The organism is Streptomyces cellostaticus (assembly GCF_001513965.1).
Lineage (GTDB): Bacteria > Actinomycetota > Actinomycetes > Streptomycetales > Streptomycetaceae > Streptomyces > Streptomyces cellostaticus.
In genome coordinates, this window is sequence record NZ_KQ948015.1 from 572,215 (window position 1) to 628,885 (window position 56,671).

The 56,671-nt window shown below is 72.2% G+C and carries 48 protein-coding genes and 2 pseudogenes (2 of these 50 running past the window's edge); 23 read left to right on the forward strand and 27 right to left on the reverse strand.

The genetic code is table 11. The features are described 5' to 3' along the window. Positions 1–122 carry the end of a quinone oxidoreductase family protein gene (locus tag AQI88_RS02495; RefSeq protein ID WP_066990950.1) on the forward strand. 796 nt of this gene lie to the left of the window's left edge, so the window shows 122 of its 918 coding nt (coding positions 797–918); its start codon lies off the left edge, out of view; the stop codon is at positions 120–122. A gap of 130 nt (positions 123–252) precedes the next feature. After that, positions 253–2,130, forward strand: coding sequence for a sialidase family protein (locus AQI88_RS02500; RefSeq protein ID WP_066990953.1), 1,878 nt, complete (start codon positions 253–255; stop codon positions 2,128–2,130). On the opposite strand, the gene AQI88_RS02505 is transcribed toward AQI88_RS02500, so the two are convergent. Then, the gene (locus tag AQI88_RS02505; protein WP_398697154.1) at positions 2,080–3,171 is read right to left on the reverse strand and encodes a bile acid:sodium symporter family protein; all 1,092 of its coding nucleotides are present in this window, start codon (positions 3,169–3,171) and stop codon (positions 2,080–2,082) included. The two genes, AQI88_RS02500 and AQI88_RS02505, sit on opposite strands and share 51 nt — an antisense overlap. 85 nt (positions 3,172–3,256) lie before the next feature. Here AQI88_RS02505 and AQI88_RS02510 point away from each other — a divergent pair, with 85 nt between their 5' ends. After that, entirely contained in the window at positions 3,257–4,135 is an 879-nt protein-coding gene (locus AQI88_RS02510) for a LysR substrate-binding domain-containing protein (RefSeq protein ID WP_066990956.1), read from the forward strand. Here the strand turns inward: AQI88_RS02510 and AQI88_RS02515 are convergent. Next, complete coding sequence (locus tag AQI88_RS02515; protein ID WP_208615697.1) at positions 4,117–5,100, reverse strand: Lrp/AsnC family transcriptional regulator; 984 nt, start codon at positions 5,098–5,100, stop codon at positions 4,117–4,119. The two genes, AQI88_RS02510 and AQI88_RS02515, sit on opposite strands and share 19 nt — an antisense overlap. Before the next feature lie 109 nt (positions 5,101–5,209). Between AQI88_RS02515 and AQI88_RS02520 the strand changes: the two genes are divergently transcribed. The 3 genes from AQI88_RS02520 (at position 5,210) to AQI88_RS02530 (ending at position 9,843) form a co-directional block, all read left to right on the forward strand. After that, positions 5,210–6,709, forward strand: coding sequence for an MFS transporter (locus AQI88_RS02520; RefSeq protein ID WP_066990959.1), 1,500 nt, complete (start codon positions 5,210–5,212; stop codon positions 6,707–6,709). A 246-nt stretch (positions 6,710–6,955) separates the two neighbouring features. Next, a complete protein-coding gene (locus AQI88_RS02525; protein WP_066990961.1) occupies positions 6,956–8,782 on the forward strand; it encodes an AMP-dependent synthetase/ligase in 1,827 nt (608 codons plus the stop codon). Between the two features lie 224 nt (positions 8,783–9,006). Continuing rightward, positions 9,007–9,843, forward strand: a complete 837-nt coding sequence (locus AQI88_RS02530; protein WP_066990964.1) for an aldo/keto reductase — start codon at positions 9,007–9,009, stop codon at positions 9,841–9,843. 79 nt (positions 9,844–9,922) lie between these two features. On the opposite strand, the gene AQI88_RS02535 is transcribed toward AQI88_RS02530, so the two are convergent. Further along, positions 9,923–10,534 carry a hypothetical protein gene (locus tag AQI88_RS02535; RefSeq protein WP_066990967.1) on the reverse strand — a complete coding sequence of 204 codons (612 nt, stop codon included), beginning with the start codon at positions 10,532–10,534 and terminating at the stop codon, positions 9,923–9,925. Between the two features lie 165 nt (positions 10,535–10,699). On the opposite strand from AQI88_RS02535, the gene AQI88_RS02540 reads away from it, so the two are divergent. Continuing rightward, positions 10,700–11,392 (forward strand): glycoside hydrolase family 75 protein, encoded by a 693-nt coding sequence (locus AQI88_RS02540; RefSeq protein ID WP_066990970.1) that lies wholly within the window; start codon positions 10,700–10,702, stop codon positions 11,390–11,392. A 13-nt stretch (positions 11,393–11,405) separates the two neighbouring features. Here AQI88_RS02540 and AQI88_RS02545 read toward each other — a convergent pair whose 3' ends face one another. After that, on the reverse strand, positions 11,406–11,738 hold the full coding sequence (locus AQI88_RS02545; protein WP_066990972.1) for a hypothetical protein: 333 nt from the start codon (positions 11,736–11,738) through the stop codon (positions 11,406–11,408). A 3-nt stretch (positions 11,739–11,741) separates the two neighbouring features. Beyond that, positions 11,742–12,644, reverse strand: a complete 903-nt coding sequence (locus tag AQI88_RS02550; RefSeq protein ID WP_066990975.1) for a class I SAM-dependent methyltransferase — start codon at positions 12,642–12,644, stop codon at positions 11,742–11,744. A gap of 87 nt (positions 12,645–12,731) precedes the next feature. Between AQI88_RS02550 and AQI88_RS02555 the strand changes: the two genes are divergently transcribed. After that, the gene (locus AQI88_RS02555; protein ID WP_066990977.1) at positions 12,732–13,541 is read left to right on the forward strand and encodes a phytanoyl-CoA dioxygenase family protein; all 810 of its coding nucleotides are present in this window, start codon (positions 12,732–12,734) and stop codon (positions 13,539–13,541) included. Between the two features lie 29 nt (positions 13,542–13,570). On the opposite strand, the gene AQI88_RS02560 is transcribed toward AQI88_RS02555, so the two are convergent. Further along, on the reverse strand, positions 13,571–15,304 hold the full coding sequence (locus AQI88_RS02560; RefSeq protein WP_066990980.1) for a glycoside hydrolase family 6 protein: 1,734 nt from the start codon (positions 15,302–15,304) through the stop codon (positions 13,571–13,573). Between the two features lie 39 nt (positions 15,305–15,343). Continuing rightward, positions 15,344–16,819 (reverse strand): cellulase family glycosylhydrolase, encoded by a 1,476-nt coding sequence (locus AQI88_RS02565; RefSeq protein WP_079057357.1) that lies wholly within the window; start codon positions 16,817–16,819, stop codon positions 15,344–15,346. Positions 16,820–17,079: 260 nt separating this feature from the next. Between AQI88_RS02565 and AQI88_RS02570 the strand changes: the two genes are divergently transcribed. From AQI88_RS02570 to AQI88_RS02590, 5 genes are all read left to right on the forward strand, one after another. Next, complete coding sequence (locus AQI88_RS02570) at positions 17,080–20,007, forward strand: glycoside hydrolase family 48 protein (RefSeq protein ID WP_066990986.1); 2,928 nt, start codon at positions 17,080–17,082, stop codon at positions 20,005–20,007. A 117-nt stretch (positions 20,008–20,124) separates the two neighbouring features. Then, entirely contained in the window at positions 20,125–22,791 is a 2,667-nt protein-coding gene (locus AQI88_RS02575) for a cellulose binding domain-containing protein (protein WP_066990989.1), read from the forward strand. Between the two features lie 96 nt (positions 22,792–22,887). Continuing rightward, on the forward strand, positions 22,888–23,358 hold the full coding sequence (locus AQI88_RS02580; protein ID WP_066990992.1) for a hypothetical protein: 471 nt from the start codon (positions 22,888–22,890) through the stop codon (positions 23,356–23,358). A 13-nt stretch (positions 23,359–23,371) separates the two neighbouring features. After that, on the forward strand, positions 23,372–24,805 hold the full coding sequence (locus AQI88_RS02585) for a hypothetical protein (RefSeq protein WP_066990995.1): 1,434 nt from the start codon (positions 23,372–23,374) through the stop codon (positions 24,803–24,805). Then, entirely contained in the window at positions 24,802–25,326 is a 525-nt protein-coding gene (locus AQI88_RS02590; RefSeq protein ID WP_066991000.1) for a hypothetical protein, read from the forward strand. The genes AQI88_RS02585 and AQI88_RS02590 overlap by 4 nt, the downstream gene beginning before the upstream one ends. A gap of 398 nt (positions 25,327–25,724) precedes the next feature. Here the strand turns inward: AQI88_RS02590 and AQI88_RS02595 are convergent, their stop codons facing one another. From AQI88_RS02595 to AQI88_RS02605, 3 genes are read right to left on the reverse strand one after another with little or no spacing between them, the layout of a single operon-like run. Then, positions 25,725–26,474 carry a class I SAM-dependent methyltransferase gene (locus AQI88_RS02595; protein ID WP_066991003.1) on the reverse strand — a complete coding sequence of 250 codons (750 nt, stop codon included), beginning with the start codon at positions 26,472–26,474 and terminating at the stop codon, positions 25,725–25,727. A 5-nt stretch (positions 26,475–26,479) separates the two neighbouring features. Further along, positions 26,480–26,785, reverse strand: a complete 306-nt coding sequence (locus tag AQI88_RS02600; RefSeq protein WP_066991006.1) for a 4a-hydroxytetrahydrobiopterin dehydratase — start codon at positions 26,783–26,785, stop codon at positions 26,480–26,482. A 48-nt stretch (positions 26,786–26,833) separates the two neighbouring features. After that, the gene (locus AQI88_RS02605; RefSeq protein WP_066991010.1) at positions 26,834–27,910 is read right to left on the reverse strand and encodes an ADP-ribosylglycohydrolase family protein; all 1,077 of its coding nucleotides are present in this window, start codon (positions 27,908–27,910) and stop codon (positions 26,834–26,836) included. Between the two features lie 68 nt (positions 27,911–27,978). Here AQI88_RS02605 and AQI88_RS02610 point away from each other — a divergent pair, with 68 nt between their 5' ends. From AQI88_RS02610 to AQI88_RS02620, 3 genes and pseudogenes are all read left to right on the forward strand, one after another. Continuing rightward, complete coding sequence (locus tag AQI88_RS02610) at positions 27,979–28,857, forward strand: helix-turn-helix domain-containing protein (protein WP_066991013.1); 879 nt, start codon at positions 27,979–27,981, stop codon at positions 28,855–28,857. Between the two features lie 97 nt (positions 28,858–28,954). Further along, on the forward strand, positions 28,955–29,818 hold the full coding sequence (locus tag AQI88_RS02615; RefSeq protein ID WP_066991015.1) for a helix-turn-helix domain-containing protein: 864 nt from the start codon (positions 28,955–28,957) through the stop codon (positions 29,816–29,818). Between the two features lie 39 nt (positions 29,819–29,857). Continuing rightward, positions 29,858–30,559: pseudogene (locus AQI88_RS02620) on the forward strand (SAM-dependent methyltransferase); the annotation flags it as partial. A 75-nt stretch (positions 30,560–30,634) separates the two neighbouring features. Here the strand turns inward: AQI88_RS02620 and dnaK are convergent. The 4 genes from dnaK to AQI88_RS02640 form a co-directional block, all read right to left on the reverse strand. Then, positions 30,635–32,503, reverse strand: a complete 1,869-nt coding sequence (dnaK, locus tag AQI88_RS02625) for a molecular chaperone DnaK (RefSeq protein WP_066991017.1) — start codon at positions 32,501–32,503, stop codon at positions 30,635–30,637. Positions 32,504–32,651: 148 nt separating this feature from the next. Next, complete coding sequence (locus AQI88_RS02630; RefSeq protein ID WP_066991020.1) at positions 32,652–33,077, reverse strand: OsmC family protein; 426 nt, start codon at positions 33,075–33,077, stop codon at positions 32,652–32,654. Between the two features lie 141 nt (positions 33,078–33,218). Then, entirely contained in the window at positions 33,219–35,351 is a 2,133-nt protein-coding gene (locus tag AQI88_RS02635; RefSeq protein WP_066991023.1) for a phage holin family protein, read from the reverse strand. A gap of 96 nt (positions 35,352–35,447) precedes the next feature. After that, a complete protein-coding gene (locus tag AQI88_RS02640; protein ID WP_066991026.1) occupies positions 35,448–35,879 on the reverse strand; it encodes a hypothetical protein in 432 nt (143 codons plus the stop codon). Between the two features lie 83 nt (positions 35,880–35,962). Between AQI88_RS02640 and AQI88_RS02645 the strand changes: the two genes are divergently transcribed. Next, complete coding sequence (locus AQI88_RS02645; RefSeq protein WP_066991029.1) at positions 35,963–36,736, forward strand: MBL fold metallo-hydrolase; 774 nt, start codon at positions 35,963–35,965, stop codon at positions 36,734–36,736. Beyond that, positions 36,733–37,368: a DedA family protein gene (locus tag AQI88_RS02650; RefSeq protein ID WP_244184013.1), complete on the forward strand. Its 636-nt coding sequence runs from the start codon at positions 36,733–36,735 to the stop codon at positions 37,366–37,368. Before AQI88_RS02645 ends, AQI88_RS02650 begins: the two co-directional genes overlap by 4 nt. On the opposite strand, the gene AQI88_RS02655 is transcribed toward AQI88_RS02650, so the two are convergent. The 3 genes from AQI88_RS02655 to AQI88_RS02665 all read right to left on the reverse strand — a co-directional run bounded on the left by AQI88_RS02655 (position 37,328) and on the right by AQI88_RS02665 (position 40,955). After that, a complete protein-coding gene (locus tag AQI88_RS02655) occupies positions 37,328–38,536 on the reverse strand; it encodes an MBL fold metallo-hydrolase (RefSeq protein WP_079057359.1) in 1,209 nt (402 codons plus the stop codon). The genes AQI88_RS02650 and AQI88_RS02655 overlap by 41 nt on opposite strands. Continuing rightward, positions 38,533–39,789, reverse strand: coding sequence for an aminotransferase class I/II-fold pyridoxal phosphate-dependent enzyme (locus AQI88_RS02660; RefSeq protein ID WP_066991032.1), 1,257 nt, complete (start codon positions 39,787–39,789; stop codon positions 38,533–38,535). The genes AQI88_RS02655 and AQI88_RS02660 overlap by 4 nt, the downstream gene beginning before the upstream one ends. 215 nt (positions 39,790–40,004) lie before the next feature. Further along, positions 40,005–40,955 (reverse strand): hypothetical protein, encoded by a 951-nt coding sequence (locus AQI88_RS02665; RefSeq protein WP_066991035.1) that lies wholly within the window; start codon positions 40,953–40,955, stop codon positions 40,005–40,007. A gap of 357 nt (positions 40,956–41,312) precedes the next feature. Here AQI88_RS02665 and AQI88_RS02670 point away from each other — a divergent pair, with 357 nt between their 5' ends. Beyond that, a complete protein-coding gene (locus AQI88_RS02670; protein ID WP_066991037.1) occupies positions 41,313–41,690 on the forward strand; it encodes a DUF2795 domain-containing protein in 378 nt (125 codons plus the stop codon). Positions 41,691–41,793: 103 nt separating this feature from the next. Beyond that, positions 41,794–42,336 carry a type 1 glutamine amidotransferase domain-containing protein gene (locus AQI88_RS02675; protein ID WP_066991040.1) on the forward strand — a complete coding sequence of 181 codons (543 nt, stop codon included), beginning with the start codon at positions 41,794–41,796 and terminating at the stop codon, positions 42,334–42,336. Between the two features lie 30 nt (positions 42,337–42,366). Here AQI88_RS02675 and AQI88_RS02680 read toward each other — a convergent pair whose 3' ends face one another. From AQI88_RS02680 to AQI88_RS02690, 3 genes are all read right to left on the reverse strand, one after another. Further along, positions 42,367–42,654, reverse strand: a complete 288-nt coding sequence (locus tag AQI88_RS02680; protein WP_066991043.1) for a DUF6158 family protein — start codon at positions 42,652–42,654, stop codon at positions 42,367–42,369. A gap of 127 nt (positions 42,655–42,781) precedes the next feature. Next, the gene (locus AQI88_RS02685; protein ID WP_066991045.1) at positions 42,782–44,401 is read right to left on the reverse strand and encodes an ABC-F family ATP-binding cassette domain-containing protein; all 1,620 of its coding nucleotides are present in this window, start codon (positions 44,399–44,401) and stop codon (positions 42,782–42,784) included. 42 nt (positions 44,402–44,443) lie between these two features. Next, positions 44,444–45,154 (reverse strand): histidine phosphatase family protein, encoded by a 711-nt coding sequence (locus AQI88_RS02690; protein ID WP_066991048.1) that lies wholly within the window; start codon positions 45,152–45,154, stop codon positions 44,444–44,446. Positions 45,155–45,224: 70 nt separating this feature from the next. Between AQI88_RS02690 and AQI88_RS02695 the strand changes: the two genes are divergently transcribed. Together AQI88_RS02695 and AQI88_RS02700 are read left to right on the forward strand one after the other, a co-directional pair. Then, a complete protein-coding gene (locus AQI88_RS02695; protein WP_066991051.1) occupies positions 45,225–46,712 on the forward strand; it encodes a bifunctional phosphatase PAP2/diacylglycerol kinase family protein in 1,488 nt (495 codons plus the stop codon). Positions 46,713–46,849: 137 nt separating this feature from the next. Further along, complete coding sequence (locus AQI88_RS02700; RefSeq protein WP_066991054.1) at positions 46,850–47,686, forward strand: class I SAM-dependent methyltransferase; 837 nt, start codon at positions 46,850–46,852, stop codon at positions 47,684–47,686. Here the strand turns inward: AQI88_RS02700 and AQI88_RS02705 are convergent. From AQI88_RS02705 to AQI88_RS02725, 5 genes are all read right to left on the reverse strand, one after another. Continuing rightward, entirely contained in the window at positions 47,667–48,335 is a 669-nt protein-coding gene (locus AQI88_RS02705) for a GvpL/GvpF family gas vesicle protein (RefSeq protein WP_066991057.1), read from the reverse strand. The genes AQI88_RS02700 and AQI88_RS02705 overlap by 20 nt on opposite strands. A 91-nt stretch (positions 48,336–48,426) precedes the next feature. Continuing rightward, positions 48,427–49,380, reverse strand: coding sequence for a non-homologous end-joining DNA ligase (gene ligD / locus AQI88_RS02710; protein WP_066991060.1), 954 nt, complete (start codon positions 49,378–49,380; stop codon positions 48,427–48,429). Beyond that, positions 49,377–51,224, reverse strand: a complete 1,848-nt coding sequence (locus AQI88_RS02715) for a transketolase (RefSeq protein WP_066991063.1) — start codon at positions 51,222–51,224, stop codon at positions 49,377–49,379. The genes ligD and AQI88_RS02715 overlap by 4 nt, the downstream gene beginning before the upstream one ends. After that, positions 51,221–52,573, reverse strand: a complete 1,353-nt coding sequence (locus AQI88_RS02720; protein ID WP_066991066.1) for an NAD(P)/FAD-dependent oxidoreductase — start codon at positions 52,571–52,573, stop codon at positions 51,221–51,223. Before AQI88_RS02720 ends, AQI88_RS02715 begins: the two co-directional genes overlap by 4 nt. Before the next feature lie 541 nt (positions 52,574–53,114). Next, on the reverse strand, positions 53,115–53,570 hold the full coding sequence (locus AQI88_RS02725; protein WP_066991635.1) for a phage holin family protein: 456 nt from the start codon (positions 53,568–53,570) through the stop codon (positions 53,115–53,117). A 92-nt stretch (positions 53,571–53,662) separates the two neighbouring features. Between AQI88_RS02725 and AQI88_RS02730 the strand changes: the two genes are divergently transcribed. Then, complete coding sequence (locus AQI88_RS02730; RefSeq protein WP_066991069.1) at positions 53,663–54,010, forward strand: VOC family protein; 348 nt, start codon at positions 53,663–53,665, stop codon at positions 54,008–54,010. A gap of 9 nt (positions 54,011–54,019) precedes the next feature. Here AQI88_RS02730 and AQI88_RS02735 read toward each other — a convergent pair whose 3' ends face one another. Then, a complete protein-coding gene (locus tag AQI88_RS02735) occupies positions 54,020–56,014 on the reverse strand; it encodes a DUF5107 domain-containing protein (protein ID WP_066991638.1) in 1,995 nt (664 codons plus the stop codon). Continuing rightward, a pseudogene (locus AQI88_RS02740) lies at positions 56,002–56,671 on the reverse strand (arginase family protein); it runs 135 nt beyond the window's last position. The gene AQI88_RS02735 and the pseudogene AQI88_RS02740 overlap by 13 nt, the downstream one beginning before the upstream one ends.

Consider the following 56,671-nt stretch of genomic DNA (forward strand, 5'->3'; position numbering starts at 1 on the left):
TGTTCGGCGACGGCACCCTGAAGCCCGCCGTGCACGGCGAGTTCGGGCTGGCGGAGGCGGCGAAGGCACACGAGGTGATCGAGGCGCGGGCCAACCTCGGCAAGGTCGTCCTGCGCCCGTAGCGTTCGCCCGTTTCTTGTTCTGCACGCTTCTTGTGGGCCTTTCGGGCCCCAACTACCTTCAATGGGGCGGACGTTGGACGTGAGACGTCCGGATGTCCGGATGTCCGGCCGACGAAGGGCAGGTCGTACCATGCCGTCAGGTCTTCGCGTCCGTCTCAGATCCGCGCTGTTCACCGCCCTCACGACGGCGGCACTGCTCGTGCTGCCGCTGGCCCACCCCCACCCCGCGCACGCCCGACCGGCCACCGGCGCACCCGAGTTCGATCAGCGGATCCTCTTCAAGGCCTCCCAGGACCCCGGATACGCCTGCTTCCGTATCCCCGCGGTGGTGCGGACGGCCGACGGCACGCTGCTGGCGTTCGCCGAGGGCCGGGTCCTCAACTGCGGGGACGCGGCAGACATCGACATCGTGCTCAAGCGCTCCACCGACGGCGGGCGCAGCTGGGGCTCGCTGCAGGTGGTCGACGAGGGCGCGGGCGACACCCACGGCAACCCGGCGCCGATCGTGGACCGCGACACCGGCCGGATCTGGCTCGCTCAGACGTACAACACCGGCCGTACGGACAGCGCGAGTTGCTCGATTCCCTGCGACCGCACCCCGCATCTGCAGTACAGCGACGACGACGGACTGACCTGGTCCGAGCCGCGCGATCTGAGCCCCGAGATCCTGCCCGCCGACTGGAACTCCTGGTACGCGACCGGCCCCGCGCACGGCATCCAGCTCACCCGCGGCCGGTATGCCGGCCGGCTGGTCTTCGGCGTCAACACCGAGACATGGGACGGCAGCCGGGTCACCGCCAACCACGCGTCACTCATCGTCAGCGACGACCACGGCGGCCACTGGCGGATCGGCGCCACCGACACCTGGCCGATCGCCGCCGACGGCACCTTCCGGCAGAAGCCCTCCGAACTCACCCTCACCGAGCGGACGGACGGTTCGATTCTGGTCAGCGGCCGGGAGCAGGACGGCACCGACCCCGGCCACCGCACCCAGGCCGTCAGCCGGGACGGCGGCGGCAGCTTCACCGCGCCCTTCCACGACCTGCCGGACCTCTACACCCCGCAGGTGCAGGGCTCGGTCCTGCGCCTGGGCGGGCGCATCCTGCTCTCCTGCCCCGCCGACCCCGACCGGCGCCGCACCATGATGATCCGCTCCTCCTACGACGGCGGCCGCACCTGGGACAGCGTGGACCGCGGCACGGTCGTCACCACGGACTGGTCCGGCTACTCCGACCTGGTGCGCGTCGACCGGGACACGGTGGGCCTGCTGTACGAGGGCGGGGCGGCCGACGCGCGCGACGAGATCCGCTTCGCCCGCTTCACCGAGGACTGGCTCGCCCCGCGCCGAGGCCCCGACCCACACACCGCCGATCTCGCCCCGCACGCCCGCCCGGCCGCGGTGCTCGGCGGCGCCGAGGAGACGGACGGTGTGTCCGGCGGCGCGCTGGAGTTCGACGGTGCCGACGACGCCGTACGGCTGCCGTACCGGCCCGGGCTGCCGCTCGGCGGCAAGGACTTCACCGCGTCCCTGTGGTTCCGGTACACGGCCACGACCGGGGAGCAGCCGCTGCTGTGGATGGGCGGCGTCGGCACCAGCCAGCCGCAGGTGTGGCTGCGCGGCGAGCCGGCGAACAACCGTCTGCAGGGCCTCATCACCGTGCGGGACGGCGCGGCCGCGCCGCAGACTGCATACGTGCGCACGTCCACTGCATACAACGACGGCCAGTGGCACCACGCGGTCCTCCGCCGGGGCGCCGGCAGGCTTTCGCTGTCCGTCGACGGTATGCAGTCCACCGTCGCCGATGTGCCGGGTTCCGTCAGCCGTAACTCGCCCTTCGGCGTGCACATCGGCCAGCGCATGGACAGCCGCTCCTTCTTCACCGGCGCGCTCGACGAGGTCCATGTCTGGGACCGCGCGCTGACCGACGAGGAGCTGGCCGACCCGAAGGTGCTCAGGTCACCGAAGGACACGGTCCTGTGGCTGCCCCTGGACCACGTGAGCGGCTGACGGCTGCGCGCTCTCCTCGGGATCGCGGGACCGCCGCTTGGCGATGACCGCGCACACCATCAGCTGCATCTGGTGGAAGAGCATCAGCGGCAGCACGGCCAGAGAGGCGTGCGCGCCGAACAGGACGCTCGCCATGGGCAGTCCGGAGGCGAGGGACTTCTTCGACCCGGCGAACTGGAGGGCGATCCGGTCCGCCCGGCCGAAGCCGAGCGCCTTGCCGCCGTACCAGGTCAGGACCAGCATCACGGCCAGCAGGACGGCCTCGACGGCGAGCAGCGCGCCCAGCCGGGCGGGGCTCACCTGGTGCCAGATGCCCTGGGTCATGCCCTCGCTGAACGCGGTGTAGACGACCAGCAGGATCGAGCCGCGGTCGACCAGACCGAGGACCTTCTTGTGCCGGGCGACGAACGCGCCGATCCAGGGCCGCAGGACCTGCCCGGCGAGGAACGGCACGAGCAGCTGGAGCACGATCTTCACCAGCGAGTCGGCGGAGAACCCGCCGCCGGTGCTGCCGAGCAGCACGGCCGCCAGCAGCGGCGTGACGACGATGCCGACCAGCGAGGAGAACGAGCCGGCACAGATGGCGGCAGGCACGTTTCCCCGGGCGATCGAGGTGAACGCGATCGACGACTGGATCGTGGACGGCACCAGGGTCAGAAACAGCAGCCCCTGGTACAGCGGCTGGGTCAGCAGCACCGGAACCAGGCCGCGGGCGGCGATGCCGAGCACCGGGAAGACGAGGAAGGTGCAGGCCAGGACGGCGACGTGCAGGCGCCAGTGCTTGAGGCCGTTCAGTGCCTCACGAGTGGAGAGCCGGGCACCGTAGAGGAAGAAGAGGACGGCGATCGCGGCCGTGGACGCGTCCGAGGCCACGTCGGCGCCGGTGCCCCGGGCCGGGAGGAGCGCCGCGAGGCCCACCGTGCCGAGCAGCAGCACGATGTACGGGTCGATCGGCATCCGGCTCGGCCAGCGCAGGCGTTTCACGATGCTCCACTTGCTCTTCGTCAGGTACGTGCCCGGGCCCGGAGGACCCCTCTTCATCGTCCTCTTCCGCAGACCGATCGGGAATCCCGCATACCACTCTGACTGTCATCACGTTGCGCGATGGCCGGCGTACGCTGGCGCCGTGTACGACCCCACGCATCTGCGCACGTTCCTGGCGGTGGCCCAGACGCTCAGTTTCACGCAGGCCGCCCGGCGCCTCGGGCTGCGGCAGTCGACGGTCAGCCAGCATGTGCGCCGGCTGGAGGACGCCACCGGCCGTCAGCTGTTCTCCCGGGACACCCACTCCGTGGAGCTGACCGAGGACGGCGAGGCCATGCTGGGCTTCGCCCGCCGGCTGCTGGAGGTGCACGAGCAGGCGACGGCGTTCTTCACCGGTACCCGGGTGCGCGGCCGGCTGCGCTTCGGGGCCTCGGAGGACTTCGTCCTCACCCGCCTGCCGGAGATCCTGGAGGGCTTCCGCTACGACCACCCGGAGGTCGACCTGGAGCTGACGGTGGAGCTGTCGGGCACCCTGCACGAGCAGCTGGCCGCCGGCAAGCTCGACCTGGTGCTGGCCAAGCGGCGTCCGGAGGACCCGCGGGGCGCGCTGGTGTGGCGTGACGACCTGGTGTGGATCGGCTCCGAGCACCTGCGGCTGGATCCCGACCGGCCCGTCCCGCTGATCGTGTATCCCCCGCCCGGCATCACCCGCGCGCGTGCCCTGGAGGCCCTGGAGGCGCAGGGGCGCGAATGGCGCATCGTGTGCACCAGCGGCAGTCTCAACGGCCTCATCGCCGCCGCCCGCGCCGGGCTCGGCGTCATGGCCCACTCGCGCCGGCTGATCCCGCCGGGCCTGCTGCGGCTGCCGGACCGTGCGGGCCTGCCGGAGCTGGGGAAGGTCGACTTCGTCCTGGTGCACGGCCGGCGGCGGGGCGCCGCGGAGGGTGCTGCCAACGCGCTGGCGGCGGCGATCCTGGCGGGCGGGGAGCGGCTGCACCGGGGTCAGCGCGGCGCGCGCTGATACGTCAGCTGCTTGACCCGGCGCAGGAACGGCGTCGTCTCCACGTGCTGCACGCCCTCGAGGCGGCCGAGGGATTCGCTCAGGTAGGCGTACAGGCTCGCGGTGTCGCGGACGACCACGGTGACGACGATGTGGGAGGGGCCGGCGGTGGCGGAGGCGAAGGCGATCTCGTCGTGGGTCGCGAGGGCTTCGCCGACGGTGTGCAGGGCGGCGGGGGCGGTGGTGATCCACAGGACGGCGGCCCGGGAGTAGCCGAGGATGTCCGAGTTGTACTCGACGTCGATGTACACCGCCCCGGAGGCGAGCAGGGCGGCGAGGCGGCGTCTGACGGCGGACTCGGAGCGGCCGGTGGCGCGCTGCAGTTCGGGGTAGGTGGCGCGGCCGTCGTGTTCCAGGACGGCGAGGAGCGGTTCGTCCTCGGGGTCGATGCAGGCCGGTCCGGCGGGGGCCTGGGGCCCTGGGCGCAGGGCGGCGGTCTGGTCGTCGCTCAGCGCCCGGAACTTGCGCAGCCAGCCGGTGGGGCCGCCGTAGAAGCGGTGCAGGAGTTGCTGGGCGCGGATCTCCACCACGCTCGGGGTGCGCGGCAGCTTGCCGAGGAGGAGGTCGTCGTGGTCGCCGGCGCTGCGCGGCCGGGTCATGCAGATGACCTCGGTGCCACCGGCGGCCAGGCCGATCCAGTTGGTGTCGGGGCGTTTGGCGAGCGCGTCGGCGATGACGGAGGCGCCGTCGGGGGCGCAGCGCAGGCGGAGCATCCACTGGTCCTGGCCGAGGGCCTCGGCGTCGCGCAGCGCGACGACCCTGAGGCCGGCCTCGGCGGACAGGCGGCGGAAGCGGCGCGCGATCGTCTGGTCGGAGACGCCGAGCACCTGCCCGATCCGGCTGAAGGAGGCCCGGCCGTCGATCTCCAGGGCGGAGAGCAGCTGGAGATCGAGGTGGTCGAAGGTGTCGGATTCCATCTTCAGCATGCGCTCACCCGTCGGATTACGTCGCTCTGGCGGCCTGTTCCGGGTCGATCGGCCGGGTCGTACGCATCGTACGGAGCGATACGCAGCCGTCGTACAGGGAGTTGAGGACATGCGTAGATGGGGGACGCTCACGGCCGTGTGCCTGGGCACGTTCATGCTGCTGCTGGACGTGACGATCGTGGTGGTGGCGCTGCCGGACATGGCGGGTGCGCTGCACGCCTCGCTCAGCGATCTGCAGTGGGTGGTCGACGGGTATGCGCTCGCGCTGGCCGCGCTGCTGCTGGGGGTGGGGGCCGCCGCCGACATTCTGGGGCGGCGCCGGGTTCATGTGGCGGGTGTGGTGCTGTTCGCGGTGGCATCGCTCCTGTGCGGGCTCGCGTCCGGGCCGGGCGTGCTGGTGGCCGCGCGGGCGCTGCAGGGGGTGGGCGCGGCGGCGATGTTCGCGACGACCCTGCCGCTGCTGGGCTCGGTCTACCAGGGGCCGCAGCGGTCGGCGGCGCTCGGGGTGTGGGGCGCGGTGAGCGGCGGCGCCGCGGCCGTCGGCCCGGTGCTGGGCGGTCTGCTGACCGAGGGGCCGGGCTGGCGGTGGATCTTCTTCGTGAACCTGCCGGTGAGCGTCGTCGAGGTGTGGCTGACGCTGCGCGTGGTGCCGGAGTCGCGGGGGCCGCGCGGGATGCGCGTCGACTGGGCGGGCACGGCCGCCTTCGCCGGTTTCGCGGGCGGGGTCACCTATGCGGTGGTGCGGGCCGGCGAGGACGGCTGGACGGCGCCCTGGGCGCTCACGGCGTTCGCCTGCGCGGCGCTGGCCCTGGTGGTGTTCGTGCTGGTGGAGCGGCGGGCCGCGCATCCGCTGCTGGACCTCGCTCTGCTGCGCAAGCCCGCGTTCGTGGGGGTGATGGCGGGGGCGTTCGCCTTCAACGGGGTGGCCTTCGGGGTGACGCCGTACCTGTCGATCTGGATGCAGACGCTGCTCGGCATGAGTCCGGTGCGCAGCGGGCTGACACTGCTGCCGCTGACGGTCGCGGCGATGATCGTCGCCGTGCTGGTGGGGCGGCTGCTGCACGGTGTGCCGGCCCGGCTGACCATCGGCGGCGGGCTGCTGCTGATCGGCTCGGGGAACCTCTGCCAGGCCGTGCTGGACGCCGGCTCCGGCTGGACGGCACTGGTGCCGGGGTTCGTGCTGGTGGGCGTCGGCACCGGGTTCGTCTCGCCGACCGTCGCCGGTGCGGCGCTGGCGGCGGTGCCGACGGAGCGGGCCGGGATGGCGGGCGGCGCGGTCAACACGGTCCGGCAACTGGGGTACGCGCTGGGCGTCGCGGTGTTCGGCACCGTGCTGACCTCCCGGATGACCGGCACGCTCCCGCACGGCGCGGCCCATGCGCTGGCCGGGGGTGAGGCGGCGGCGCTGCGCGGCAGCGTGTCCGGGCACACGCTGCGCGCCGCGTTCGCCTCGGGTCTGAACGGCACGCTGGTGGTCGCGGGGCTCTTGGGGATCGCCGCGGGCGCCCTGGTGCTGCTGCTGGTGCGGACACCCCGGGCGCAGCGGACCGCAGTGACGAATTCGGCTCCCGCGACGCAGACAGAGAAGACGACGGTGCCGCACACCTGACCTCGCCCGAGGGGGCCGAACGCGGTAATCGGGTCGGGCAGATTCGGTGGAGATTACGGCACCGAAACTTACTGAACCGTAAGTCTTCTGTCCGACCCTTCCCCAGTTGAGCGCATTTTCCAGGCCGTGGCCGGACCATACGTGAGTATTGCTCGATTTCGCGCCCCCTCCCGCCCCGCCGGTGGGTGGGGTAGCTTTCACGGCGCTGTGCGGAGCGTCACTGAGGAGCAGAAGCGGGGAGCGGGTTTGCGCGAGTTCACCAACCCTCCGTTGGCGTCGGCGCCGCCGGTGGGCGGTCTGGCCGACGTCGTCTTCGACCATGCCCAGACGGACCCCCTGCACATCGCGCTCGGCCGCAAGGACGAATCCGGCCAGTGGCGGGACGTGACCTCCGCCGAGTTCCGCGACGAGGTCCTCGCACTCGCCAAGGGGCTCCTCGCCCAGGGCATCCGCTTCGGTGACCGGGTCGCGATCATGTCCCGCACCCGCTACGAGTGGACCCTGTTCGACTTCGCGCTGTGGACGATCGGCGCCCAGGTGATCCCGGTCTACCCGACGTCCTCGGCCGAGCAGTGCTTCTGGATGCTCTACGACGCCGAGGTGTCGGCGGCGGTCGTGGAGCACGAGGACCACGCGATGACCATCGCCACCGTCATCGACCGGCTCCCGCAGCTGCACCGGCTGTGGCAGCTGGACGCGGGCTGTGTGCAGGAGCTGTACGACGCGGGCGCGCACCTGGACGACGAGATGGTGCACCGGCACCGGCAGGCGGTCACCCCGGACTCGGTCGCCACGATCATCTACACCTCGGGCACGACCGGCCGTCCCAAGGGCTGTGTGATCTCGCACGGCAACTTCATGTGGGAGGCGGACACGGTCATCGAGCGGTGGGAGCCGGTCTTCCACTCCAAGAAGGGTGACGAGGCGTCCACGCTGCTGTTCCTGCCGCTGGCGCACGTCTTCGGGCGGATGGTGGAGGTCGCGGCGATCCGCGGCCGGGTCCGTTTCGGGCACCAGCCGCAGCTGAACGCGGCCGCGCTGCTGCCGGATCTCGCCGCGTTCCGGCCGACGTTCATCCTCGCGGTGCCGTACATCTTCGAGAAGGTGTTCAACGCGGCCCGGCGCAGGGCGGAGAAGGACGGCAAGGCGGGACCGTTCGAGAAGGCGGTCGAGGTCGCCGTGAAGTACGCCGACGCCGTCGAGGCCAAGGCCTGGGGCATCGGGCCGGGGCCCTCGGCGGGCCTGAGGATGCAGCATCAGCTGTTCGACAAGCTCGTGTATGCAAAAGTCCGTGCGGCGATGGGCGGTCGTATACGGAATGCGATGTCCGGTGGTTCGGCGATGGACCGCCGGCTGGGCCTGTTCTTCGCGGGCGCGGGCGTGCAGATCTACGAGGGCTACGGTCTGACCGAGTCGACGGCTGCGGCGACCGCGAACCCGCCCGAGCGCACCCGCTACGGCACCGTCGGCCAGGCCATCCCGGGCGTCACCGTGCACATCGCGGACGACGGGGAGATCTGGCTGCACGGCGGGAACGTCTTCCAGGGCTACCTCAACAACCAGAAGGCCACCGACGAGACCCTGCACGACGGCTGGCTCGCCACCGGCGACCTCGGTTCGCTCGACGAGGACGGCTATCTGACCATCACCGGCCGCAAGAAGGAGATCCTGGTGACCTCCGGCGGCAAGAGCGTCTCCCCCGGTGTCCTGGAGGAGCGGGTCCGTGACCATCCGCTGGTCAACCAGTGCATCGTCGTCGGCAACGACCGCCCCTACATCGCGGCCCTGGTCACCCTCGACCAGGAGGCCGTGGAGCACTGGCTGCAGATGCGCGGCAAGCCGAGGCTGACCCCCGCCCAGCTGGTGCGGGACCCGGATCTGGAGACGGAGGTGCGGCGGGCGGTCGTCGCCGCCAACACCCTCGTCTCCCAGGCCGAGTCGATCCGCACCTTCCGCATCCTGGCGCAGCCGTTCACCGAGGAACACGGCCTGCTGACACCGTCGCTGAAGCTGAAACGGAAGGCGATCGAGAAGGCGTACGAGAACGAGGTCGAGGCCCTCTACCGGGCCTGACGATCCGCCCAGCTCCTCGCGGGCGAGGCCGGCCGCGCTGCCGTGGCCGCCGTCGGCCGTGCCGTCGCGGTCCCGGCTGCGCGCAGCCGGGCGCGGCCGATCTGCGCCGCAGGGACTGACTATCCGGTCAGTTGGTGCGGATTCCGTGGTCAGGAATGCATACCGGCCCGTGATCGTTGACGATGGGAGTACCACCTGTCGACAACCGAAGGATCAACAAGCTCGTGAGCAGCAAGGTCCCCCCGATCATCCTCAACAACGGCGTCGAGATGCCCCAGCTGGGCTACGGCGTCTGGCAGGTGCCGGACGACGAGGCCGAGCGGGCCGTCGCCACGGCGCTCGAGGCCGGGTACCGCAGCATCGACACAGCGGCGATCTACGGCAACGAAGCGGGCACCGGCAAGGCCATCGCCGCCTCCGCCCTGCCCCGTGAGGACATCTTCGTCACCACCAAGCTCTGGAACAGCGACCAGGGGTACGACTCCACGCTGCGCGCGTTCGACGCGTCGCTGGAGAAGCTGGGTCTCGACTACGTGGACCTGTACCTGATCCACTGGCCGCTGCCGTCCCGGGACAAGTACACCGACACCTACAAGGCGTTCGAGAAGCTGCATGCCGACGGCCGTGTGAAGGCGATCGGCGTGTCCAACTTCCTTCCCGAGCACCTGCGGCGGCTGACGGCGCAGACGTCGGTCGTCCCGGCCGTCAATCAGATCGAGCTGCACCCGCACCTGCAGCAGCGCGAGGCGCGCGCGTTCCATGCGGAGCAGGGCATCGCCACCGAGGCCTGGTCGCCGCTCGGCCAGGGCAAGGGCCTGCTGGAGGTGCCGGCCATCGTCGCCATCGCGCAGAAGCACGGCCGCACTCCGGCGCAGGTCGTGCTGCGCTGGCACCTCCAGCTGGGGAACGTCGTGATCCCGAAGTCCGTGACGCCGTCGCGGATCAGGGAGAACATCGAGGTGTTCGACTTCACCCTGGACGACGAGGACCTCGCGGCGATCAGCGCCCTCAACGAGGACCGGCGGATCGGCCCGGACCCGGCCACCTTCGACCTGGGCTGACACCCGCACGGCGCGCGGCCGTCCGCCCCGCCGCCGAGGCGGGGCGGACGGCCGCGCCCGAACCTAGGCGCAGGCGAGGTCAGTTGAGGCGCAGCTCCGAGTGCACGACCTCGAACTCCTCCAGGCCCGTGACGCTCACGTGGGCCTTGGCCGCGCCCTCGTGCCGGGCCGCCGCCTGGCCGGCCCGGGAAGCGACCATCGAGGAACGGTCGACGAAGAGGGTGCCGACCCGGCCCGTGCCGTGCTCCCGGTCGATGAGCAGGGTGGCCCTGGCCAGTCCTGGCAGGGTCTCCAGGCGCGGGATCACAGTCGAGCGGAACGTCTCGGCCAACAGGTCCGCGTCGGCGGGGTCGAACTCGACCCGGCTGACGCGCAGTCCGCCGCCCACCCGTGGTGCCTGGACCGGGTGGACCACCGCCGCTTCGAAGTTCTCCACCGCCAGCGTGCCCGCGAACGGCTCCAGCAGCGCCGGTCTGTGCTCGCGCATGACCTCGTCACTGTTGTGTCGCGCCTCCTCGGAGTCCCACCAGCTCACCCCCATCAGCTTGCCGAGCTCCCGGTCCACGAAGACCCCGGCCCCTCGGTAGCCCGGACGTTCTTCGAGCAGGTCCCGCCCTTCGGTGTTCAGCGCCCGGACGGCCGTGTCGATCTTCGCGGGATCGCCGGTCACATAGATGCTGCGTACGAACATGGCATGTCGCCTCCCAGCTCGACATAACCAGTCTTCCCCGGGGGGCAAACCACCGCAAACACCACAGTGCGCCCGACTTCTTCGCGGAGGCTTGACGCGGACATGCAGATGGGCCACCTTGTACGGCACCGGTAAGGAAACTTTCCTAACAGAAGGGCTCCCCCAGTGCGCCTTCGAACACTGACCCTCGCCGCGGCCTCCGGAGCCGCCCTCCTCGCCGCCGGAGCGCTCCCCGCCAACGCCTCGGCAAACGCCCCGACTTCGGCCCAGGAGGGCTCGGTCAGCGCGGCCGACCTGCTCGCCAAGGTGACGTCCTGTGCGCAGATATCCCACGGCAAATACCAGACCGACGAGGAGACTTCGGCCACGGTGCCCGTGTGCGGCAAGAACGGCGCGGTGTTCTGGAAGGCCGACATGGACGTCGACTGCGACGGCCAGCGCACCACCAACTGCAACGAGAACCGCGACCCCTGGTACCAGGACGACACCGCCTTCCACCAGTCGGACGGCAAGCCCCTGAGGGCCGAGTCACTGCCGTACGTGGTCGTGCCCAGCTCCAGCAGCATCTGGAACTACTCCGGCGCCGGCATCAAGGGCGGCGGTGTCGTCGCCGTCGTCTACAACAACAAGGTCGAGTACGCCGTCGTCGGTGACACCGGCCCCACGAAGATCATCGGCGAGGCCTCGTACGCCACCGCCAAGGCGCTCGGCATCGACCCCGACCCGGCCACCGGCGGGGCCGACTCCGGCGTGACGTACATCCTCTTCAAGAACTCCAAGGCCTCCCCCATCGAGAGCCACAGCGCAGCGGTCTCCCTCGGGGACCAGCTGGCCAAGCAGTTCCTCGCGAACAACTGACATTCGTTCTACGTCAGTTGACCTGCCCCAGCGGGCGTATGACCACGGTGCCGACGTCGACCCCGATGCCGAACGGGCCGCCGTGGGCGCGGGCGCAGACCGCGGCAGCCGACCGCTCGGGTACCAACGGGCGCGTGCGGTCGGCCGGATGAGCCGTCGCGAGGTGGTCCTCCGCGCCGTCCGGCCCAAAGCCGAAGGCCGGCAGCCGGGGTGACGTCGCCGCCCACACCTCGGCGGACGCGTCGGGCGCCCCGGCCGGGAGCAGCGAGCCGTCGGCGGAGAACGCCAGGGCCGTGCGCCGCGTCCCACAGGGTGACCCGGCCCCGGAAGCCGGCGACGGCGGCATACCTCACCAGACGGGTCGCACCGCCGTGTGGACCGTGTACGCGCCCAGGACGAACACGTCCGGCCTGCGGTGCACGCTCGCCGGATCGGACGGGTCGAGCAGGCGGTCCAGGGTGGCGCGGTCCTCGGCGTCCACGCCCTCGGCGACGGCCTGGCGCAGCCGGGACAGGGCGGCGACGACGTAGGCGCGGGCCCGGTCGGTCGCGGGGGCCGGCAGATCGAGGAGGAAACTGCGGGTGCGGGTGTGCTTCAGGCCGGCGGAGGTCAGCAGCGCCGGCCAGTCCTCGGTCTCGGCGACGGAGCCGGGGAGGTCGGCGCGCATCCGCGCAAACCACTCCTCCTCCACCGCGTCCAGTCGCGCCTGGAGGCCGGGGCGTCCGATGCCGATGTCCCGGGGCAGGAAGCGCGTGGGGAGGCCGCCTTCGAGCAGGGCCAGGGTGCCGCCGGGGGCCAGCCGGGCGGCGAACGCGGCGAGCGCGGCCCGCTGGTCGCCGAGGTGGTGCAGGCTGCGGCTGGCCCACAGCAGGTCGGCTGGGTACTCCAACTCGTCCAGTACGCCGGGCAGTTCACCTGCGAGGGTGTCGAAGCGGTCGGCGACGCCCTGGCGTACGGCGCGGGCGCGGGCGCGCTCCAGCAACGGCTCGGTGCTGTCGACGGCCACGACCCGGGCCCCGGGGAACGCCTCGGCGAACAGGCACGTGACGACGCCGGGCCCGCTGCCCGCGTCGACGATCAGCCCCGGCTCGGTCACCTCCTTCGCCAGCCAGGCCATGGCCCGCTCGTAGACGGGCGTGAACAGCTCCGCCTGCGTCTCCAGCAGGGGGCCCATCTCGTTCCAGTCGATGTCGGTGTCGTGCCCGTGCGTGTGTCCGTGCCGGTGCTCGTGCTGGTGGTGATCGTGCGCCATGGTGGCCAGCCTCTCGTCGGGATGCCGTCAGCGTGCGACGGCACACCGGACGCGGGCCAGCGGTGTTGCCGACCCGGCAAAAAGGGGATGCGCGGCGGCAAGCGGACCGGTGACGATGGGCCGGTGGACGACGAACTGGTGGAGCGCTTCCTCTGCGACGGCTTCGTGAAGATCGAAGGCGCCTTCCCGCCGCGGGTCGCCGAGGACTGTGCGCGGCTGCTGTGGCAGGAGACGGGCTACGACCGCGACGACCCCGGCACCTGGAAGGACCCGGTGGTGTGGGTGGGCGGCATGGCACAGGGGCCGTTCGCGGCGGCGGCCAACTCCCCCGTCCTGCACGAGGCGTTCGACGTGCTGGTCGGCGAGGGACGCTGGGAGCCGCGCTACCACCTGGGGTCCTTCCCGCTGCGGTTCCCGCACGAGGAGGAGCCGGACGACGCGGGCTGGCACATCGAAGGCAGCTACCTGCCCGAGGGCGCGACCTGGCACTACGCCAACGTGCGGTCGAAGGACCGGGCGCTGCTGATGCTGTTCCTGTTCAGCGAGGTGACGGAGGCGGACGCCCCGACCCGCATCCGCGTCGGATCGCACCTCGACGTACCGGCGCTGCTCGAGCCGTACGGCGAGGACGGCGTGTCCGGACTGGAGATCGCCCCGAAGCTGGTCGAGGCGTCGGCACACCGCCCGCTCGCCCACGCCACGGGCCGCCCCGGCGACGTCTACCTCTGCCACCCGTTCCTGGTGCACGCGGCCCAGCCGCACCACGGCACGCGGCCCCGTTTCATGGCGCAGCCGCCGCTGCACCCGGCGATGCCGTACGAGCTGGACCGTCCCGACGGGGACCACTCGGCGGTGGAGTTCGCGATCCGCCGGGGCCTGTCCCTCGGCGAGGGCTGACCCCGGCGGACGTCCACCGCGTCAGTGCGTCACGGCAGCGGCGGGTAGGCGTTCTGCATCAGCTGCTGGAACTGGGCGGAGAACCAGTGCCCGGACAGCGGGGCGTTCGGCAGGGCCCCGGACAGGTTGTTGTTGTTGCGGGCGTTGCCGGTGTACGTCGGGTCGCACATGCGGTCGAAGCCCTTGCCCTCGTCGTTCGGGATGGCGCTGCTGGAGCCGTCGGACTCGCCCGGGGGCTTCATCCACACATAGGCGTCGATCCCGGCGGCCGGGCCGGCCTGCGGGCGCTCACCGAGGCCGGCGCCGGCCTGGTTGCACCAGTTGCCGACGTGGATACGGCGGTCGTAGCGGCCGCCGTTGACGTACGTGTCCACGTCGGTCTTCGCTCCCGGTCCGGTCGGGCGGGCGGTGCCGCCCCAGCCGTTGCGGGAGGTGTCGATCAGCATGCCGATGTTCGCGTTGAAGCCGACCGAGACCAGCTGGTTGCGGAAGGCCTGCGCGAAGGACTGCTCGTCGACGTAGCGGTTCCAGTCGACCCACGTGGACTGGCGCACCGAGGTGCCGTTGACGCTGTCGTTGATGGTGAAGTTGTTCTCCTTCAGGGCGCTGTAGTTGGCGGTGTTGGTGATGAACCCCTGTACATCGTCTACAGTCGCCCCCTCGCTGGTGGCCGCCTGCTTGAACAGGGTGGCAGCCGCGCCGAAGTTGTCGTCCCAGCCGAGCCAGCCGTGGTGGCCGGCGTCGAGGTAGTTGTAGACGTTCGGGATGGCGCCGAGCTTGGCGAGGGCGTAGCCGACGCCCTTCACGTAGTTGCCGTTGGCGAGCATGGTGTCGCAGTTGGCGGTGGCGGTGGCGCGGCCGCCGGTGTTGGTGACGAGGTTGGGCAGCGAGTCGAGCTCGATGGTGGTGACGATCCGGAGGGAGGCGTACTTCGGGTCGGCGAGGATCGTCGCGATCGGGTCGATGAACTGCGTCTTGTACGTGTCGATCTCGGTGGGGCCGAGTTCGCCGTTGGAGGCCAGTGCCGAGCAGTCCCGGCCCGGCAGGTCGTAGACGACGAGCTGGACGACCTCTTCGCTGCTGCCCTTCTGGGCGAGGGCCGCGTCCAGGTGGGCGCGCAGGCCCATGCCGCCGCCCGCGCCGTTGATGGCGGCGATGCGGTCGAGCCAGACGCCGGTGGGCTGGTTGGAGACGCGGCTGCCGCCCGGTTCGGCGGCGGCCTTCGCCGACCACTCCGGGTTCACGTAGACCTTGGCTCCGGCGTAGGGGTTGTCGACACGGGTGCCGGTGCCGCCCCCGCCGCCGTTCCCGCCTCCGCCGCCCCCGCCGCCCCCGCTGCTGCCGTCGTCGACGTTGCAGGTGACACCGTCGAGGGTGAACGTGGCGGGGGCGGCGTTGGTGCCGCTGTAGGAGCCGTTGAAGCCGAAGCTGACCGAGCCGCCGGTGCCCAGCGTGCCGTTGTAGGTCTCGTTGGCGGCGGTGACGGCGGTGCCGCTCTGGCTGATCTTCGCGTTCCAGCCGCTGGTCACCTTCTGGTTTCCGGCGTACGACCACTTCAGTGACCAACTCGACTTCGCGGCCGTGTTGTTGGTGACGGTCACGGCGGCGGTGAAGCCGGTGTCCCACTGGTTCTGCACCTTGTAGTCGACGGTGCAGGGGATGGCGGTGGTGGTGGCGCCGGCCGGTGCGGCGGTGAGGGCGGTCCCCGAGGCCCCGGCGACCAGCGCCAGGGCGGCGAGCAGTGATGTTCTGGTACGACTCATGAGTGCGGGTTTCCTTCTTCCGTGGGTGTCTGGCGGGGCTCAGGGGTCGAGGGCGCGCAGATGGTCGCGCAGCCCGGCGCCGTACGCGGTCGGTGTCCCGTCGTACGAGGAGATCAGGGAGGGACCGGCGGAGCAGTCCCAGGTGTTCCAGGTCCAGCCGAGGTAGGACAGGTTGTGGTCGTCGAACCACTTCATGACCTGGTCGACGAAGCCGTGCGAGCAGGTGCCCTCGCCGATCTCCCCGGCGATCAGCGGCACCTGGGCCGCGACCGGGGCGAGGGTGGAGTTCCAGCAGCTCTCGCTCGCGCAGGTGTTGAAGTTGTAGACGTGGTAGGCGGCGGCGAGATTGCCCGTCGGGTCGCTGGGTTTGTATGCGGTCCACTGGCTGAGGTCGTTCGCATACGCCAGCCCGCCGGCCATGATGACGTTCTTGGCTCCGGCGCCGCGGATGCTGTCTACGAGATCCTGCATACCGGCGACCTGGTACGAGATCCCGGGGCAGGTGCCGCCGTCCCGCCAGCACTTCCAGGCGTCCGTCGTGCTGGAGGTCGCCCGGTCCGGGTAGGGCTCGTTGAACAGGTCGAACACGGCGGCCTGGTCGTCCTTGAAGGTGCCGGCCACCGAGGACCAGAAGGACGGGGCGTACTGCCTGTCCGGCATCGGCTTCTGGCAGGTGGCGTGCAGGTCGGAGCAGCCCGCCGAGTTGCCGGTGTACTGGCCGTAGGACCAGTGCATCTCGAGGATCGGTGTCATGCCGTGCGCCTCGACGCGGGCCACCAGGTCCTTGACGGCGTTGATGTAGTTCGCGCCGCCGTACTCGGGTTTGATGTGGGACAGGCCGAGCCAGCACTCCTCGTTGAGCGGGATGCGGACGGCGTTGGCCTTCCAGTCGGCGATCGCCTTGATCGCCGCGTCGTCCACCGGGCCGTCCCAGATGCCGTAGCCCTGCACGCACATGAACTCGCCGCCGGAGCGGTTCACGCCGAGCAGGCGGCGGGTCTTGCCGGCCGCGTCCACGAGCTTGGTGCCAAAGACGTGCAGGGCGGGCGCGGTGCCGTTCGACGGCGGCGGATCAGTCGGCGGGGGTGTCGTCGGGTCCGGATCCACGTTGCACGTCGTGCCGTTGAGCTTGAACGCCGTCGGTACGGCGTTGCTGCCCGACCAGGAGCCGAGGAACCCGGCGCTGACGCTCGCGCCGGAGCCGAGCGCACCGTTCCAGCTCTCGTTGGCGGCGGTCACCGTGGGGCCGGACTGGGACCACTTGGCGTTCCAGCCCTGGGTGACCTTCTGGCCGCCCGCGAAGTCGAAGGTGAGCGTCCAACTGCTCATCGCTGCCTGGTTGTTGGTGATCTTCACGGAGCCCTGGAAGCCGGTGTCCCACTGGCCGGTGACGGAGTACTCCACCGTGCACGCGGGCGTGGCTCCCTCAGCCGTGACCACCGGGACGACCACGCTTCCAAGAAGCGCGACCGCGCCGGCGACGGCTAAAAGTACTGAACGCGGGGGGTGTCGCATGAGCGACTCCTTGCAGCTTGGCGCGCCGTGACGGACGCGTCGACTGAACGGAATCGCTCCCACTGGTGCGATGGAAGGTAGCGGCAAGTGCCTTGATTGCCCAGGGGAGTTGCTTGACTTTTCCTCAACCGAATCCGTCGAATCTTTTCGACTCTTCAAGCACCTTGACCGTTCACAGGGTCGTCCTCACTATGGGAGCGCTCCCACTGGTTCAAGCCTTGACTTCTTTCGAGCCGCACGCCGCAAGGAGGAACCAGCACATGGATCCCGGACGCAGACGCACAGCTGTGCGGCGGTGGTGGACCGCCACGCTGGCCGCGCTCGCTCTGCCCCTGACGATGCTCGCCACCGGCACCACCGCCGCGCACGCCGCGAGTGTGCAGTGCAGCGTCGACTACAAGACGAACGACTGGGGTTCCGGCTTCACGGCCGACCTCACCCTCACCAACCGCGGCACGGCCGCGATCGACGGCTGGACCCTGACCTACGGCTACACGGGCAACCAGAAGCTGACGAACGGCTGGAACGGCACCTGGTCCCAGTCCGGTCAGACCCTCACCGTCAAGAACGCCTCGTACAACGGCACGATCGCGGCCGGGGCCGCGGTCTCCACGGGCGCCCAGTTCACCTACAGCGGCACCAACGCCGCCCCCGCCTCCTTTGTGGTCAACGGCACCACCTGCGCCGGCGCGCACCAGCCGCCGGTCACCGTGCTGACCAGCCCGAGCGCGGGCGCGGTCTACACGCAGGGGGATGCGGTACCGCTCGCGGCGACCGCGGCGGCGGCCGACAACGCGACGATCAGCAAGGTGGAGTTCTACGACGACACCACGCTGCTGGGTACGGACACGAGCGGGCCGTACTCGCTGCCGGTCTCCAGTTTGACCGTGGGCAGTCATTCCCTGGTGGCGAAGGCGTACGACAGTCTGGGCGCCTCCGCCGAGTCCACGCCGGTCGGCATCACGGTCGCCTCGGGACCGGCGGTCGTGGCCTCGCCGACCCAACTGGGCATCCAGCAGGGCAAGTCGGGCTCGTTCGACGTGAAGCTGTCGACACAGCCGAGCGCGAACGTGACGGTGAGCGTGGCCCGCACGGACGGGAACACGGGCCTGTCCGTGACCGGCGGTTCCGCGCTGACCTTCACCCCGTCGAACTGGAACACCGCGCAGCCGGTGACCGTCACGGCCGATGCCTCCGGCACCGGGAGCGCCACCTTCACGGCGTCGGCGACCGGCCTCACCAAGGCCACGGTCACGGTCACGGAGCTGGCCGCGACGAAGGCGTACGACGCCCGCTTCCTGGACCTGTACGGGAAGATCACCAACCCGGCGAACGGCTACTTCTCCCCCGAGGGCATTCCCTACCACTCGGTGGAGACGCTGATCGTCGAGGCCCCGGACCAGGGCCACGAGACCACGTCGGAGGCCTACAGCTACCTTCTCTGGCTGCAGGCCATGTACGGCAAGGTCACCGGTGACTGGTCGAAGTTCAACGGTGCGTGGGACCTCATGGACAAGTACATGATCCCGACCCACGCCGACCAGCCGACCAACTCCTTCTACAACGCCTCGAAGCCGGCGGCGTACGCACCGGAGCTGGACACTCCGAACGAGTATCCGGCGAAGCTGGACACGTCGGTGCCGGTGGGATCGGATCCGATCGCCGGTGAACTGAAGACCGCATACGGTACGGACGATGTGTACGGTATGCACTGGCTCCAGGACGTGGACAACGTCTACGGCTACGGCAACGAGCCCGGCACGTGCGAGGCGGGCCCGACGGCGACCGGGCCGTCGTACATCAACACCTTCCAGCGCGGCCCGCAGGAGTCGGTCTGGGAGACCGTCCCGCAGCCGACCTGCGACGCCTTCAAGTACGGCGGCACCAACGGCTACCTGGACCTGTTCACCGGCGACTCCTCCTACGCCAAGCAGTGGAAGTACACGGACGCCCCGGACGCGGATGCGCGTGCGGTGCAGGCCGCGTACTGGGCGGACGTGTGGGCGAAGGCGCAGGGCAAGGGCGGTGAGGTGTCCGCCACGGTCGCCAAGGCGGCGAAGATGGGCGACTACCTGCGGTATGCGATGTACGACAAGTACTTCAAGAAGATCGGCAACTGTGTGGGGGCCTCGTCCTGCCCGGCCGGCACCGGCAAGGACGCCTCGCATTATCTGCTGTCCTGGTACTACGCCTGGGGCGGCGCCACCGACTCCGGTGCGGGCTGGGCCTGGCGCATCGGCTCCAGCCATGTGCACGGCGGCTACCAGAACCCGCTCGCCGCGTACGCGCTCAGCTCCTACGCCGACCTGAAGCCGAAGTCGGCGACGGGGGCGAGCGACTGGGGCAAGTCGTTGCAGCGACAGCTGGAGTTCTACCAGTGGCTGCAGTCGTCCGAGGGCGCGATCGCGGGCGGTGCGACCAACAGCTGGCAGGGCCGCTACGCCTCCCCGCCGGCGGGCACGTCGACGTTCTACGGCATGGCTTACGACTGGGAGCCCGTCTACCACGACCCGCCCTCCAACCAGTGGTTCGGGTTCCAGGCCTGGTCGATGGAGCGGGTCGCCGAGTACTACCAGCAGACCGGCAACGCCACCGCGAAGGCGGTCCTCGACAAGTGGGTGAAGTGGGCGCTGTCCAAGACCACGATCAACCCGGACGGCACCTACCGGATCCCCTCCACCCTCCAGTGGTCGGGCCAGCCCGACACCTGGAACGCGTCAAGTCCCGGCAGCAACAGCGGACTTCACGTCACGGTCGCCGACTACACCAACGACGTCGGCGTGACGGCCGCGTACGCCAAGACGCTCACCTACTACGCCGCCAAGTCCGGTGACGCGACGGCGAAGGCGACGGCGAAGGCGACGGCGAAGGCGCTGCTGGACGGCATGTGGGGCAAGTACCAGGACGGCCTCGGCATCGCGGTCCCCGAAACCCGCAGCGACTACAGCAGGTTCGGCGACAGCGTGTACGTGCCGAGCGGCTGGAGCGGCACGATGCCGAACGGCGACGCGGTCAACTCGTCCTCGACGTTCTCCTCGATCCGGTCCTTCTACAAGAACGACCCGGCCTGGTCGAAGATCGAGGCCTACCTCAAGGGCGGCGCCGCGCCCAGCTTCACGTACCACCGCTTCTGGGCCGAGGCGGACATCGCCCTGGCCATGGGCTCGTACGCGGAGCTTCTCGAGTAACGCTCCGCGGGGCAGGCCGACATGTCCGCGCCCCTTCGGGTGCGCGACACCGCACCACTCTTCGGGCGGTCCCCACCTGCACTGGGGACCGCCCTTCCCCAGGAGAGGACCCCCACCGTGCGAAGATCCCGCATCCTCACGGCCGTGCTGGCGCTGGCCGCCGGCCTGCTCGCGGGCACCCCGCCCGCACTGGCCGCCCCCACCCCGCAGGTGACCCTCGCCGCCGACACGTACACCTGGAAGAACGCCCGGATCGACGGCGGCGGCTTCGTCCCCGGTATCGTGTTCAACCGCTCCGAGAAGAACCTGGTCTACGCCCGCACCGACATCGGCGGCGCCTACCGCTGGCAGGAGTCGTCGAAGACCTGGACGCCGCTGCTGGACTCGGTCGGCTGGAACGACTGGGGCCACACCGGCGTCGTCAGCCTGGCCTCGGACTCCGCCGCCCCGGACAAGGTGTACGCGGCGGTCGGCACGTACACCAACAGCTGGGACCCCGGGAACGGCGCTGTGCTGCGCTCCTCGGACCGGGGCGCGAGCTGGCAGAAGACGGACCTGCCGTTCAAGCTCGGCGGCAACATGCCCGGCCGGGGCATGGGCGAGCGGCTCGCGATCGACCCGGACAAGGACAGCGTGCTGTATCTGGGGGCGCCCAGCGGCAAGGGGCTGTGGCGGTCGACGGACTCCGGGGTGACCTGGTCGCAGGTGCCGAGTTTCCCGAATCCCGGCAACTACCAGCAGGATCCGAACGATTCGACCGGGTACGCCAGCGACAACCAGGGGATCGTCTGGGTCACCTTCGACGAGTCGACGGGGACGGCGGGGAGCGCCACGAAGACGATCTACGTCGGGGTCGCCGACAAGGACAACGCGGTGTACCGGTCGACGGACGCGGGCGCGACCTGGCAGCGCGTGGCCGGCCAGCCCACCGGTTATCTGCCGCACAAGGGCGTACTGGATGCGAAAAACGGGTTTCTGTACGTCGCATACAGCGACAAGGGCGGCCCGTACGACGGCGGCAAGGGCCAGCTGTGGCGGTATGCGACCGCGACCGGCACCTGGACGAACATCAGCCCGGTGGCGGAGGCCGACACCTACTACGGCTTCAGCGGCCTGACGGTCGACCGCGAGCACCCGTCCACCATCATGGCGACCGCATACAGTTCCTGGTGGCCGGAGACCCAGCTCTTCCGCTCCACGGACAGCGGGGCGACCTGGACGAAGGCCTGGGACTACACCTCGTACCCCAACCGCTCGAACCGCTACACGGTCGACGTCTCCTCCTCCCCCTGGCTGACCTTCGGCGCGAACCCGTCCCCGCCCGAACAGAGTCCGAAACTGGGCTGGATGACGGAGTCCCTGGAGATCGACCCGTTCAACTCGTCCCGCATGATGTACGGCACGGGCGCCACGCTCTACGGCACCGAGAACCTGACCGACTGGGACAGCGGCGGCCAGTTCACGGTCAGGCCGATGGTGCAGGGCCTGGAGGAGACGGCGGTCAACGACCTCGCCTCTCCCCCGTCCGGCAGCGCTCAGCTCTTCAGCGCGCTGGGCGACATCGGCGGCTTCCGCCACACGGACCTGACCAAGGTCCCGTCGATGATGTACACGTCTCCCACCTTCACCACGACCACCGGCCTGGACTTCGCCGAGACCAACCCCAACACGGTGGTCCGGGTCGGCAACCTGGACTCCGGCCCGCACATCGCGTTCTCGACGGACGACGGAGCCAACTGGTTCGCCGGGACGGACCCTTCGGGGGTGAGCGGCGGCGGCACGGTGGCAGCAGGCGCGGACGGCAGCCGCTTCGTGTGGAGCCCGGCGGGTACCGGCGTGCAGTACACGACCGGCTTCGGCTCGTCCTGGTCGGCGTCGAGCGGCATCCCGTCCGGCGCGACGGTCGAATCGGATCGCGTCGACCCGAGGACCTTCTACGGCTTCAAGTCCGGTAAGTTCTACGTGAGTACGGACGGCGGCGCCACCTTCACCACATCCTCCGCATCCGGCCTGCCGAGCGGCGACAGCGTGCGCTTCAAGGCGCTGCCGGGCACGAAGGGGGACGTGTGGCTGGCGGGCGGGGCGAGCGACGGCGCGTACGGCCTGTGGCACTCCACGGACGGCGGGGCGAGCTTCACCAAGCTGGCGGGCGTCGAGCAGGCCGACACGATCGGCTTCGGCAAGGCGGCGAGCGGGGCGTCGTACCAGACCCTCTACGCCAGCGCCAGGATCGGCGGCGTACGCGGCATCTTCCGGTCGACCGACAAGGGCGCGACCTGGACCCGCATCAACGACGATGCCCACCAGTGGGGTTGGACGGGTGCGGCGATCACGGGCGACCCGAGGGTGTACGGCCGCGTGTACGTCTCGACCAACGGGCGCGGCGTCGTCTACGGTGACACGTCCGACCCGAGCGGCGGCGGGGACGGAGGCGGTGGCGGCGGTACGACCCCGCCGACGGCCGGTGCCTGCACGGTCACCTACAAGATCACCAACCAGTGGTCGGGCGGCTTCCAGGCCGATGTGCAGCTGACCAACACGGGCTCGGCTTCCTGGTCCGGCTGGTCCCTGACGTGGTCCTTCGCGGACGGCCAGAAGATCGGTCAGCTCTGGAACGCCGGCTGGACCCAGTCGGGCACCTCGGTCACCGCGAAGAACGTGAGCTGGAACGGCACGGTGGCGGCGGGCTCGTCGGTGGGCTTCGGCTTCACCGGCACCTGGTCGGGCACGAATTCAAAGCCGGCCTCGTTCACCCTGAACGACCAGGCCTGCACGGCCGTCTGACGAAAGAGGGGGCGCGCCGCCCGGGACGCGCGCCCTCCTTCGCGTAAACTGATCATGAATTGTGCCGGGGCTTCGCAGCGGGGGAGCGTGTGACGCATGGCCTGGGATGAATGGGAGCAGCTGAAGAACCGAGCTGCCGAAAAGCATGACACGAGCATGCAGTTGAACAGTCAGCCGGGTTCCGGAGGCGGCGGGGACGCGGATCTCGTCGTCCATCAGGACGACCTCGGTGCCGTGGGGCACGAGGCGTTCCAGCTCCATGCGCGCCTGCACGACCAGGTCGACATCGCAGGGGCCGGAGCCGACAAGAGCGGTGCCGGAACGACGATGCAGGCCGCGGCGGCGCTGAAGAGCCATCACTTCGACATGGGGTCGGGGCTGGAGACGACCGTGAGCGTGTGGACCTCTCAGGTCAAGGCGGTCCTGCAGGCGTTCGCGCACATCTCGAATCACCTGGACTACTCGCAGAAGCTCCACGCGCGCGACGACGAGACGATCGGCGCCGAGATGCGGAACCGGGACGGTTCCGCCGTGCCGGTGTCCGTGCTGAGCAGCTACTTCAAGTGAGGAGGTCGGACCAGTGAACTACCGTGACCTGCTCGAAGTGGATCTGGGTAAGCTCGGCTCCGCCGTGGCCACCTGGGAACAGGCGGTGAAGCACCTCGATGCGCTGGCCAAGGATGCCCAGGACGGGTTGAAGGCGAAGGCCGACAGCGCCCGTTGGGCCGGGCTCAACGCGTCGGTGACCCGTGAGTTCGTGGACAAGACGGCCAAGGAGTGCACCGACCTGCACAGCGAGGCCAAGAGCATCTGGAGCGTGCTCGACGACGCACATACGGAACTCGCGGGACTCCAGCGGAACGCGAAGGACCTGGACGCGGAGGCGCAGAAGGCCGGATTCCTGGTGGTCGACGGGGACCACGGCTCGGTGAAGGTGATGCCGGCCATGTGCACCGTGGACGGAAAGGAGGAGGGGCAGAAGGCGAAGGACCTGATGCAGTGGTACGCCGACACCCTCACCGATGTCGTGCGGCACGCCTCGGAGATCGATGCCGCCGTCGTGCGGGCACTCCAAAAGAGCCACGGCGACGATCCGTTCAACGCCGGTCATGCCACCTACACCTCCCTGGACGAGGACATGGTGCCGCGGGCCACCAAACTCGCCGAGCTCGGCGACGAGGCCAACACCGAGCAGAGGGGGGAGCTGCGCCGGCTGTGGCAGTCCCTGAGCCCGGAGGCACGAGCCGAACTGTGGTCGCAGCACAAGGACGATCTGATCTCGGCGGGCATCCTCGGCGTTCAGGTGAAGCAGGTGGCACCCGACGACGGCTCCGGCCCCTACGACGTCGAGGACCCCTCCGCCCACGACTACTGGATCCTCGCCGAGGCCAAGGCCATGGCGGCCGGGGGCGACGTCATCGGCAACACCGACGCCGCCCGCAACATGGATCATTACCTCCGGGGCACCGGCACCACACTGGACCTCGACGTGGACCGGATGCTGCAGGACGATGCGCAGCTCCGGCTCACGACAGAGCAGGGCATCCAGAACAACCGGGAAGAATGGCGCAAAGAGGCACTGGAGGCCTTCCGTAAGTCCGGCGGGAAGCCCGTGTCGATCCCGGTGGAGTCGTCCGGCATCGGATACACGCACTCGGACCGGAACTGGTTTCTGGCCGTCGGCAGCGCGAACACCAACACGACGGGCGTGGTCACGGTGGTGCCGGGGGCCGACGGCAAACCCAAGATCGGTCTCGACTACCGGGTCAACGTCTGGGACCGGTACAACTGGGACCCTGGAAAGTCCACCCAGATCGGGCCGACGACCATGACCGACGCGGACATGGCCCGTCTGCACAGGACGGGACTCGCCAAGGAGTTCGACATGAGAGGCAGTGGCACGGTGCAGCACTACGACCTGGGGAACGACGATCCGGGTCCCCTGCCTGCCCCGGCCGACCCGGGCCGGGACGGTACGCGGACCGACCTCGGACGCGACGGAGACGCCCGGTGAGGCGGAAGTCCGTCGGTGTCCTGTGCGCCGGGGCGCTGGTCTGCGCCCTGGCCGCCTGTTCGTCGTCGCCGTCGCCGGGCGCGTCCGTGCGTGACGGCTCCCCAGGCGGGCAGCGGGTTCCGTACTGGGTCAAGGGGATGACACCGCACGAGGTCGCCGGGAGACTGCATGTCACGGTCCCGGCGCAGGCCACCGACCTGAGAGCGGCCTACCAGAAGGGCTTCCAGGACGACGGACTGCTGCTCGCGTTCACCCTGCCCACGGTGGACACCAAGGCGTTCATCGGGAAACTGTCCCCCGACAACCCCCTGTCGCACCGGGCGAGCCCTCTTCCTTCGGCGAAGGACGTCAAGCCGACGACTCCCTTCGCCCACCTCGGTCTGAAGGAGCCGGAGGGCTTGGCCGACGTCACGGAAGGGCCCGTCTGCTCGCCCTGCCAAGGCGAACTGAACTCGCTGGCCGTGGCCCTGCATCCGCTCGACGCGCAGCACAGCCAGGTGTATCTCAGGGGCGTCGACTGAGGCTGCCTCCCACGACTCGGGAAGGCAGCCTCGGAGGGTCGTCAGGCCTGCGCCGATCAGGGCTGCCGCGGCGGCCGCCGCGGCCCGGACGCGACGGCGTCTGCGGTGGGGGGCGGGTGCTTCACGTGACGTACCTCTCGGGGAGGACGGACGGGGTCGACTGTCAGTCGCCGCCGCCCGCACGGGAGTTGCCGTACTTCACGGCCGGTTCCGGGCGGTGCGGGGATTCCGTTCGCGCAGCTCGGCCGGTGCCGGGACCTCGGTGTCCGTGCCGAGGCGCAGGAACGGGGCGTACGCGTCCGGTTCGTGTGACCGGGGTCTCCCCGCCGGAGCCCGCTGGGAGCAGGCGTCCTCGGTGGACGGCGGGGAGACCTGGGTGACCGGCCGGGCGATGGACTTCAGGCGGCCGCCAGCTTCCTGAACGAGCGCACGCGGAACCGGGGGTCGGGGCGGCGGCGGTCCTGGTCGGGAAGGGCCGCCAGCCGCTCGGCGAACCCCTCGACGCGCGGGTCACCGGGCGGCAGCACGGTGAACCAGCCGCGCCGCAGGTCGCCGATGGTGGAACGGGGACTGCGGCCCTGCCCCAGGCCGGTGAAGCAGGCCCCTGCGGCGGGCTGCAGCCCGTGCTCGGCCGCGTGGGCCGCGACGGCTTCGGCGGCGTCCTGGGCGGGCCTGCGCGGGCGCGGGGCGAGGACGGCGTCGATGTCGCTGCCGACGTCGTGCGCGGCGGCCTTGTCGACGGTGGTGACGAAGACCCCGCCGGGCCGCAGGACGCGGGCGCACTCGGCGACGACGGCCCGGACCTCGGCGGCATCGGAGAGCAGGTGCAGCAGCCAGATGCTGGTGACCGCGTCGAAGGTGGCGTCGGCGAAGGGCAGGCGGCGGCTGTCGGCCAGCAGGATCGCACCGGGCAGGCGGGCCGTGGCCCGGTGCGCCATGCCCGGGGCGAGGTCCGCGCCCGTCACGCGCAGTGCGGGCCGGGCCGCGGCGATGCGCCGGGTGACGATCCCGGTGCCGCAGGCGGCGTCGAGGAGCCGGCCCGGCCGGTCGGGTATCAGGCCGAGGACGGCCCGGGCGGCCGCCTCGGCGCGGGGCTCGCCGCCGCGCAGGGTGTCGTAGGCGTCGGCTTCCTTGTCGTAGTTGAGCACGTCCCTCAGTGTGGCCGGTGACCTGGGGCGATGTCCTCCACCCTACGGGCGAGTCCGAAGTCCTTCTCGGTGACGGCGCCGCCCGCGCTGTGCGTGTTCACGCTGAGGGAGACGGTGTTGTAGCCGAGGGTGAGGTCGGAGTGGTGGTCCAGCTCGTCCTGGATCCGTGCGATGTGCACGACGAGCGCGGTCGCCGCGAAGTGCGAGTCGAGCCGGTAGGTGCGGGTGAGGCGGTCCTCCTCCAGCGACCAGCCGGGCAGCTCGGCCAGCCGGTCCTCGATCTCCTTCTGCGACAGCGGTTCGACGGCCATGGCCGGTCTCCCTTCGGGGCGGGCGGGTGCCCGTTCAGCCTGCCACGTTCAGCCCCGTACGCACTCCGCCGCCAGGTCGTCCGCCAGTGCGGCGATCCGGGCGCGGCCCTCCACCCGTTCGACCCAGGCGTGCGGCAGGCCGACGTCGCCGTGCCGGGCACCGAGCAGGTTGCCGCAGATCGAGCCCGTGGAGTCGCTGTCACCCGAGTGGTTGACGGACAGCAGCAGGGCGTCCTTGACGCGGGGCTCGGCCAGGGCGCAGTAGACGCCGAGGGCGAGGGCCTCCTCGGCGACCCAGCCCGCGCCCAGGGACTCGGTCTTCTCGGCGGTCGGCGATCCTTCCGCGGCCAGGTCGAGCGCTTCGCGCAGGGCGGCCGTCGTCTCCTCGTGGCCGGGGTGGCGTTCCAGCAGCCGCAGCGTGCGCAGCACCGCGCCCTCCAGGGACTCCCCGGCGACGAGGTGCGCCACGATCGCGGCCAGCGCGCCCGCCGCGTAGTAGCCGGTGGGGTGGCCGTGGGTGATCTGGGCGCCACGGGCGGCCATGGCGAAGGCCGCGTCGGCGGAGCCCACGAGACCGAAGGGCGCCGAGCGCATCACCGCGCCGCAGCCCTTGGAGTCGGGGTTGACCTCCCCCGGCTTGCCGTCGAGCGGGAGCAGGGGGTCGGGGGCGTACATCTGGGCGACTCCGGACAGGCAGGCGTTGCCGGGGGCGCGGCGGGCGTACAGCCAGGCCTCGGTGATCAGGCCACCGGTGTGCGGCAGTTCGGCCGCCTCGGGGCCCGGCTTCGACTGGGTCTGGAGCCACCGCTCGTACGCCCGGCGCAGCAGCAGCGCCCAGCCACCGCCGGTCCCCTTCTCCCGCTCCCGTGCGTGGGCCTGGACGAGGGCCTCGACGGTGAACAGGGTCATCTGCGTGTCGTCGCTGATCCGGCCCACCACGCCGTGCGCACCGGGCACGAGGCCCCTCACCCCGCGCTCACCGTGCGAGGCGCGGATCCGGTCGAGAGAGGCGAACTCGACGGGGTAGCCGAGCGCGTCGCCGAGGGCCCCGCCGAGCAGGCAGCCGCGGACCCTGGACCGGTACACCGCCGCCGCCTCCCAGGACGGCTGCCACGGCTGGTTCATGCGTGTGCTCCTCAACTCCGGTCTCCGGCAGCGGTCGTCGAGCGGTCTCCTCGACTACGGTCGTCCGCATGACCATTGTCGCGACCGGCCCCACAGCAACCGCCAACGCCCCCGCCGACAAGACCGGCAGGGCAGACAGGCCAGACAGGGCAGACAGGAACGACAAGGGCGGCGCGGGCCCGCTGCTGCGCGCCTGGCGGGAGCGGCGCAGGATCTCGCAGCTGGAGCTGGCGCTGCGCGCCGACTCCTCCGCGCGGCACATCAGCTTCATCGAAACCGGCCGGTCCCGGCCCAGCGAGGAGATGGTGCTGCGGCTGGCCGAGCACCTGGACGTGCCCGTGCGCGAGCGCAACGCCCTGCTGGTGGCGGCCGGTCACGCCCCGCGCTATCCGGAGACCCCGCTGGACGATCCGGCGCTGGACGTCCTGCGCGACGGCTTGGAGCGCCTCATCCAGGGGTACGAGCCCTACCCGGCGCTGGTGGTCGACGCCGGGTACACGGTCGTCGCCGCCAACCGCGGCATCGCCATGCTGCTGGAGGGCGTACCGGAGAAGCTGATGACGCCGGCGCCGAACGCGATGCGGCTCACGCTGCACCCGGAGGGTCTCGCGCCGCGCATCCGCAATCTGCGCGAATGGCGCGGGCATCTGCTGGCGCAGATGGAACGGCAGCTCGCCCTGCACCGCTCGGAACCGCTGCGCGCCCTGTACGAGGAGGTGGCGGCCTACCCGGTGCCCGCGGACGCACCCGGTGCCGAACCGGCCGGGCCGGTGCCGTACTTCGCGCTGCCGCTGCGGATCGAGCACGACGGCCGGATCCTGTCGTTCGTGTCGTCGATCTCCACGTTCAACACGCCCATGGACGTCACGGTCGCCGAACTCGCCATCGAGACGTTCCTGCCCGCGGATCCGGCCACCACCAAGTACCTGCACACGCTGGCCGGTTGAGGAGCCTCGCCCGATCCCGGTCCGATCGAGAGCGTGTGCGAGCGGGCGTCGCATGACAGACTGCCCGGGTACTTCGGCGCGTAGGGGAGGGCGTGGCGTGAGTGAGCGGCGGGCTGCGCCCACCGTGGGCCAGGTGGTGCTCGGCAAGCGGTTGCAGGAGCTGCGCGAGGCGGCCGGGCTCAGCCGTGAGGAGGCCGCCCGGGTGCTGAGGGTGGCACCCGCGACCGTACGGCGGATGGAGATGGCCGAGGTCGCGCTGAAGATCCCGTACGTGCAGGTGCTGCTGTCCACCTACGGGGTGGCCGCGGAGGAGACGGCCGCGTTCGTGCGGCTGGCCGAGGAGGCGAATCAGCCCGGCTGGTGGCAGCGGTTCCACGATGTGCTGCCCGACTGGTTCAGCCTGTACGTGAGCCTGGAGGGCGCCGCCCGGATCATCCGCTCCTACGAGCCGCACTTCGTGCCCGGCCTGCTGCAGACCGAGGCGTATGCGCGCGGGGTGATGGAGGCCGGGACGATCGGGCAGACCGGGCCGGAGACTGTCGAGCGGCATGTGTCGCTGCGCATGGAGCGCCAGCGCCTGCTGGAGCGGGACGATCCGCCCCACCTGTGGGTGATCATGGACGAGACGGTGCTGAGGCGTCCGGTGAGCGTCCGTCCCGAGGTGATGCGCGACCAGCTGGACCGGCTGCTGGAGTACGCCGCCCGCGACCGGGTCACGCTGCAGCTCGCCGAGTTCGCGGCCGGCCCGCATCCGGGGACGTACGCGCCGTTCACGCTGTTCCGGTTCGCCGAGCCGGAGCTGCCGGACATGGTGTTCACCGAGTATCTGACCGGCGCGCTGTACCTGGACTCCCGCCGCGAGGTCTCGGCGCATCTGGAGGTGCTGGACCACATGACGACGCGGGCCGCCTCCGCGCAGCGCACCGAGAAGCTGCTGCGGGAGTTCCGCGAGGCCCTCTGACCCCCCTGTGACCAGCTGAGGAGCAGCCCCGCATGACCGGAGCCGAGGCGGGGGATCCTGGCCGCGGACGGCACGGCGGTGCGCGGGGCACGCGCCAACCGCCGGTTCATGCACCGGGCCGTCCGTACGGCCGCAGGCGCCGGTATACGCCAGTTCCTGGACATCGGCACGGGCATCCCCACCGAGCCCCATCTGGACCAGGTGGCGCAGGCCGCGGCCGCTGAGTCCCGGGTGGTGTACGCGGACAACGACCCGGTCGTGCTGCGGCACGCCGAGGCGCTGCTGCACGGCTCTGCCGAGGGCAGCACACAGTACGTGCACGCCGACGTCCGCGACCCCGGCACCATCCTGGGACGGGCCGCCGAGACCCTGGACTTCGGCCGGCCGGTCGCGCTGTCCCTGGTGGCGCTGACCCACTACCTGAACGCTGCCGACGACGACGTGTACGGCCTCGTCGGGCGCTACGTCGCGCGGCTCACCCCGGGCAGCTTCCTGATCCTGTCCCAGGTCACGCAGGACCTCAGCCCGGACGGTGTGGCCCGGGCAGCGGAGCTGTTCCGCCGGAGCGGCACGCCGTTCCACCCGCGGACACTGACCGAGTTCCGGCGGTTCTTCGACGGCCTGGAGCTCCTCGGTCCGGGGGTGATCCCCGTGCACGGGTGGCGTCCGGAGCCCGAGGACGTGGCGGCACAGGCCGAGGGCGTCGTGCCCGTGTACGCGGGAGTGGCGCACAAGCCCTGACCCGGAAGGGTGGTCTCGCGATCCGAGGCGGCTCGGACCCCGCCCGGAGCGGTGAGGCCGGGAGCGGCTGGGGAGTCAGGCCGCTCCGCCCTTCTGTTCCTTGTCCTCGTCGACGATCTCCGCGTCCACCACGCCCTCCTCGTCGGGCGCGCTCTGTTCGCCGGCCGGAGCGCCGGAGGCCGGCGCTGACGGCTGGGTCTGGGCGTACATGGCCTGGCCCATCTTCTGGCTGACCGTGGCGAGCTTCTCGACGCCCGTGCGCAGGGCCGCGGTGTCGGCGTTCTGCTCCAGCCGGGTCTTCAGCTCCGTGACGGCCGCCTCGACCTCGGTGCGGGTGTCGGCGGGCACGCGCTCCTGGTTTTCCCGGATGAACTTCTCCGTCTGGTAGACGAGTTGTTCGGCCTGGTTGCGGGTCTCGGCGGCCTCCCGGCGTTTGCGGTCCTCCTCCGCGTACTGTTCCGCGTCCCGCATCATGCGGTCGATGTCGTCCTTGGGGAGGGCGGAGCCGCCGGTGACGGTCATCTTCTGTTCGCGGCCGGTCCCGAGGTCCTTCGCGGAGACGTGCATGATCCCGTTGGCGTCGATGTCGAAGGCGACCTCGATCTGCGGGATCCCGCGCGGGGCGGGCGGCAGTCCGGTGAGGTCGAAGACGCCGAGCTTCTTGTTGTAGGCGGCGATCTCGCGTTCACCCTGGTAGACCTGGATGCCGACCGAGGGCTGGTTGTCGGTGGCGGTGGTGAAGATCTCCGAACGGCGGGTCGGGATCGTGGTGTTGCGTTCGATCAGCTTGGTCATGATGCCGCCCTTGGTCTCGATACCCAGGGACAGCGGGGTGACGTCCAGCAGCAGGACATCCTTGACGTCGCCGCGGATGACACCGGCCTGGAGGGCCGCGCCGACCGCGACGACCTCGTCGGGGTTGACGCCCTTGTGCGGGTCCTTGCCGGTGAGTTCCTTGACCAGGTCGGTGACGGCGGGCATCCGGGTCGAGCCGCCGACGAGGATGACGTGGTCGACCGCGGACAACTGCACGCCGGCGTCCTGGACCGCCTGGTGGAAGGGTGTCGTGCAGCGGTCCAGCAGGTCGGACGTCAGTTCCTGGAACTGGGCGCGCGTCAGTTTCTCCTCGAGGTGCAGCGGGCCGTCGGCGGAGGCGGTGATGTAGGGCAGGTTGATCGTGGTCTCCGAGGACGAGGACAGCTCGATCTTTGCCTTCTCGCCGGCCTCGCGCAGCCGCTGCACCGCCATCTTGTCGCCGCCGAGGTCGATGCCGTACTGCCCCTTGAACCGCTTGACCAGGTACTCGACGATCCGCTGGTCCCAGTCGTCGCCGCCGAGGCGTGTGTCGCCGTTGGTGGCCTTCACCTCGATGACGCCGTCGCCGATCTCCAGCAGGGACACGTCGAAGGTGCCGCCGCCCAGGTCGAAGACGAGGACGGTCTGCTCCTCGCCGCGGTCCAGGCCGTAGGCGAGGGCGGCGGCCGTCGGCTCGTTGATGATCCTCAGCACCTTCAGGCCGGCGATCTCCCCGGCCTCCTTGGTGGCCTGCCGCTGGGAGTCGTCGAAGTACGCCGGTACGGTGATCACCGCGTCCGTGACGTCCTCGCCGAGGTAGGCCTCCGCGTCCCGCTTCAGCTTCTGCAGCACCCGCGCCGACAGCTCCTGCGCGCGCAGGCGGGTGCCGTCGATGGAGCCCTGCTCGGGAAAGCGCCAGTCCGCGTCGCCCATGTGCCGCTTCACCGAGCGCGCGGTGCGCTCCACGTTCGTCACGGCCTGCCGTTTGGCGACCTCGCCGACCAGTACCTCGCCGTTCTTCGCGAACGCCACCACGGAGGGGGTGGTCCGCGCGCCCTCCGCGTTGGCGACGACGGTGGGCTCGCCGCCCTCCAGGACGGACACCACCGAGTTCGTCGTCCCGAGATCGATCCCGACCGCACGTGCCATGGTTCGCCCCTTCCACCAGGACGCATCCGCCACAAGGCCTGTCGCCCTCCCAGCACAGGACGCAAGTACGCCCTTGTCAATGGACGGGTACCCGGAAACGGCGATGCCGCGCCCCTGGGCGGGAGCGCGGCACCGGGGGCGGCGGGCGTCAGGCCAGCTCGGCGGTCAAGGTGATGGTCGTACCGGTCAGGGCCTGGCTGACCGGGCAGTTCTTCTTGGCGTCCTCGGCCGCCGACCGGAAGCCGTCCTCGTCCAGGCCGGGCACCTCGCCGCGGACGGTCAGGTGGATGCCGGTGATGCCCTCGCCGGGCTGGAAGGTGACGTCGGCCTTGGTCTCCAGGCGGGTGGGCGGGGTGCCGGCGCCCGCCAGGCCGTGCGACAGCGCCATGGAGAAGCAGCTGGAGTGGGCGGCGGCGATCAGCTCCTCGGGGCTGGTCTTGCCGTTCGCCTTCTCGGCGCGCGACGGCCACGACACCGGCTGCTGGCCGATGCCGGAGGAGTCGAAGGTGACGACTCCGTTGCCCTCGAGCAGGTTGCCTTCCCAGACGGTGTGTGCGGTGCGCGTGGTTGCCACGGCTGTTCCTTTCACGTCGGTCGGAGTTCTCGGGGTTTCCGGTTCCGGGCCCCATCCGATCACATCCGCGCTCACCGCACCGTGCAGACCGGGCCACGCGGGGTGAACGGCAGGCGGCATCCCGCACACACCGCTGCGCATTCAGGCGGCGCGTTCCTCCTCCGCCGCCGTGGCGAGCGGTACCTGCGGCCCGTTCGCCTCGCGCAGCCAGCGGCGCAGGGCGCGGTGCACCTGCTCGGCGCCGGTCAGCTCCTCTCCGTCGGCCACGGGCTCGGACAGGGTGAGCGGGGAGAGCAGGAAGGGGTGGGACTGGGCGCCGCCGAGGCCTCCGTGGGAGCCGATCTGCTCCTCGAAGGCGAGGACTTCGCCGTCGGCGGGGTCGTGGGAGGAGTTGACCATGATGTCGGCGGTGTGGGGGAAGGAGTGCGTGCGGCGGACGGCGTCGGCGGCGCCGGGACCGAAGGGGGCGAGCGGGCCGGGTTCCTCGTCCAGCTCGTCCAGCGGGATCTCGGTGCCGTTCGGGCCGAGGACCACGCCGTCGTGCTGTTCGCTGCGCACCAGGAGGAAGCCGATGCCGGGGTGGTTGGCGAGGGTGGTGAGCAGGGCGGGATGACGGGTCTCGATCTCCTCCTTGGTCATGCGGTGCGGCACGTCCGGGAAGGAGATCAGGCCGAGGTTGCCGGAGGCGAGCACGACGGGTTCCGAGCCGCGGGAGGGCCGGTGCCGTTCGCCCTTCTCCTCCACGGGCCGGTGCAGGGCCGCGCGGACGGCCACCCGGGCCTCGGCGCCACTGTGGGTCCGTTCCGCCCTGCGGGGTACGGGCAGTCCGCAGCCGGCCCGGACGAGGTCGGCGAGGGTGAGGCCGTAGCGGGCGCGGAAGGTCTCGCCGGGGCTCTGGCCGTGGTCGGACAGGACGACGATCCGGTAGGGGCGCGGGGCGTGTTCGGCGGCCTTCTCGACGAGGGCGAGGGACCGGTCCAGGCGCTGCAGGACCTTCTCGGCGTCCCGGCTGTGCGGTCCGGAGTGGTGGGCGACCTCGTCGTAGGCGACGAGGTCGGCGTAGACGGCGGTCCGGCCGGCGAGCAGGTCGCCCATCACGGCGGCGACCACGACGTCCCGTTCCACGACGGTGGCGAAGGCGCGCACGAAGGGGTAGAGGCCGCCGCGGCTCACACGGGGCCGCTGCCTGCGGATCCTGGCGCGGGTGGACTGGCCGATCTCGCGGACGACCTCGGCGACGAAGGACAGGGCGGTGCGCACCGCGTTGGCGGGGTCGGAGAAGTACGCGAAGTAGCCGGCGCGGGAACGGTTCTCCCGGCCGCGGCGGCGGCCGGCGATGGACAGGACGAGGGCCTGTTCGCCGGCGCCGCCGCTGAACAGGTTGCCGCGGCTCGCGCCGTCGACGGTGAGCAGTCCGCCGTCGCCTGTATGCAGTGTGGCGCGGCGTTGCAGTTCGCCGGCGCTGGTCGGGCGATTGCACACCATCACCTCGCCCCGGTCCTTCTCGTACCAGCGGAAGGCCGGCACGTCGAAGGTGCTGCCGTGCAGGATGCCGAGCTGGCTGGCGCCGGTCTGGCTGGACCAGTCGGTGTGCCAGGGGGTGAGCCGGTGGGTGGGGTGTGGCGTGGGCTGTATACCGTCGCCCGTGGGTTGTATGCCGTCGTCCGTGGGTTGTATGCCGTCATCCGTCGCCAACCAGCGGGCGACGGTCGGCATGAGGCCCTTGCGGACGGCGGCGGTGAGGACGTCGTGGCCGACGCCGTCGAGCTGGACACAGACCAGGCCGGGTGCGGCCGGGCAGGGCGGATCGGCCCTGTGGCGGCGGCCGGCCAGGCGCAGGAGGCGGCGGCGGTAGGCGTCGTCGTCGCGTACGGCGAGGGCGGCGCCGGTGGCCGAGGCGACGGCGGACATCACGGCGGCGACGATGACGGCGGTCTCCGGGGCGGCCTCACCCCGCCCTGAGGGGTTGATGCGCAGGGCGAGCAGGAGCAGGGAGCCGTTGAGGAAGAAGACCAGCAGGCCGAGGACGAAGGCGGGCACGAGCAGCAGCATCCGTACCAGGAGCGGCCACACGACCGCCGAGAGCACACCGAAGGCGCCGGCACCGCACGCGGCGGTGATCGCGATCCGGGTGGCGCTGTCACCGTCGGCGGACTGGAGCCGGAAGTCGGGCAGGAGACCGGCGAGGACGAGCATGGTGACCGTGGAGACCGCCCACACCGTGACGCTCCGTCCGACCTGACTGGCGACCCGCCGCCACCGCACGCCCCGCACGCCCCGCACACCTCACGTCCCGGCCCGCTCGATCACAGGGCCTGGCTCCCACCTTGTCACACGGGGTGGCGCCGGCCCGGCCGGGTCATCGAGCCGTTACCGCCCGTCGTACCCCGCCGTCGGCATCGAAAGGCGGCGGTGCACCCGTGCCTTCATCTGCGCGTCGTACGACGGCTCGGCGCGCCCCACCGTCTCCACCCGGACCCCGCGCCGCGCGCATTCGGCGGTGAACTCCTCCACCGTGGACAGGGCGCGCTCCAGCACGCGCCGGCTGGGGGCGACGAACACGTCCACGCCGGGCCGGACTCCGTCCCACAGCGCGCAATGGTCGAAACGCAGCCCGCCGACGAGCAGTTCCCGCGCGACCACATAGCCGCGTTCCGCCGCCCACCGGGCGCACATGGCGTGCTGGCTGCGGGAGTCCACCAGGAAGGGGTCGGCCTCCAGTTCCTCCAGAGGCGTCAGACTCGCGATGGCGGTGACCCGCACCGGCGCGAGCCCGCCAAAGGCACCCCGCAGCTGTCCCATGGCGCCCCCTCACCTCCGGGTTTCGCCGCCGACCCTACTCCTGCCCGTAGGCTTCGGGGAGTCGCGCGAAGGAGGCGAAGAAGGTGCCGGTGGAGATCACCTGGTGGGGTCACGCCACCTGCACGCTCGAAGACTCACACATACGCGTGCTCACCGACCCGTTGTTCGCCCGTCGGCTCGCACATCTGCGCCGTCGCCGGGGCGCCGTGCCGCCTGCCGAGGCCCGCCGCACGGACGTGGCGCTCGTCTCCCATCTGCACGCCGACCACCTGCACCTGCCCTCGCTGGCGGCGCTCTCCCCGGGCACGCGCCTGCTCGTGCCCCGGGGCGCACCACGGGCGGTACCCGGTCTGCGCCGGCTACGCCACCTGCGGATCACCGAGGTCGTCCCGGGGGACGAGGTCCGAGTCGGTGATCTGCTGGTGCAGGCGGTGCCCGCACGGCACGACGGACGGCGGCTGCCGGTCGGCCCGCACCGCTCCCCCGCGCTCGGGTACGTCGTCGCGGGCGAGGCGCGGACGTACTTCGCCGGGGACACGGGCCTGTTCGACACCATGGCGGAGCAGGCCGGGCCGGTGGACGTGGCGCTGCTGCCGGTGGGCGGCTGGGGACCGTACCTCGGTGAGGGACATCTGGACGCGGGGCGGGCGGCACGGGCGCTGGCCCTTCTGGCGCCGCGCGTGGCGGTGCCGGTGCACTACGGGACGTACTGGCCGATCGGCATGGACGCCGTGCGCCCGCACGAATTCCACGCGCCGGGCGACGAGTTCGTGCGTCTGGCGGCCGAGGCCGCGCCGAAGGTGGCCGTGCACAAGCTGGGGCACGGGGAGAGTGTGCGCCTGGAGGTCGCGCGGTGAGATGGCTGGCCTCCGCGGTGACGCTGGCCGCCGCCTCGACGTCCACGGCGCCGCCCGAGTCCACGCAGCAGGCGCTCGGCTATCCCTCGCTGTTCCTGCTGGTGCTGATCGGGGCGCTGGTGCCGGTGGTGCCGACCGGGGCGCTGGTGAGCTCGGCGGCGGTGGTGGCGTTCCATCAGACGGCGCCGTTCTCCCTGGCGCTGGTGTTCGTGACGGCGTCGCTGGCGGCCTTCCTCGGGGATGCGACGCTGTACTGGCTGGGACGGCGCGGGATGCGGTCGAGGAACGGCTCGCGCTGGCTGGAGGCGATCCGCTCGCGGGCACCGGAGGAGCGGCTGGCGCAGGCGCAGTCGAAGTTGGCCGAGCATGGGGTGGCGGTGCTGGTGCTGTCCCGGCTGGTGCCTGCGGGGCGGCTGCCGGTGATGCTGGCCTGTCTGGTGGCCGAGTGGCCCGTGCGGCGCTTCAGCAGGGGGAACTTGCCGGCGTGTCTGGCGTGGGCGTTGACGTATCAGGTGATCGGGATTCTGGGCGGGTCGCTGTTCGAGGAGCCGTGGGAAGGTGTCGTTGCTGCGGTGGGGTTGACGCTGGTGATCAGTGCGGTTCCGAGTGTGGTGCGGCGCGCTTCGCGGTAGCGCCGTCGAGGGTTCGGTCGTCTGCGGAGTGCGGGGCCGTTGTGGCTTGTCGCGCAGTTCCCCGCGCCCCCTGGGGAGTACGGTCGAGCACTCTTGAGCCGCCCACCGGGAGATCCCACAGGTCCTCACGGTCCAGGCCTGCCTCCTCCCAAGCAGTTCGCACCCGCATCAGCGGTTCCAGTACCGGCTCGGCCGACAGGACGAACGTGCCCCAGTGCATGGGAGCCATCCTCCGGGCGCCCGCGTCCAGGGTTGCCTGGACCGCCTCCTCCGGGTTGCAGTGGACGTCGCTGAGCCACCAGCGGGGGTCGTAGGCGCCGATCGGCATGAGGGCGAGGTCGATGCCGGGGTAGCGGCGGCCGATGCGGGAGAACCAGTGGCCGTAGCCGGTGTCGCCGGCGAAGTAGAGGCGCTGTCCGTCGGGTGCGGTCAGGACCCAGCCGCCCCACAGGCTGTGGCAGGTGTCGGTGAGGGTGCGCTTGGACCAGTGGTGGGCAGGCACGAAGTCGAAGCGGACGCCGGACAGTTCGGCGCCTTCCCACCAGTCCAGCTCGGTGATGCAGGTGAACCGGCGGCGCCGGAACCAGCGGCCGAGGCCGGCCGGTACGAACACCGGTGTGGTGCGCGGGAGCCGGCGCAGGGTCGGGGCGTCCAGGTGGTCGTAGTGGTTGTGGCTGATGACGACCGCGTCGACGCGCGGCAGGGTGTCCCAGGCGACACCGACGGGGGTGATGCGGGCCGGGGTGCCGAGGATGCGACGGGACCAGACGGGGTCGGTGAGTACGGTCAGCCCGCCGACCCGGACGATCCAACTGGCGTGTCCCGCCCAGGAGACGGCGAGCGTGCGGGTGCCCACGCGGGGCAGCGGGCCGGGTTCGCAGGGAAGCCGGGGGATGTCGGCGAGGCTGTCGGGGGCGGGGCGTACGGCGCCTTCGCGGGCGAAGCGGGCGAGGGCCTTGAGGCCGGGCAGCGGCGCGGTGAGCCGATCGTGGAACGTCCGCGGCCACACCCGGTGTTCGCCGAGGGGGCGGGGCTCGGCCAGCGGCGGGAAAGGGGGTGCGGAGCTGCCGACTGCGCCGCTCGGCGTGGTCGTGGTGGCCGAGGTGGTCATCGGGGTCGTGGTGGTCGTCGTGGTGGCGGATCCGGGCTCATGCGTCTGCTGCGTCATCGAGGAGACTCCCGTCGCTGAGCGTCGTCGCGGAGATCGGCGAAGGCCGACCTCAAGGAGATCAACGCGCGTTCCACGTGTGGCAGTTCCCACGGCGAGGGTGACATGAGGCATTCCGTGCGTTCGTCGTCCGTGCCGCCCAGCAGGGGCCCCGTGGCGAGCCGTACGCGCAGCGCTCCGAGGTCGTCGCCGAAACGGTGGCCGCCGGGCGCGGGCATGCCGAGCCGGGCGGTGAGGAAGTCCTCCAGTTCCTGTGCGTCGCCAACGCCCTGCTCGGCGAGCGCTTCGCGCAGCGGGCCGAGGTCGGCGTACAGATGGCGGCCGGCCTGCGGCGGTCGGGCAAGCGCGCCGCCCGCGACGAGCGCGGCGTGCGCGGCGGCGGCCACGCGCGCGTGCAGGCGTACGGCGGCCTCGCGGCGCTCGGTGACGGGCTCGGGTTCGTCGAGGGCGTACCCGGCCGCGGCGGCGACCGGCTGGGCGACCCGGGCGCCGAGCGCGGTGAGGATGTCGAGCACGCGCGCGTGGAGGTGTTCCCCCGCCGCTCCGGAGGGGAAGCGGGCGACGGCGGCGGGCCAGCCGGGCGGCAGCAGGGCGCCGGCCAGGTCGGTGACGACGGTGACCCGCTCGGGCAGCATCTCGGCGGGGCTGATCAGGACGGTCTCGTGCGGGTCGTGCACGGTGTCGCGCCAGGTCTCGTCGCTGACCAGGTGCAGGCCCTCGGCGGCCGCGGCCTCGACGGTCTCGTGCAGCAGTTCGGGCGGGGCGACGGTGGCGGTGGGGTCGTCGGCGACGGACAGCACCAGCAGCCGGGGCTCGCCGCCCTCGGCGCGGATCCGGCGCACGGTCTCCAGCAGGGCGTACGGGTCGGGGACGCCGCCGCTCTCGGCCGGGGTGGGCACGTGGAAGACGGGCCTGCCCAGCAGGCGGGCGTAGGGCGCCCACCAGGCGGCGCAGGGGCGGGGCACGAGCACGTCACCGTCGTCGCCGGCGAGCGCGGCGGTCAGGGCGAGCAGCAGGGCGGGGGCGCCGGGGCCGGCGGCCACCCGGTCGGGGACGCAGGGCAGTCCGCGCCGGGTCCAGTAGCCGCAGGCCGCCTCCAGCAGGGCGGGGGCGCCGCCGACGGGCTGTGCGTCGGCGCGGCTCGCGGCGGCGGCGAGGTGGGCGGCGAGTTCGGGGAGCACGGGCAGGCCGTCGCTCGGCAGGGGCGGTCCGTAGCGGACGGGGCCGTGGTCCTCCAGGTCGGTCCGCCGCATGTCCGCCTCCGCGCAGTCCGTGTGCCGTGTGGTGTTCCCGTCCGGGCCGTGCTGTCCTCGTCGGCTGGTCCTGTGGCCGCTGCTGTGGTGCCGGCTGCGTGGCTGGTGGGTACGGTGCCTGCTGGTGGTGCCCTCGGGATGGTGTGTACCCGCCTGGCGGCCGTCCATGGCCGGTGGCCCGGGTCGCCCCGGTACGGCCCGCCCGGCGCCGCGCGTCAGCCGTCCGCGGACCTCCTGCGGCCGTGCAGCCGGTAGAGGGCGCCCCCGCAGGCCGCGGCGATCAGCACACCGCCGGTGACCAGGGCCGGGACCGAGTCGTCGAAGGTGCCTCCCTGCCCGGCGTCGGCCCCGTGCTCCACGGTCGCCGGGGCGCAGTCGGCGTCCTTGCCGGGCCCGGGGCAGGTGTGCCCGGCGGGGCAGGGCGCGCCGTGGGAGTCCCCGCAGTCACGGTCGCCACCGGTGCAGGGCCGCGCCTCGGCGCACTCCTGTCCGGTGCCATGGCACTGCGCGCCGTTCCGGCACTGCCCGGTCCCGTCGGCACAGGCGCCGCCGTCACTGCACTGGGCACTCCCCTCGTGCTGTGCCGCGCCCTCGTGACACGTCTCGCCCTCGCGGCACTGTTCGGCCCCCTCGTGACACGTCTCCCCCTCGCGGCACTGGCCGGCTCCTTCGTGACACGTCTCGCCCTCCCGGCACTGGGTACCGTCTTCGCGGTTCCCGCCGTCCTTACCGGTCCCGCCGTCCTGACTGGTCCCGCCGTCCTGACTGATTCCGCCGTCCTGGCCGGTCCCGCCGTCCTGACTGATCCCGCCGTCCTGGCCGGTCCCGCCATCCCCACCGGTCTCGACGTCCTCGCCGGTCCCGCCATCCCCACCGTTCACGCCGCCCTCGCCGGTCCCGCCATCCCCACCGTTCACGCCGGTCCCGCCGTTCACGCCGCCCTCGCACCCTGTGCCCTCCTCCAAGCCCCGGGAGGCGGGGTCGAGGGTGCCGGGGACCGGCCCGGCGAGGGCGTCGCAGGGCACGGAGACGGCGGCGGAGGCGCTGGGCGGGCTGGTGCCGGGGCCGGCCTCGGCCGGGGCGGCGGCGAGGGCGGCGGGCCCGGCTATGAAGAGCCCGGCACCGGCCAGGGCGGCGACGGACAGGGCACGGACGGTGCGGCGCATGAGGCGGGCTCCTCGGCACGACGGCGGACGCCGGACGCCGGGACGGCGGTACGGCTGCGGGACACGGCCGGCGTGCCCTCGCTGCCATCACAGCCCGCCGGCCGCCGCACCGCGCGCGGCCGGACCCCATTCGCGGGACGCGAACAGCCCCAACGGGTGACCCGGGACCGGCCGCCGGCCGCTCGTCGCACACCCGCCCCGGGGACGGTTCAGGGCAGGTTTTCCGTCTCCCGTGCAGGTCACTCGGTAAGTGCTCGGACCGTTCGCGTCGTACCGCACCGGGGAGGATCCTCGGTCCTGTGTCGGCTGCCGGTACCCGGGTACGCGGTGCGGGCCCTCTCCCCTCTGGAGGAAGACATGCAGCGAGGCAGTGACCGGTTGAGCGTCCATCGGGACGACGAGATGAAGCACGAGCTGAAGGGCCTGCTCCAGACCAGGCACCCGACGCGCGTCGAGGAGTGGCACGATCCGGAGCCGGCCGCCGACGACGACCCGGAGGTCTGGAGCGGGCCGGTGGGCGGTCTTGGGGCCCCGGCGTCGCTGGACCGGGCGCGGCTGGAGCTGGCCCGGCACCTGAGCCGGCACGCGTTCCCCGCGAACGCGGGCGAGCTGGCCCGGGCCCTGCGCCGGAGCAACGCACCGGGCTCGCTGGTCGACGCGGTGGCCGGGCTTCCGCGCTCGGCCCGGTACGCCCATGTGCAGCAGCTGGCCGAGGCGCTGGTGGGCGGCGGATGAGCCGGGGGCGGCCGGCGGAGATCGGCGCCGACCCGCCCGGGCCGCGCGCCGCCCGTTCCCGACGCCGACCGCCGTACCGCCCGGACAAGGAAGGTGAGGGATCATGCGTATCGCGTTTCTGGTGGCTCCCCAGGGCGTCGAGCAGATCGAGCTGACCGAGCCGTGGAAGGCGTTGGAGTCCGCGGGCCACGAGCCGGTGCTGGTGTCGACGCGTGCCGGCGAGATCCGGGCGTTCGACCATCTGGACAAGGCGGACGCGTTCCCGGTCGACGACGTCGTCGGCGAGACGTGGGCCGGTTCCTTCGGCGCACTGGTTCTGCCGGGCGGCGTGGCCAGTCCCGACTTCCTGCGCATGGACCCGGGAGCCGTGGCCTTCGTGAAGGAATTCTTCGTGCGGGGCCGTCCGGTCGCCGCGATCTGCCACGCTCCGTGGACGCTGGTGGAGGCGGACGTCGTACGCGGCCGGACGCTGACGTCCTGGCCGAGCATCCGGACGGACATCCGCAACGCGGGCGGCACCTGGGTGAACGAGCAGGTGGTGATCTGTGCCGACGGCCCGAACAAGCTGGTGACCAGCCGTAAGCCGGACGATCTGAAGGCGTTCTGCGACGCAGTCGTGGAGGTGTTCGCCGCCGAGACGGACTGACACCCCCGCAATCTTTCGCGTGCGGCCGCCTCAGGTGCCGGACGTGTCCGGAGTCGCCGCCTCGCCGCAGCAGCGCTCGCGGGCGCCCTCGCGGGTGCGGCCCGCACTGACCAGGCGGCGCGGGTTGCGCCGCAGGTACTCGCCCTCGAGCTGTGCCATGCGCTCGTTGTGGGCCCGCAGCGCGTCGTTCGAGCCGTACAGGAGGGTGTCGTGGCGCGTGCGGTGGATCGTCTCCAGCTCTTTCATGAGCTGCTGGTCGTCCAGTCGGCTGGGGTCGACTCCGGTCATGGTGGTGCCCCGCTCGTCGTGTTCGTTCATCCGGTTCGGGTACCCACCCGGACTGCACTGTCCCCGAGCGTTTCCGGGAGGGAGCCGTGGAGCTCGCGTTCCTTCAGTCCACTGTACGAACATCCGGCTCCCCGGGCCCTCCGGCGGAGCCACCGGGTCACCGGGCCCGTTCCACGCGGCGTTCGTCCCAGACCGGCTCGGGGGTCTCGCGGACGCGGCCGTCGCTGCCGAAGACCAGGAAGCGGTCGAAGGAGCGGGCGAACCAGCGGTCGTGGGTGACCGCCAGGACCGTGCCCTCGAAGGCCTCCAGGCCCTCCTGGAGGGCCTCGGCGGACTCCAGGTCGAGGTTGTCGGTGGGCTCGTCCAGCAGCAGGGCGGTGACGCCCTGGAGTTCCAGCAGGAGGATCTGGAAGCGGGCCTGCTGGCCGCCGGAGAGCCGGTCGAAGGACTGTTCGGCCTGGCCCGTCAGCTCGTAGCGGCGCAGCCGGGACATGGCCGCGCCCCGGTCCTGGGAGTGTTCCTTCCACAGGATGTCGAGGAGGGTACGGCCCTGCAGCTCGGGGTGGGCGTGGGTCTGCGCGAAGTGGCCGGGGACGACCCGCGCGCCGAGCTTCCACTCCCCCGTGTGCGCCACGTCCTCCCCGGCGAGCAGCCTGAGGAAGTGCGACTTGCCCGAGCCGTTGGAGCCGAGCACGGCGACCCGTTCGCCGTAGAAGACCTCCAGGTCGAAGGGGTTCATCAGGCCGGTCAGCCCGAGCCCCTTGCAGGTGACGGCCCTGATGCCGGTGCGGCCGCCCTTCAGGCGCATGGTGATGTCCTGCTCGCGCGGCGGCTCGGGCGGCGGGCCGGCCTCCTCGAACTTGCGCAGCCTGGTCTGCGCGGCCCGGTAGCGGGAGGCCAGGTCGGCGCTGTTCTCGGCTGCCTGTCGGAGCGTGAGGACCAGCTTCTTCAGCTGGGCGTGCTTCTCGTCCCAGCGGCGGCGCAACTCCTCGAAGCGGGCGAAGCGTTCGCGGCGGGCCTCGTGGTAGGTGGCGAAGCCGCCGCCGTGCACCCAGGCGTCGGCGCCGCCCGGGCCGGGCTCCACGGAGACGATCTTCTCGGCGGCACGGGCGAGGAGTTCACGGTCGTGGGAGACGAACAGGACCGTCTTGCGGGTCTCCTTCAGCTGCTGTTCCAGCCATCGTTTGCCGGGCACGTCCAGGTAGTTGTCCGGCTCGTCCAGCAGCAGCACCTCGTCGGTGCCGCGCAGCAGGGCCTCCAGGACGAGGCGTTTCTGCTCGCCGCCGGAGAGCGTGCGCACCTGCCGCCACTGGGCCCGCTCGTACGGCATGCCGAGCGCGGCGGTGGTGCACATGTCCCACAGGGTCTCGGCCTCGTAGCCGCGTGCCTCCGCCCAGTCGGCGAGGGCCTGCGCGTAGGTCAGCTGGGCGGCCTCGTCGTCGACGGTCATGATGGCGTGCTCGGCCGTGTCGACCGCCTCGGCCGCCTCGCGGATGCGGGGCGGGGCGACGGAGACCAGCAGGTCGCGTACGGTCGTCTCGTCGCGTACGGAGCCCACGAACTGGCGCATCACGCCGAGGCCGCCGCTGACGGTGACGCCGCCGCCGTGCGGTTTCAGCTCGCCGGAGATCAGCCGGAGCAGGGTCGTCTTGCCGGCGCCGTTCGGCCCGACCAGGGCGACGGCGGCGCCTTCACCGACCCGGAAGGAGACATCGCCGAGCAGCGCCCTCCCGTCGGGGAGGTAGTACTCGAGGTGCGCGGCTTCCAGATGTCCCATGAAGAGGCATTCTGTGGGGCGCCCCCGACCTGGGGCAAACCCTTATCGGTCCTGGGGCGGCCGCCGGCCGGCGCCGGGTCCGGCGGCGGCCGGGAGCGGGCCGGCCGCGTCCAGGGGCTCTCCGGCCGGGCCGCCCTCGCCCGCCGGTACGACGGTGGCGCCGGCCCAGGACAGTGCCTCGAAGCCGTCGGACGGGGAGCCCTCCAGGATCACCACGCCGGTGTTCTCCAGCGGGCGCAGGGCGGCGAAGGCCACGTCGACGTTGCCGGCGCGGGCGGCGGTCCACATGCGGATGGCGGCGCCGTGGCTGATCATGGCGACGCTCCCGGCGCCGCTCGCGGCGGCCTCGGCGATCACGGCGTCGTACCGGGCCAGGGCCTCCGCGCCGCTCTCCCCTCCCGGCATGCGCAGCCCGGTGTCCCCGGCCGCCCAGGCGAAGATCGTCTTCATGTAGAGATGCCCCTGTGCGGAGTCGCCGGGCACCATCTCCAGGTCGCCCGCGGACACCTCCCGGATGCCGTCCCGGACGATCACCTCAAGACCGCGGGCGGCGGCCAGCGGGGCGGCCGTCAGCCGGGTGCGGACGAGCGTGGAGGCATAGACGGCCTCGATGGCCTCACCCGCGAGCACCTCGGGCAGGGCGGCGGCCTGTCGCTCCCCGAGCGGGGTCAGACCGGGCCCGGGTACGGCGGTGTCCAGCAGGAAGCCGGCATTGGACGGGGTCTGGCCGTGGCGGACGAGGAGCAGGCGCATGCGGGGTTCCTCTCACTCGATCGCACCACCGACGCACGAGAAACGGCGACTTCAGGGTACTCGCCCGGGCATGAGCCCAGACGTCGACCTCACTGTCCCGAAGCCCGGGCGGCACGCGCTGCGCGACCGGCTGCTCGCTCTGGACGGCCGCCTCTTCGAGAGGGCCGCCGAGTGGCACTGGCCGGGTGCCGAGCGCGTGTTGCCGCGGCTGAGCCGCAGCGCCAATCACGGCGTGTTGTGGTTCGCGACGGCGGCCGCCATGAGCGCGAGCCGTACGCCGCGGGCCCGGCGGGCCGCCTCCCGCGCGATCGCCTCCCTGAGCCTGGCCTCCCTGACCATCAACACCCTCGGCAAGCGGTCGGTGCGCCGCGCGCGGCCGGTTCTGGACCCGGTGCCGCTGGTGCGGCAGCTGAAGCGGCAGCCGGTCACCACCTCGTTCCCGTCGGGTCACGCGGCGTCGGCGGCCGCGTTCGCGACCGGTGTCGCCCTCGAGTCGCCGGCCTGGGGGGCGGTGGTGGCGCCGGTGGCGTTCTCCGTGGCCATGTCCCGCGTCTACACGGGGGTGCACTTCCCGAGCGATGTGCTCGCGGGGGCGGCACTGGGCGCGGGCGCCGCGTTCGCCGTGCGGGCTCTGCTGCCGGCCCGCACCCAGGTCGTGCCGGCCGAGCGGTCGCGGGCCGCGGCGCCTGCCCTGCCCGGGGGCGAGGGTCTGGTGGTCGTCGCCAACCGCGCCTCGGGCACCTGCGAGCGGGTGCGTGTGCTGCGTCGGGCGCTGCCCGGTGCGGAGCTCCTGGAGTGTGAACCCCAGGACACGGAGGCCGAGTTGGAGAAGGCGGCCGCGCGGGCACGGGCGCTCGGGGTGTGCGGGGGCGACGGGACGGTGAACGCGGCGGCCGCGGTCGCGCTGCGGCACGGCCTGCCCCTCGCGGTGCTGCCCGGCGGCACGCTCAACCACTTCGCCCACGACCTCGGGGTGGAGGACGAGCGCACGACGGCCGGTGCCGTGCAGCGGGGCGAGGCGGTCCGGGTGGACGTGGGCCGGTTCACCGCCGGAGACCTGGAGGGCGTCTTCCTGAACACGCTGAGTCTGGGCGTCTATCCGGAGCTGGTGCGCATCCGGGAGCGCTGGTCGCCCCGGATCGGCGGCTGGCCGGCCGGGGTGCTCGGCGCGTTGCGGGTGCTGCGCGCGGACCGGCATCCGCTGGAGGCCGAACTCGGCGGACGGCGCCGCCCGTTGTGGCTGCTGTTCGTGGGCAACGGCATCTACCACCGGATGGGGCTCGCGCCCGGCCGCCGGACCGGCCTGGCGGACGGGCTGCTGGACGTGCGGGTCGTGCACGGCAGCCGCAGGCCCGCGCTGCGGCTGCTGGCGGCCGCAGCGGCGGGCCCGCTCACCCGTTCCCCGGCCCATGCGGCGGTGCAGGTGAAGCGGCTGCGGCTGACCGGTCTCGCGCCGGGGACACCGCTGGCGTACGACGGGGAGGTCACCGAGGTGCGGGGGGAGGTGCTGGTCGAGAAGCTGCCGGGGGCCCTGACGGTCTACCGGCCGCTGCCCTGAACCACCTCAAGTCCTCCAGTCCACAGTCCACATCCTGAAACGGTAGTCTCACCATTCGGCATGCGCGCGTACCGTGGGACGTGCCGCAGGACGGGGTCGCCGGCCCCGGAACGGGTACGACGAGGAGGGGCACAGCCATGCCGAAAGCGCAGGAGACCGCCGTCTACACGCACGGGCACCACGAGTCGGTGCTGCGGTCGCACACCTGGCGGACCGCCGCCAACTCCGCGGCCTATCTGCTCGGTTCACTGAAGCCCCACATGAAGATCCTGGACATCGGCTGCGGACCGGGCACCATCACCGCCGACCTGGCGGAACTGGTTCCCGACGGCCGGGTCACCGGCGTCGACCAGGCGCCGGGAATCCTGGAGCAGGCCCGGGAGACCGCTGCCGCGCGCGGTCTGGGCAACGTGGACTTCGCGGTCGCCGACGTGCACGCCCTGGACTACCCCGACGACACCTTCTGCGTGGTCCACGCCCATCAGGTGCTCCAGCACGTCGGCGACCCGGTGCAGGCGCTGCGCGAGATGCGCCGGGTGACGAAGCCGGGCGGGTTCATCGCCGTACGCGACGCGGACTACGCGGCGATGACCTGGTATCCGGCGGTGCCGGGCCTGGACGACTGGCTGGACCTGTACGAGCGGGTCGCCCGGGCCAACGGTGGCGAGCCCGACGCCGGGCGCCGGCTGAAGGCCTGGGCGCTGGCCGCGGGCCTCACGGACATCACGGCCACCTCCGGCACCTGGACGTTCGCCGCACCGGAGGAGCGGACCTGGTGGAGCGGGCTGTGGGCGGACCGGACCCTCGCCTCGGCCTACGCCGAGCGGGCCGCCCAGGGCGGTCACGCGACGCCGGAGCAGCTGCGGGCGGTGTCCGAGGCCTGGCGGGAGTGGGGCCGGCGGGAGGACGGCTGGTTCACGGTGGTGCACGGCGAGATCCTGTGCCGCAAAGAGGTCACCGGTCCTCGCGGGTGAACTCCCCGGTGAAGGAATAGGCGGCCCAGGGGCCGGTGAGTTCCACCCGGATTCCGGGCGACTCGCCCTTCGTACGGTCCACCAGTTCCACGAATTCCTCGGACTCGGCCCGCGACACCAGATAGGCCGCGTCGAGCACGTTCCGGCCCGGCGCCTCGGAATGCGGGGGCTGCGGCGGGTACAGCCGGACCTCCTCGGCATGCCGGGAGAGGCGCTCGTGCAGGGTCCGGGCGTAGGTCTCGTCGGCCCGCTCGCTTTCGGCGTACGCCCTCACGCCCCACTCCACCCGGCCCTCCAGCCGGTCGAGGGTGTGCCGGAAGTCGTCCTCGCGGGCCTCGATCATCGTCCGGACCCCGCTGTCGTCCCGGAAGACGGTGGCGGGCCGCAGCGGCAGCGGGGTGGTGACGGTGGTGAGCGCGTCGATCACGCCCTGGTGGGCCCGGGCGGTGGCGGCCAGCCAGTCGTGGTCCGCCAGGCGGGCCCGCAGGGCCTCCTCGCAGAAGTCGCCCTCCGGGACCGTACTGACGACCGCGACCAGCCCGTGGTGGTGCAGCAGCGCGGGCGGCGCGCCCCCGACGCCCGTCAGCTGGGCCTGCAGGGGCGCTCCGAGGGGGCGGCAGACGGCGTAGACGTAGCGCAGTCCGGTCATGGGGCCTCCTAAGGCACACGGCCGGCTTCCAGTCGATCCCATCTGCTCCGACTTGTCGACCGAGACGCCGGACACTGCGCGTCCGGGCTGGTCAGCGCAGGGACGCGAGGCGGCGGCGGGCCGGGTCCAGGGCGCGGCCGCGGGCCGCAAGGCCGCCCCAGGGGTCGGTGCGGGCCTGGCCGACGGCGTCGGCGACGGCGACGGCGACGGTCCAGCGGCGGGCGTCGACACCGGGGTCGTCCACCTGGTCCCAGCTGAGCGGCACCGCGACGGGGGCGCCGGGCAGGGCGCGCACGCTGTAGGGGGCGACGGCCGTCTGTGCGTAGGCGTTGCGCTGCACGTCGAGGTAGAGGCGGTCGCCGCGGTCGTCCTTGCGGGCGGCCGTGGTGAGCCGGTCCGGGTGCGCTCTTTGCGCGAACTCGGCGACTTCGTGGGCGAACGGGCGGACCTCGTCGAAGTCGTGGCGTCCGTTCAGCGGCACGACGAGGTGGAGTCCGCGCGAGCCGGTGGTCATCGGCGCGGCGGGCAGGCCGAGTTCGTCCAGCAGCTCGTGGAGCCATCCGGCGGCCTGCCGGACGGGCGCGAAGTCGTCGCCGGGAGGGTCGAGGTCGAAGACCAGCCGGTCGGGGTGGTCGGGGCCGCCGGCCCGGTCGGTGCGGGAGAGCCAGCGGTGCAGGGTGAGACAGGCCTGGTCGGCGAGGTAGACGAGGGTGGCGGTGTCGTCGCACACGACGTGCGTCACCGTGCCGCCCTCCTTGGCGACCTCGGCCCGGGTGATCCAGTCCGGGTAGTCGTCCGGGGTGTTCTTCTGCATGAACCGGGCCCCGTCCAGGCCGTCCGGATGCCGTTCCAGCATCAGCGGACGGCCCCGCAGGTGCGGCAGCAGGTACCGGGCGACGGACCGGTAGTAGTCGGCGAGGTCGCCCTTGGTGTACTCCTTCGCGTCCTGCGTGCCCGGGAAGAGCACCTTCCCGGGCCGCTGGATCTCCACCGTGCGGCGGCCGGCCCGGATCGGGCGCACCCCGTCGTCGGGGTCGGCGGTCATCCCACGATCGCCTCCTCGACCAGCAGTTTCGCCGCGGCCGCGATGCCCAGGGCGTCGATGCCGGCCGCGTGCAGCTGCTCGTCGGGTGCGGCCGAGCCCGGCATGGTGCGCACCGCGAGCCGGACCAGGCGGGGCACCGGCCCGCCGTCGCCGAACGCCTCGGCGACGGCATCGCCGAGGCCGCCCTGCTCGTGGTGGTCCTCGACGGTCACCAGGCAGCCGGTCTCCTCTGCGGCCCGGCGCAGGGTCTGCCCGTCGACCGGCTTGACGGAGTACAGGTCGACCACCCGCACCGCGATGCCGTCCTGCGCGAGCCGGTCGGCGGCGGCCAGCGCCTCGTGCACGGTGACCCCGGCCGCGACGACGGTCAGCCGGTCCTCGTCACCGGAGCGCAGCACTTTGCTGCCGCCGACCGGGAACTCCTCGTCCGGGCCGTAGATCACCGGGCTCGCGCCGCGCGACGTGCGCAGATAGCGGATGCCGTCGAGGGCGGCCATCTCCGCGACCAGCCGGGCGGTCTGGTTGGCGTCGCACGGGTACAGCACGGTCGAGCCGTACACGGCCCGGAACATCGCCAGGTCCTCCAGGCCCATCTGCGAGGGCCCGTCCTGGCCGATCGCGACACCCGCGTGCGAGCCGACCAGATTGATGCCGGACCCGCTGATGGAGGCCATGCGCACGAAGTCGTGGGCGCGGGTGAAAAAGGCCGCGAACGTGGAGGCGTACGGCACCCAGCCGCGTGTCGCCATGCCGACGGCCGCGGCGACGAGCTGCTGTTCGGCGATGTAGCACTCGAAGAAGCGGTCGGGGTGCTCCTTGGCGAACAGCTCGGTGCGGGTGGAGTCGCCGACCTCGCCGTCCAGGGCGACGATGTCGCCGCGGGCGGTGCCGAGCGCGGCAAGGGCCTTGCCGAAGGCGTCCCGGGTGGCGACCTCCTCCCCCTGGTCGTAGTGCGGCAGTTGGAGGACTTCGGTGGTGAGGGAGCGGAGGACCGCGGCGGCGGGCGGTTCGCCGACCGTGACGTGCAGCTCGCGCGGGCCGCCCAGTTCGGCGATGGCCTCCTCGGGCTCGGGCAGCGGCTTGCCGTGCAGGCCTTCGCGGTCCTGGACGGCGGCGACGCCCTTGCCCTTGAGGGTGCGGGCGAGGATCACCGTGGGCTGCCCGGTCGTCGACAGCGCCTCGCCGTACGCCCGGTCGATCGCGTCGACGTCGTGCCCGTCGACAGCGATCGTGTGCCAGTCGAAGGCCTGGAAGCGGCGGGCGTAGGCGGCCAGGTCGTGGCCGTGCCGGGTCGGGCCGCGCTGGCCGAGCCGGTTGACGTCCACGATCGCGACGAGGTTGTCCAGGTGCTCGTATCCGGCGTGCTCGGCGGCCTCCCACACGGAGCCCTCGGCCAGCTCGCTGTCCCCGCACAGCACCCACACGCGGTAGCCGGAGCGGTCCAGCCGTTTCCCGGCGAGGGCGATGCCGACGCCGACCGGCAGGCCCTGGCCGAGCGAGCCGGTGGCCGTCTCCACCCAGGGCAGCCGGCGCGGGGTGGGGTGTCCTTCGAGGCGGCTGCCGAGCTTGCGGAAGGTGAGCAGCTCGCCGTCGTCGATGACACCGGCCGCCTTGTAGGCGGAGTACAGCAGGGGCGAGGCGTGTCCCTTGGAGAGGACGAAGCGGTCGTTGGCGGGGTGTTCGGGGCGCTCGAAGTCGTAGCGCAGATGGCGGGCGAGCAGGACGGCCATCAGATCGGCGGCGGACATCGAGGAGGTCGGATGCCCGGACCCGGCAGCGGCGGCGGCCCGCACGCTGTCCACGCGCAACTGCTGCCCGAGTTCGGCGAGTTCGGCGGTGTTCATGAGTCTCCTTCTGCTGCGCCCGGGGAGTTCGGGCGGTGTGCGAGGGCTGGGAGGGCGCCGGGCAGTTCGGGTGACGCCGTGTCCAGCGGGACCGCCCAGGAGCGGACCAGACCCAACTGGACGCCCTGACGCGGCAGTACGGCCTCCAGGAGCCAGTCGGCGGCGACGCGGACGCGGTTGCCGGGCAGCGCGGCCAGGTGGTAGCCGCGGGTGACCGCGCCGGCCGGCGGGCCGGACAGCGGGATACCGAGCGGGTTGGCGGTGGCCCGGACGCCGCCGAGGTCGACGGCGAAGCCGAGGTCACGGTGGCGGTAGGCGCGCCGGCGCCGGCCGAGGCCGAGCGAGGCGGCCACGTTCTCGCCGGCCACCTTGCCCTGGCGCCAGGCGTGCTGGGCGGTCATGGAGGTGAAGCTGCCGGGCTGCCCCAGATCGGGTACGGCGGCCGCGTCGCCGCAGGCGAACACCTGGGCGCGGCCCGGCACCTGGAGATAGGGGTCCACGATCAGCCGGCCCCGCTCCAGGGGCAGCCCGACGGCCTCGACCAGTGGATCGGGGCGTACCCCGACGCACCACACCAGGGTCCGTGTCGCCACGAACTCGCCATCGGTCAGCAGCACCCCGTCGGGGGTGGCCTCCTTCACCGAGGTTCCCGTCCGTACGTCGACGCCCCGCGCCCGCAGCACCCGGTCGGCCGTACGGGAGAGCCGCTCGTCCAGCCCGGGCAGGACCCGGGGCGCGACGTCGAGCAGGATCCAGCGCGGCCGCCGGGAGCCGGGCAGCCGGCGGCGCGCGAGGCTGTCGGTGAGCAGGTGCAGGTGCGCGGCCACTTCGGTGCCGGTGTAGCCGGCGCCGGCCACGACGAACGTGCACCGGGCGGCGCGGACGTCCGGGTCGTCGTCGGCGGCGGCGAGTTCCACCTGCCGGGTGACGTGGTCGCGCAGGTACAGCGCCTCGGGCAGCCCGCGGAACCCGTGTGCGTGCTCGGCGACGCCGGGGATCGGCAACAGCTTGTTGACGCTGCCGACCGCGAGGACCAGCCGGTCGTAGCCGAGGGTGCCGGCGCCGCCCTCGGGGTCCGTGTAGGAGACGGTGCGCCCGTCCAGGTCGACGCGGCCGGCCTCGCCGAGCACCAGTCGCACCCCGTGCAGGGTGCCGGGCAGCGAGACGGTGACCCTGCGGGCCTCCAGGATCCCGGCGGCGACGTGGGGCAGCAGGGGCAGATACAGGAAGTAGTCGGTCGGATTGAGCAGGGTGATGCCGACCCGGCCCCGGGTCAGCCGGGCGAGCGTGCGGGCGGCCCGGTACCCGGCGAAACCGGCGCCGACGATCACGACACGGGGTCGACTCACGGTGTGCCTCCGGGGGTCCGGCTCCTTGGAGGCCTTCCGCGTAACCGGGCCCGGGCCACCCAAACGCCACCGGCCTCACCCGGATGCCGACCGGGCCCGTCCCGGCCGGCATCCGCCGGGAGCAGGCCCGGTGGTGCGGACCCTCGGGGTCGATGGGCGGACAGGGCGGGGCCTCGGACGGCATCGACGGACAGGACACGCCGACCGGGCAGGGCAGGCCGCCGGGACCCACGAGACCCAGAGCCGGCGGCCCGCACCCTCGGGGACGACGGCCACCCACGACAGAGCCTCAACGAACACCGACCCCTGCGGGCGGGGCAGGCAGCCCGGGTCAGGCCCGGTGGTGCGGACCCTCGGGGTCGATGGGCGGACAGGGCGGGGCCTCGGACGGCATCGACGGACAGGACACGCCGACCGGGCAGGGCAGGCCGCCGGGACCCACGAGACCCAGAGCCGGCGGCCCGCACCCCCGGGAACGACGGCCACCCACGACAGAGCCTCAACGAACACCGACCCCTGCGGGCGGGGCAGGCCGCCGGCATCAGGCCCGGTGGTGCGGACCCTCGGGGTCGATGGGCGGGAAGGGCGGGGCCTCGGACGGCATCGGCGGGTAGGGCACGCCGAGTCCGCCGGGCGGGCCGGCCGGCGGGGTGCCGCCGATCACGTGGCCCGGGGTGGAGGGGTGCGGGTGCTTCGGGTGGGCGGCGCCGCGCAGGACGAAGGCGAGAACGCCCAGGATCGCCGCGGTGATCAGCGCGGCGGCCCAGCCCGGCAGACCGGCCGCGAGGCCCAGGCCCAGGGCGAGCGCGAGCGCGAGCGCGCCGCCCGCGTACAGGGCGACGGCGCCCGAGGCGGCGTACAGCATGGCCGTGCGGCGCTGCTTGCGGCTCTGCTCGCGCAGCTCGTCGCGCACCGTCTCGCGTGCCACCTGTGCCAGCTCTTCGACAAGGTGCTTGTCCAGATGTTCCAGGTGATCCAGGTGATCCTTACGGTCCATGAACTGCGGGTACCCGCTGTGCACGACGTGTAACAGCGTCGGCCACCGCCGTGGCCTGTGCGGGCCGGGCCGCCCCAACTAGGCTCGTCCGCATGGAGATTCTGGGCGCCTCGCTGCGCATCTGCGTCGACGACCTCGACACCGCGATCCCCTTCTACGAACGTCTCGCGGGCGGCAGAGCTCTCCGGTTCGAACGCGGTGGCGTGCGGGTCGCCGCGGTCGGCTCCTTCCTGCTGATGAGCGGTCCCGAAGCCGAGCTGGAGGTGCTGCGCAAGGTGGCGGCCACGATCGCCGTGAAGGACGTGGACGAGGCCCACCGGCTGCTCGCCGACCTCGGCGCCCGGATCATCGCGGGACCGGTGGAGACGCCGGCGGGCCGCAATCTGCTCGCCATGCATCCGGACGGCTCGCTGTTCGAGTACGTGGACCACCGGGGCTGAGCCTGCCGCTCAGGGCGACTCCGGTCGCATCCGGAAGTCGTAGCGCGCGGGCAGGGGCTCGTCGGTGAGGCGGGCCCACAGCCGGCTGATCGCCTCCGCGCCCTCGCGCAGGTCGGCCACCTCGAACCCCTCCTCGAACACGGCCCGGGCCTCGGCGCGCCGTCCCTCGGCGAGGAGCAGTTCGGCCTCCAGCAGCCGGAACCGGCCGCGCCGCCGGACGGCGGGCCGCAGCCGCTCCCACACGGCGCGGGCGTCGGCCGTCCGCCGGACCCTGAGCAGCGCCTGAAGGGTCTCGCGGCCGAGCGCGGCCACGGCGGCCGTCCAGGCCTCGCCGTCGTCGCGCCGCTCGCGGCACAGGTCGTCGAAGGCCTCCGCGTACCGTTCGGCGGCCCGCTCGTGGTGGCCGGACTCCTGGTCGGCCACGGCCAGACAGCGCAGCAGCGGCCACAGGGACGGCGCGAGGTGCAGCGCCCGCTCCCAGCTGCGCACCGCCTGGGCACGGTCGCCCGCATGCCACTGGGCGACGCCGAGGTGGTACTCGGTGTGCGGGGTGGCGGGCGCGGTCTCCAGCATGTCCCGCCAGTGCGGGGCGACGAGGGTACCGCCGGGCGGGCGGACCCGGCGCGGCTCCGGCAGTGCACCGGTGCGCAGCAGTTCCAGCCAGGGCGCCTGTGCCTCGCCGAGGGTGGACTCGGGAAACGGCGTGCCCGGCAGTTTCCAGTCGGCGCGCAGTACTTCGAGTGCGCCCCAGCCGGAGCCGGCGGCCAGGATCTCGCCGGGTTCGGTGTCGGCGTACGGCTTCCAGGCCGCGTACGCCTCTTCGACGCGGGCGCGCGGCAGGACCGCCGCGAGCCGCTCTTCGGCGCCCTGGACGAGCGCCGTCCACTCGCCCTCGCGGGGTGCGTCGAGCGGCCCGTACGCCTCCAGCCAGGACACCTCGCTCTCCGGCTCCAGCCGGACGTGCTCCAGCTGGGTGCGGGCGAGCCCCGCCTGGATCTCGCAGTAGCCGCCGGTGCCGGGCTCGGTGAGCCACTGCTGCCAGCGCCGGCCGCCGGGCCCGCTCCCCCACACGAACAGCTTGCGGCCGCGCAGCACATCGGTGGAGGTCTGCACCAGCCCGTGTCCGTCCGCGTCCAGCGCGGCGATCCAGCGGCGCCGGCCGTCCGGGACCTCGTAGAAGTAGTCGGCGGCGAAGGGGCTGTTGAGCGGGTACGTGCGATCGATGCCGTCGTACGACGGGACGGGCACGCGGCGCAGCCGGCGCTCGTAGCCGATGGGGGTACCTCCCACGCCCTCAAGGCAGTGGGGGAGCCAGGCTTCCTCGGCGGGGGCGAGGATCCGGCGTTCCTCGGGCACGGCGATGTTGGACCACCAGTACGTGGGGGCCGGGCGCTCGTGCGGATTACGGATCCGGACGCCGACGTGGAGGAACTCCGAGCCCTCCGGGAGCCACAGGTCGACCTGGAAGGGCAGGTCGCGCAGCCGCTCCCACTCCCACAGGCGCAGCATCTCACCGCCGTCGGGGGCGGGGACGCGGGCGGCGTGCAGGGGCGCGCAGGAGAGGGTGGTGTGGCCGGTGGCGCCGATGTTCCATTCGATGCCGCCGGAGTACCAGGCGCCGTTGAGGGCGAAGCCGGCGGGCTGGAACACCGGGTTGCGGTAGAGGAGTTCGCGTCCGGTGGGCAGGTGGAGCAGGGAGACGATGCGGCCGCCGAGACCGGGCAGGACGGTGGCGCGCAACCGGTCGTTCTCGATCACCAACGCGTCGAGGGTGCGGGGTTCGCGGGTTCTGTCGTAGCCGTCGCGCACGCGCACCGGCAGCAGGCTGTGCAGTGGCTCGTACTCGAGCTGCCGGGCCATGTCGCACGGCGTGTCGTCGCGTGCTCGGTCGTCGATGCGGTGGATCTCGTCGAGCGGGCGGAGTGGGGGCAGGGGGTTGTCGGGTCCCAACTGCGCGGCGGGCAGGGTCAGTACCTCACGTCGGATCCTCGTCACGATGACCAGGGAACCCGGCGCGCGGTGAGTCGGCCAGGGGCGCTGCCGGTCAGGATTGCGCAAAGGCGTCCGCGACCACGCTCGGCGAGCAGCGCGCCGGCGGTGCCGTCCGGGTCGAGGCCGGGTTCGTGGACGGTGACGCCGAGGCCGGCACAGTGCGGGCGGGCGAGCAACGGTCGCAGCAGCTCGACCAGTTCGGCCGTCGGGGTGGGGGCTGTCGACGGCGAGCAGACGGACGGGGCGAGGACGCCCGCGTGCGGGTGCACCCAGAAGCCGTCGAGCCCGGGCACCTCGAATGCCTGTGCGGCGGCCCGGGCGAGGGCGCCTGCGCCCTACGCGCGGATGTGCCCGACGGTGACCACCGGGATCTTCGGCGCGGCGAGTTCGGCCCGGCCCTCCACGAAGCAGTCGCGGATGCCGAGGAACCGCACGTCCTCGACCCGCAGGTAGGGCCCGAGCCCCTCCGGGTTGGTCAGGTCCCGCTGCCCGCGCCCGGTGCCCGGCACGACCTCCTGGCCGCTCGCCGCGCCGATCCGGTCGGAGTTGCCTGGGTGGCGGAAGTCGGGCGAGGCGTCGATCGCCGCCGGCCCGTACGGCCCGGACGGCGCAGGGCGAGCAAGGCGCCGACCTGGATGGAGCAGTCGCCGCCGAGGACGAGGGGGGAAG

Excerpts from the sequence above, each read along its gene's own strand:
- AQI88_RS02500 (WP_066990953.1), top strand. The coding sequence starts at position 253 with ATGCCGTCAGGTCTTCGCGTCCGTCTCAGATCCGCGCTGTTCACCGCC.
- AQI88_RS02505 (WP_398697154.1), bottom strand. The coding sequence starts at position 3,171 with ATGAAGAGGGGTCCTCCGGGCCCGGGCACGTACCTGACGAAGAGCAAG.
- AQI88_RS02515 (WP_208615697.1), bottom strand. The coding sequence starts at position 5,100 with ATGCTGAAGATGGAATCCGACACCTTCGACCACCTCGATCTCCAGCTG.
- AQI88_RS02520 (WP_066990959.1), top strand. The coding sequence starts at position 5,210 with ATGCGTAGATGGGGGACGCTCACGGCCGTGTGCCTGGGCACGTTCATG.
- AQI88_RS02535 (WP_066990967.1), bottom strand. The coding sequence starts at position 10,534 with ATGTTCGTACGCAGCATCTATGTGACCGGCGATCCCGCGAAGATCGAC.
- AQI88_RS02545 (WP_066990972.1), bottom strand. The coding sequence starts at position 11,738 with ATGCCGCCGTCGCCGGCTTCCGGGGCCGGGTCACCCTGTGGGACGCGG.
- AQI88_RS02550 (WP_066990975.1), bottom strand. The coding sequence starts at position 12,644 with ATGGCGCACGATCACCACCAGCACGAGCACCGGCACGGACACACGCAC.
- AQI88_RS02555 (WP_066990977.1), top strand. The coding sequence starts at position 12,732 with ATGCGCGGCGGCAAGCGGACCGGTGACGATGGGCCGGTGGACGACGAA.
- AQI88_RS02560 (WP_066990980.1), bottom strand. The coding sequence starts at position 15,304 with ATGAGTCGTACCAGAACATCACTGCTCGCCGCCCTGGCGCTGGTCGCC.
- AQI88_RS02565 (WP_079057357.1), bottom strand. The coding sequence starts at position 16,819 with ATGCGACACCCCCCGCGTTCAGTACTTTTAGCCGTCGCCGGCGCGGTC.
- AQI88_RS02570 (WP_066990986.1), top strand. The coding sequence starts at position 17,080 with ATGGATCCCGGACGCAGACGCACAGCTGTGCGGCGGTGGTGGACCGCC.
- AQI88_RS02580 (WP_066990992.1), top strand. The coding sequence starts at position 22,888 with ATGGCCTGGGATGAATGGGAGCAGCTGAAGAACCGAGCTGCCGAAAAG.
- AQI88_RS02600 (WP_066991006.1), bottom strand. The coding sequence starts at position 26,785 with ATGGCCGTCGAACCGCTGTCGCAGAAGGAGATCGAGGACCGGCTGGCC.
- AQI88_RS02605 (WP_066991010.1), bottom strand. The coding sequence starts at position 27,910 with ATGAACCAGCCGTGGCAGCCGTCCTGGGAGGCGGCGGCGGTGTACCGG.
- AQI88_RS02610 (WP_066991013.1), top strand. The coding sequence starts at position 27,979 with ATGACCATTGTCGCGACCGGCCCCACAGCAACCGCCAACGCCCCCGCC.
- dnaK (WP_066991017.1), bottom strand. The coding sequence starts at position 32,503 with ATGGCACGTGCGGTCGGGATCGATCTCGGGACGACGAACTCGGTGGTG.
- AQI88_RS02640 (WP_066991026.1), bottom strand. The coding sequence starts at position 35,879 with ATGGGACAGCTGCGGGGTGCCTTTGGCGGGCTCGCGCCGGTGCGGGTC.
- AQI88_RS02655 (WP_079057359.1), bottom strand. The coding sequence starts at position 38,536 with ATGACGCAGCAGACGCATGAGCCCGGATCCGCCACCACGACGACCACC.
- AQI88_RS02660 (WP_066991032.1), bottom strand. The coding sequence starts at position 39,789 with ATGCGGCGGACCGACCTGGAGGACCACGGCCCCGTCCGCTACGGACCG.
- AQI88_RS02665 (WP_066991035.1), bottom strand. The coding sequence starts at position 40,955 with ATGCGCCGCACCGTCCGTGCCCTGTCCGTCGCCGCCCTGGCCGGTGCC.
- AQI88_RS02670 (WP_066991037.1), top strand. The coding sequence starts at position 41,313 with ATGCAGCGAGGCAGTGACCGGTTGAGCGTCCATCGGGACGACGAGATG.
- AQI88_RS02675 (WP_066991040.1), top strand. The coding sequence starts at position 41,794 with ATGCGTATCGCGTTTCTGGTGGCTCCCCAGGGCGTCGAGCAGATCGAG.
- AQI88_RS02680 (WP_066991043.1), bottom strand. The coding sequence starts at position 42,654 with ATGAACGAACACGACGAGCGGGGCACCACCATGACCGGAGTCGACCCC.
- AQI88_RS02685 (WP_066991045.1), bottom strand. The coding sequence starts at position 44,401 with ATGGGACATCTGGAAGCCGCGCACCTCGAGTACTACCTCCCCGACGGG.
- AQI88_RS02690 (WP_066991048.1), bottom strand. The coding sequence starts at position 45,154 with ATGCGCCTGCTCCTCGTCCGCCACGGCCAGACCCCGTCCAATGCCGGC.
- AQI88_RS02695 (WP_066991051.1), top strand. The coding sequence starts at position 45,225 with ATGAGCCCAGACGTCGACCTCACTGTCCCGAAGCCCGGGCGGCACGCG.
- AQI88_RS02700 (WP_066991054.1), top strand. The coding sequence starts at position 46,850 with ATGCCGAAAGCGCAGGAGACCGCCGTCTACACGCACGGGCACCACGAG.
- AQI88_RS02705 (WP_066991057.1), bottom strand. The coding sequence starts at position 48,335 with ATGACCGGACTGCGCTACGTCTACGCCGTCTGCCGCCCCCTCGGAGCG.
- ligD (WP_066991060.1), bottom strand. The coding sequence starts at position 49,380 with ATGACCGCCGACCCCGACGACGGGGTGCGCCCGATCCGGGCCGGCCGC.
- AQI88_RS02715 (WP_066991063.1), bottom strand. The coding sequence starts at position 51,224 with ATGAACACCGCCGAACTCGCCGAACTCGGGCAGCAGTTGCGCGTGGAC.
- AQI88_RS02725 (WP_066991635.1), bottom strand. The coding sequence starts at position 53,570 with ATGGACCGTAAGGATCACCTGGATCACCTGGAACATCTGGACAAGCAC.
- AQI88_RS02730 (WP_066991069.1), top strand. The coding sequence starts at position 53,663 with ATGGAGATTCTGGGCGCCTCGCTGCGCATCTGCGTCGACGACCTCGAC.